The organism is Flavobacterium sp. Root935 (assembly GCF_001429295.1).
Taxonomy (GTDB): Bacteria; Bacteroidota; Bacteroidia; order Flavobacteriales; family Flavobacteriaceae; genus Flavobacterium.
Window position 1 is genome coordinate 802,513 of sequence record NZ_LMJL01000012.1, and the last position, 57,671, is coordinate 860,183.

The 57,671-nt window shown below is 33.2% G+C and carries 50 protein-coding genes (2 of these 50 only partly in view); 34 read left to right on the forward strand and 16 right to left on the reverse strand.

All coding sequences use genetic code 11. From position 1 onward, the window contains the following. The 5 genes from ASE40_RS18215 to ASE40_RS18235 all read left to right on the forward strand — a co-directional run. Positions 1 to 902: the 3' portion of a D-alanine--D-alanine ligase gene (locus ASE40_RS18215; RefSeq protein WP_057118548.1), read on the forward strand. It extends 70 nt beyond the left edge of the window; only the last 902 of its 972 coding nucleotides appear in the window; the start codon falls outside the window, past its left edge; it ends in the stop codon at positions 900 to 902. 148 nt (positions 903 to 1,050) lie between these two features. Then, the gene (locus ASE40_RS18220) at positions 1,051 to 1,743 is read left to right on the forward strand and encodes a DUF421 domain-containing protein (protein WP_057118549.1); all 693 of its coding nucleotides are present in this window, start codon (positions 1,051 to 1,053) and stop codon (positions 1,741 to 1,743) included. Positions 1,744 to 1,796: 53 nt separating this feature from the next. Beyond that, positions 1,797 to 2,255, forward strand: a complete 459-nt coding sequence (gene coaD / locus ASE40_RS18225; protein ID WP_057118550.1) for a pantetheine-phosphate adenylyltransferase — start codon at positions 1,797 to 1,799, stop codon at positions 2,253 to 2,255. Between the two features lie 62 nt (positions 2,256 to 2,317). Further along, positions 2,318 to 3,211 carry a hypothetical protein gene (locus ASE40_RS18230; RefSeq protein ID WP_128414994.1) on the forward strand — a complete coding sequence of 298 codons (894 nt, stop codon included), beginning with the start codon at positions 2,318 to 2,320 and terminating at the stop codon, positions 3,209 to 3,211. Between the two features lie 113 nt (positions 3,212 to 3,324). Beyond that, positions 3,325 to 3,903 (forward strand): PhnA domain-containing protein, encoded by a 579-nt coding sequence (locus ASE40_RS18235; RefSeq protein WP_057118552.1) that lies wholly within the window; start codon positions 3,325 to 3,327, stop codon positions 3,901 to 3,903. 263 nt (positions 3,904 to 4,166) lie between these two features. On the opposite strand, the gene ASE40_RS18240 is transcribed toward ASE40_RS18235, so the two are convergent. Further along, the gene (locus ASE40_RS18240; protein WP_057118553.1) at positions 4,167 to 4,610 is read right to left on the reverse strand and encodes a hypothetical protein; all 444 of its coding nucleotides are present in this window, start codon (positions 4,608 to 4,610) and stop codon (positions 4,167 to 4,169) included. 191 nt (positions 4,611 to 4,801) lie between these two features. Continuing rightward, positions 4,802 to 6,166 carry a DEAD/DEAH box helicase gene (locus tag ASE40_RS18245; RefSeq protein WP_057118554.1) on the reverse strand — a complete coding sequence of 455 codons (1,365 nt, stop codon included), beginning with the start codon at positions 6,164 to 6,166 and terminating at the stop codon, positions 4,802 to 4,804. Positions 6,167 to 6,395: 229 nt separating this feature from the next. On the opposite strand from ASE40_RS18245, the gene ASE40_RS18250 reads away from it, so the two are divergent. Both ASE40_RS18250 and ASE40_RS18255 read left to right on the forward strand, forming a co-directional pair. Beyond that, positions 6,396 to 8,123, forward strand: a complete 1,728-nt coding sequence (locus ASE40_RS18250; RefSeq protein WP_057119848.1) for a M14 family metallopeptidase — start codon at positions 6,396 to 6,398, stop codon at positions 8,121 to 8,123. A gap of 363 nt (positions 8,124 to 8,486) precedes the next feature. After that, on the forward strand, positions 8,487 to 9,227 hold the full coding sequence (locus tag ASE40_RS18255; RefSeq protein ID WP_057118555.1) for a DUF6882 domain-containing protein: 741 nt from the start codon (positions 8,487 to 8,489) through the stop codon (positions 9,225 to 9,227). 135 nt (positions 9,228 to 9,362) lie between these two features. Here the strand turns inward: ASE40_RS18255 and ASE40_RS18260 are convergent, their stop codons facing one another. Beyond that, a complete protein-coding gene (locus ASE40_RS18260) occupies positions 9,363 to 10,016 on the reverse strand; it encodes an NUDIX hydrolase (protein WP_057118556.1) in 654 nt (217 codons plus the stop codon). 7 nt (positions 10,017 to 10,023) lie between these two features. Between ASE40_RS18260 and pyrE the strand changes: the two genes are divergently transcribed. Then, on the forward strand, positions 10,024 to 10,671 hold the full coding sequence (gene pyrE, locus ASE40_RS18265; protein WP_057118557.1) for an orotate phosphoribosyltransferase: 648 nt from the start codon (positions 10,024 to 10,026) through the stop codon (positions 10,669 to 10,671). A 194-nt stretch (positions 10,672 to 10,865) separates the two neighbouring features. Next, the gene (locus tag ASE40_RS18270) at positions 10,866 to 11,258 is read left to right on the forward strand and encodes a hypothetical protein (protein ID WP_057118558.1); all 393 of its coding nucleotides are present in this window, start codon (positions 10,866 to 10,868) and stop codon (positions 11,256 to 11,258) included. 209 nt (positions 11,259 to 11,467) lie between these two features. On the opposite strand, the gene ASE40_RS18275 is transcribed toward ASE40_RS18270, so the two are convergent. Continuing rightward, a complete protein-coding gene (locus ASE40_RS18275) occupies positions 11,468 to 12,196 on the reverse strand; it encodes a biotin--[acetyl-CoA-carboxylase] ligase (RefSeq protein ID WP_057118559.1) in 729 nt (242 codons plus the stop codon). 94 nt (positions 12,197 to 12,290) lie between these two features. Between ASE40_RS18275 and rsfS the strand changes: the two genes are divergently transcribed. The 8 genes from rsfS (at position 12,291) to ASE40_RS18315 (ending at position 19,044) form a co-directional block, all read left to right on the forward strand. Continuing rightward, positions 12,291 to 12,662: a ribosome silencing factor gene (gene rsfS, locus ASE40_RS18280; RefSeq protein WP_007809313.1), complete on the forward strand. Its 372-nt coding sequence runs from the start codon at positions 12,291 to 12,293 to the stop codon at positions 12,660 to 12,662. Between the two features lie 15 nt (positions 12,663 to 12,677). Continuing rightward, positions 12,678 to 14,603, forward strand: coding sequence for an ATP-dependent zinc metalloprotease FtsH (ftsH, locus tag ASE40_RS18285; protein WP_057118560.1), 1,926 nt, complete (start codon positions 12,678 to 12,680; stop codon positions 14,601 to 14,603). A gap of 117 nt (positions 14,604 to 14,720) precedes the next feature. Further along, entirely contained in the window at positions 14,721 to 15,326 is a 606-nt protein-coding gene (locus tag ASE40_RS18290) for a hypothetical protein (RefSeq protein WP_057118561.1), read from the forward strand. Between the two features lies 1 nt (position 15,327). Then, positions 15,328 to 16,218: a phosphatidate cytidylyltransferase gene (locus ASE40_RS18295; protein WP_057118562.1), complete on the forward strand. Its 891-nt coding sequence runs from the start codon at positions 15,328 to 15,330 to the stop codon at positions 16,216 to 16,218. Beyond that, positions 16,208 to 16,861, forward strand: coding sequence for a phosphatidylserine decarboxylase family protein (locus ASE40_RS18300; protein ID WP_057118563.1), 654 nt, complete (start codon positions 16,208 to 16,210; stop codon positions 16,859 to 16,861). The genes ASE40_RS18295 and ASE40_RS18300 overlap by 11 nt, the downstream gene beginning before the upstream one ends. Further along, on the forward strand, positions 16,862 to 17,131 hold the full coding sequence (locus tag ASE40_RS18305) for an acyl-CoA-binding protein (RefSeq protein WP_057118564.1): 270 nt from the start codon (positions 16,862 to 16,864) through the stop codon (positions 17,129 to 17,131). A gap of 8 nt (positions 17,132 to 17,139) precedes the next feature. Next, complete coding sequence (locus ASE40_RS18310; RefSeq protein WP_057118565.1) at positions 17,140 to 17,919, forward strand: superoxide dismutase; 780 nt, start codon at positions 17,140 to 17,142, stop codon at positions 17,917 to 17,919. 66 nt (positions 17,920 to 17,985) lie between these two features. Next, positions 17,986 to 19,044 carry a glycoside hydrolase family 130 protein gene (locus ASE40_RS18315; RefSeq protein ID WP_057118566.1) on the forward strand — a complete coding sequence of 353 codons (1,059 nt, stop codon included), beginning with the start codon at positions 17,986 to 17,988 and terminating at the stop codon, positions 19,042 to 19,044. Between the two features lie 70 nt (positions 19,045 to 19,114). On the opposite strand, the gene ASE40_RS18320 is transcribed toward ASE40_RS18315, so the two are convergent. Continuing rightward, on the reverse strand, positions 19,115 to 20,986 hold the full coding sequence (locus tag ASE40_RS18320) for an alpha-amylase family protein (protein ID WP_057118567.1): 1,872 nt from the start codon (positions 20,984 to 20,986) through the stop codon (positions 19,115 to 19,117). 294 nt (positions 20,987 to 21,280) lie between these two features. Between ASE40_RS18320 and ASE40_RS18325 the strand changes: the two genes are divergently transcribed. From ASE40_RS18325 to ASE40_RS18355, 7 genes are all read left to right on the forward strand, one after another. Then, the gene (locus ASE40_RS18325; protein ID WP_082586835.1) at positions 21,281 to 22,945 is read left to right on the forward strand and encodes an OstA-like protein; all 1,665 of its coding nucleotides are present in this window, start codon (positions 21,281 to 21,283) and stop codon (positions 22,943 to 22,945) included. A gap of 312 nt (positions 22,946 to 23,257) precedes the next feature. Next, positions 23,258 to 24,451, forward strand: coding sequence for an aspartate aminotransferase family protein (locus ASE40_RS18330; RefSeq protein ID WP_057118568.1), 1,194 nt, complete (start codon positions 23,258 to 23,260; stop codon positions 24,449 to 24,451). Positions 24,452 to 24,712: 261 nt separating this feature from the next. Further along, entirely contained in the window at positions 24,713 to 26,107 is a 1,395-nt protein-coding gene (locus ASE40_RS18335) for a tetratricopeptide repeat protein (protein ID WP_057118569.1), read from the forward strand. Positions 26,108 to 26,109: 2 nt separating this feature from the next. Next, positions 26,110 to 26,862 (forward strand): shikimate dehydrogenase family protein, encoded by a 753-nt coding sequence (locus ASE40_RS18340; RefSeq protein WP_057118570.1) that lies wholly within the window; start codon positions 26,110 to 26,112, stop codon positions 26,860 to 26,862. Positions 26,863 to 26,929: 67 nt separating this feature from the next. Beyond that, a complete protein-coding gene (locus tag ASE40_RS18345) occupies positions 26,930 to 27,676 on the forward strand; it encodes a hypothetical protein (RefSeq protein WP_057118571.1) in 747 nt (248 codons plus the stop codon). A 247-nt stretch (positions 27,677 to 27,923) separates the two neighbouring features. Then, complete coding sequence (locus ASE40_RS18350) at positions 27,924 to 29,903, forward strand: DUF349 domain-containing protein (protein ID WP_057118572.1); 1,980 nt, start codon at positions 27,924 to 27,926, stop codon at positions 29,901 to 29,903. 618 nt (positions 29,904 to 30,521) lie between these two features. Continuing rightward, complete coding sequence (locus tag ASE40_RS18355) at positions 30,522 to 30,941, forward strand: OsmC family protein (RefSeq protein WP_057118573.1); 420 nt, start codon at positions 30,522 to 30,524, stop codon at positions 30,939 to 30,941. A gap of 72 nt (positions 30,942 to 31,013) precedes the next feature. On the opposite strand, the gene ASE40_RS18360 is transcribed toward ASE40_RS18355, so the two are convergent. Further along, on the reverse strand, positions 31,014 to 32,282 hold the full coding sequence (locus ASE40_RS18360; RefSeq protein WP_057118574.1) for a tetratricopeptide repeat protein: 1,269 nt from the start codon (positions 32,280 to 32,282) through the stop codon (positions 31,014 to 31,016). Positions 32,283 to 32,327: 45 nt separating this feature from the next. Then, on the reverse strand, positions 32,328 to 34,970 hold the full coding sequence (gene gyrA, locus ASE40_RS18365) for a DNA gyrase subunit A (RefSeq protein ID WP_057118575.1): 2,643 nt from the start codon (positions 34,968 to 34,970) through the stop codon (positions 32,328 to 32,330). A gap of 257 nt (positions 34,971 to 35,227) precedes the next feature. Between gyrA and ASE40_RS18370 the strand changes: the two genes are divergently transcribed. The 3 genes from ASE40_RS18370 to ASE40_RS18380 all read left to right on the forward strand — a co-directional run bounded on the left by ASE40_RS18370 (position 35,228) and on the right by ASE40_RS18380 (position 39,893). Continuing rightward, on the forward strand, positions 35,228 to 37,774 hold the full coding sequence (locus tag ASE40_RS18370) for an ATP-dependent Clp protease ATP-binding subunit (RefSeq protein WP_057118576.1): 2,547 nt from the start codon (positions 35,228 to 35,230) through the stop codon (positions 37,772 to 37,774). 140 nt (positions 37,775 to 37,914) lie between these two features. Beyond that, complete coding sequence (rimK, locus tag ASE40_RS18375; protein ID WP_057118577.1) at positions 37,915 to 39,282, forward strand: 30S ribosomal protein S6--L-glutamate ligase; 1,368 nt, start codon at positions 37,915 to 37,917, stop codon at positions 39,280 to 39,282. Between the two features lie 95 nt (positions 39,283 to 39,377). Beyond that, positions 39,378 to 39,893, forward strand: coding sequence for a DUF421 domain-containing protein (locus ASE40_RS18380; protein WP_057118578.1), 516 nt, complete (start codon positions 39,378 to 39,380; stop codon positions 39,891 to 39,893). A 10-nt stretch (positions 39,894 to 39,903) separates the two neighbouring features. Here ASE40_RS18380 and ASE40_RS18385 read toward each other — a convergent pair whose 3' ends face one another. From ASE40_RS18385 to hutH, 7 genes are all read right to left on the reverse strand, one after another. Next, positions 39,904 to 41,493, reverse strand: a complete 1,590-nt coding sequence (locus ASE40_RS18385; RefSeq protein WP_057118579.1) for a WG repeat-containing protein — start codon at positions 41,491 to 41,493, stop codon at positions 39,904 to 39,906. A 38-nt stretch (positions 41,494 to 41,531) separates the two neighbouring features. Next, positions 41,532 to 43,229, reverse strand: a complete 1,698-nt coding sequence (locus ASE40_RS18390) for a WG repeat-containing protein (protein WP_057118580.1) — start codon at positions 43,227 to 43,229, stop codon at positions 41,532 to 41,534. A gap of 87 nt (positions 43,230 to 43,316) precedes the next feature. Next, positions 43,317 to 43,949: a hypothetical protein gene (locus ASE40_RS18395; protein ID WP_057118581.1), complete on the reverse strand. Its 633-nt coding sequence runs from the start codon at positions 43,947 to 43,949 to the stop codon at positions 43,317 to 43,319. A gap of 192 nt (positions 43,950 to 44,141) precedes the next feature. Beyond that, complete coding sequence (locus ASE40_RS21905) at positions 44,142 to 44,342, reverse strand: hypothetical protein (RefSeq protein WP_128414995.1); 201 nt, start codon at positions 44,340 to 44,342, stop codon at positions 44,142 to 44,144. A 272-nt stretch (positions 44,343 to 44,614) separates the two neighbouring features. Continuing rightward, entirely contained in the window at positions 44,615 to 45,946 is a 1,332-nt protein-coding gene (locus tag ASE40_RS18405) for an inorganic phosphate transporter (protein ID WP_057118583.1), read from the reverse strand. 30 nt (positions 45,947 to 45,976) lie between these two features. Beyond that, on the reverse strand, positions 45,977 to 46,621 hold the full coding sequence (locus ASE40_RS18410; protein WP_057118584.1) for a DUF47 domain-containing protein: 645 nt from the start codon (positions 46,619 to 46,621) through the stop codon (positions 45,977 to 45,979). Positions 46,622 to 46,669: 48 nt separating this feature from the next. After that, positions 46,670 to 48,184 carry a histidine ammonia-lyase gene (hutH, locus tag ASE40_RS18415; RefSeq protein WP_057118585.1) on the reverse strand — a complete coding sequence of 505 codons (1,515 nt, stop codon included), beginning with the start codon at positions 48,182 to 48,184 and terminating at the stop codon, positions 46,670 to 46,672. Positions 48,185 to 48,825: 641 nt separating this feature from the next. Between hutH and thrA the strand changes: the two genes are divergently transcribed. From thrA to ASE40_RS18450, 7 genes are all read left to right on the forward strand, one after another. Continuing rightward, positions 48,826 to 51,273, forward strand: a complete 2,448-nt coding sequence (gene thrA, locus ASE40_RS18420; RefSeq protein ID WP_057118586.1) for a bifunctional aspartate kinase/homoserine dehydrogenase I — start codon at positions 48,826 to 48,828, stop codon at positions 51,271 to 51,273. A 146-nt stretch (positions 51,274 to 51,419) separates the two neighbouring features. After that, positions 51,420 to 52,343 (forward strand): homoserine kinase, encoded by a 924-nt coding sequence (locus ASE40_RS18425; protein WP_057118587.1) that lies wholly within the window; start codon positions 51,420 to 51,422, stop codon positions 52,341 to 52,343. Positions 52,344 to 52,439: 96 nt separating this feature from the next. Further along, the gene (gene thrC, locus ASE40_RS18430) at positions 52,440 to 53,729 is read left to right on the forward strand and encodes a threonine synthase (RefSeq protein WP_057118588.1); all 1,290 of its coding nucleotides are present in this window, start codon (positions 52,440 to 52,442) and stop codon (positions 53,727 to 53,729) included. A gap of 225 nt (positions 53,730 to 53,954) precedes the next feature. Continuing rightward, positions 53,955 to 54,584 (forward strand): hypothetical protein, encoded by a 630-nt coding sequence (locus ASE40_RS18435; RefSeq protein WP_057118589.1) that lies wholly within the window; start codon positions 53,955 to 53,957, stop codon positions 54,582 to 54,584. Next, complete coding sequence (locus ASE40_RS18440) at positions 54,529 to 55,416, forward strand: SEC-C domain-containing protein (protein WP_128414996.1); 888 nt, start codon at positions 54,529 to 54,531, stop codon at positions 55,414 to 55,416. The genes ASE40_RS18435 and ASE40_RS18440 overlap by 56 nt, the downstream gene beginning before the upstream one ends. A 204-nt stretch (positions 55,417 to 55,620) precedes the next feature. Beyond that, positions 55,621 to 56,055, forward strand: a complete 435-nt coding sequence (locus tag ASE40_RS18445; protein ID WP_128414997.1) for a hypothetical protein — start codon at positions 55,621 to 55,623, stop codon at positions 56,053 to 56,055. Positions 56,056 to 56,119: 64 nt separating this feature from the next. Then, positions 56,120 to 56,515 carry a hypothetical protein gene (locus ASE40_RS18450; RefSeq protein WP_057118592.1) on the forward strand — a complete coding sequence of 132 codons (396 nt, stop codon included), beginning with the start codon at positions 56,120 to 56,122 and terminating at the stop codon, positions 56,513 to 56,515. Between the two features lie 175 nt (positions 56,516 to 56,690). Here the strand turns inward: ASE40_RS18450 and ASE40_RS18455 are convergent, their stop codons facing one another. Together ASE40_RS18455 and ASE40_RS18460 are read right to left on the reverse strand one after the other, a co-directional pair. Then, a complete protein-coding gene (locus ASE40_RS18455) occupies positions 56,691 to 57,083 on the reverse strand; it encodes a helix-turn-helix domain-containing protein (RefSeq protein ID WP_057118593.1) in 393 nt (130 codons plus the stop codon). Positions 57,084 to 57,304: 221 nt separating this feature from the next. After that, on the reverse strand, positions 57,305 to 57,671 hold the end of the coding sequence (locus tag ASE40_RS18460) for a hypothetical protein (protein ID WP_057118594.1). 410 nt of this gene lie beyond the right edge of the window; only the last 367 of its 777 coding nucleotides appear in the window; its start codon lies beyond the right edge, outside the window; it ends in the stop codon at positions 57,305 to 57,307.

The following is a 57,671-nucleotide window of genomic DNA, read 5'->3' on the forward strand; positions in this document are numbered from 1 at the left end:
TTGTATACCAATATCTTGATAAAACAAAATACAACGGATTTCGAATTCACATTTTCAAAGAAAAATGGGTTTATGTAGACCAAAATGATGCCGAATTCCCAATCGATAAAAATGACTTTTCAGTAACAGTAAACGGAGAAAAAATCACTTTTGATTGTGTTTTCAACGCAATTCACGGAACTCCAGGCGAAGACGGATTAATGCAGGCATATTTCGAATTAATCGGCATGCCGCAATCTTCTTGCGATTATTACCAATCTGCACTTACATTCAATAAAAGAGATTTATTATCGGTTTTAAAACCATACGGAATCAAAACGGCAATCTCTTATTATTTGAACAAGGGAGACGAAATCAATACAGCTGAAATTGTTAAAAAAGTTGGACTTCCATGTTTCGTTAAACCAAACAAAGCAGGTTCAAGTTTTGGAATTTCTAAAGTAAAAACCGAAGCTGAACTGCCAATTGCAATCGAAGTGGCGTACAAAGAAGACAATGAAATCATCATAGAAAGTTTCCTTGACGGAACTGAAGTTTCTGTGGGCGTAATTAATTATAAAGGTGAAATTAAAGTTTTACCAATGACTGAAATCGTTTCAGAAAATGATTTCTTTGATTACGAAGCTAAATACGAAGGAAAATCGCAAGAAATAACACCCGCGAGAATCTCAGACGAATTAACTCAAAAAGTCGGAGAAACAGCAAAACGCGCTTACGAAGTTTTAAAAATGAAAGGTTTCTCAAGAAGCGAATTTATCATCGTAGACAACGAACCGTACATGCTGGAAATGAATACTATTCCAGGTTTAACGACAGAAAGTTTGATTCCGCAGCAATCAAAAGCCGCTGGAATTTCTCTAGAAGATTTATTTACCAATGCGATTGAGTTAGCTCTAGCTTAAAAAAGATACTAAGGTTCTGAGATGCTAAGTTACTAAGATCTCAGAACCTTATTTTTTATGTCAGGCTGAGTGAAGTCGAAGTCACCAAAAGCTTAAACCTAAAAACTTAGAAAATTAGCATCTCAGAACCTTAGAACCTTAAAAAAAAATGAAAGAAATCTTTGAATGGAATAGATTGTTATTTAACGAATTACCCCAGATTTTCCTTCTGGAAGTAATATTTCGTTCAACGGTTATGTTTACTATTTTACTGCTTACATTAAAGTTAGCTGGTAAAAGAGGAGTAAAACAATTATCTATATTCGAAACCGTAATTGTTATTGCGCTTGGTTCGGCCGCCGGCGATCCAATGTTTTATGAAGATGTCGGAATAATACCGGCAGCGATTGTTTTCTTAGTTATCATTATCCTATATCGCGGTGTAACATGGCTTACTGGAAAGAGTAAAAAATTCGAGGAATTTATAGAAGGCAAAACCGAATGCTTAATCAATGACGGAAAATTTTCTATCTCAACTTTTAAAAAAGAATCTTTGGCTCAGGACGAATTTTTCTCTGAATTAAGAATCAAATCCATTGAACATTTAGGACAAGTTAAACATGCTTTTATAGAAACAAGCGGAGAAATAAGCGTCTTTTTTTACAAAGATGAAGAAGTGAAACACGGACTTCCTATTTTGCCTTTACTTTTCCATCAAAAAAGTAAAAACATTCTAAGTGACGGAATTTATTCCTGCACTTTTTGCGGTCATACCGAAGAACAAAAAAAAGGAACCGCAAAATGTAAAATCTGTAAAAAAGACGAATGGGTTCCAGCAATAAAAACCCTTAGAATTACCTAAATAAAGATCAAAACTTAGAATCTTAGTAACTCAGAACCTTAGAACCTCAAAAAATGAGAAGAGCAATATTCCCCGGATCCTTTGATCCTATTACACTTGGACATGAAGACATTATCAAAAGAGGAATTCCTTTGTTTGACGAAATTGTAATTGCGATTGGTGTAAATGCCGAAAAAAAATACATGTTTTCATTAGAAGAAAGAAAGCGTTTTATTGAAGAAACTTTTAAAGACGAACCAAAAGTATCAGTTATCACTTATGAAGGTTTAACAATTGATCTGGCAAAAAAACTAAAAGCCAATTTTATTTTAAGAGGTCTTCGCAACCCAGCAGATTTCGAATTTGAAAAAGCTATTGCGCATACGAATAGAAAACTTTCTAAAATAGAAACAGTATTTTTATTAACTGCTGCAAGTACATCATTTATTAGTTCGAGTATTGTTCGTGATGTATTGCGTCATGGAGGTGAGTATGAAATGCTGGTTCCTGATGCGGTTCGGGTTAAAAAATAATTAAGAAAAATCATTTAAATTAGACAAAAAAAATAAGACAAATATTACAATTAAGAGGATTTATGAAAAAAATAGTTTTGATATTGTTATTAATGTCTATTAATAATAATTTATTTTCTCAAAGCGTTATTGCAACAGTATTGAGCGGTTCACATTTAATACTTACCACTGACTGGAGTAAATTTAGTACTAAAAGCATAATAGTAGAAAAAGTAGATGGGAGCAAAAGTAAAACTTATTACTTTTCAACTCCTAGGCCAATAAATCCTACTGCAATGTTTGTTGAAGGTCTGGAAAATGATTTTGAACAAGGTTCGCAAGTTAAGGTATATGTTTTAAAGCCAAAAGTAAGCGGAATAACATCAAATCAAATACAAGCAACTGTTGGTGCTGGAAACCATTTATTAAAAGTGATTGACTGGTCAATTTACAACAGCAATAATATACTGGTAGAAGAAACAAATGGTATGAATCAAAATATCTATAAATCAACCGGTAGAAATTATAATCCTACTGCAATGGCGGTTCCTAATATTGATCAAGATTATGCACAAGGAACAGCGGTAAATGTTTATATAATTGAAGATATCAATTTTCTGAATAACAATATTGGAGTAGGGACAAGCTCACCATCTTACAAACTGGATGTTTGCGGAACAATTAGAGCAAAAGAAATAAAAGTCGATTTATTGGGAGGATGCGATTTTGTTTTTGAAAAAGATTATAAACTTCTTGGATTAGACGAGCTTGAATCTTATGTAAATACAAACAAACATCTTCCAGAAATTGCATCTGAGAAAGAAATGATTGAAAATGGACTCAATATGAAAGATTTTCAACTTAAATTATTGCAAAAAATAGAAGAGTTAACACTTTACACAATTGAACAAAATAAAGAAATTAAAAATCTAAAAAAGAAAGTTAACTCGTTAGAATCTAAGTCGAAGAAAAAATAGATTTTAGTTATTGTTCTCTTTCTTCATCAGTAAACTAACATAAACACTAAACAATAAACTTGTAATCAAAACAAATTATAAGTAATTTCGCATTTTTAAACAAACAATAAATAATGAGCATCGAAAGAGAATTAAGCAAACGAAGCGGATCTAAATGTGAACTTTGCGGAAACGAAGAAAATCTAAAAGTTTATCAAGTACTGCCAACTCAAAAAGGCGGTATTGATGAAGCTATATTAGCCTGTAATACCTGTATTGACCAAATTGAAAATCCAGATAACGTAGAATTAAATCACTGGAGATGCCTTAACGACAGCATGTGGAATGAAAATGTTGCTGTGCAAGTTGTTGCTTGGAGAATGTTAAGCCGTTTGCGTGCTGCAGGATGGCCTCAGGAATTATTGGACATGATGTATTTAGATGAAGATACTCTCGCATGGGCACAAGCAACTGGCGAAGGCGAAGATGACGAAAATAAATTAGTTCACCGTGACAGTAACGGTGTAGTACTACAACACGGAGATTCTGTTGTTTTAATCAAAGATCTTAAAGTAAAAGGATCCAGCATGGTTGCCAAACAAGGAACTGCTGTGAGAAATATTCGTTTAGATCACGAAAACGCTGAATACATCGAAGGAAAAGTTGATGGACAGCAGATTGTAATTATAACGCAGTATGTGAAGAAGATTTAAATAAAGTTGCTAAGGTTCTGAGATGCTAAGATTCTAAGTTTTTTTTTAGAATACTCACTATTTAACCGCAAAGCACACAAAGATTTACGCAAAGTTCACAAAGTTTTATTCACAAAGCTTTGCGAACTTTGTGCTTTTAAAAGCCTTTAAATAAAAAAACTTAGCGAGCTTTGCGTTAAAATTAAAGACAAAGTTTATCAACCTGAAACTTGAAACAAAAAAGCCGTTCAAATAGAACGGCTTTTTATACATATATCGAAAAATTATTTTTGAAATAATTTATTGATTTGGTCTTTTACGAATGGCTCAGAAACGTTGTTTGTTGCTGCGTCTCTTTCTTTACCAGAAACCATAAACTGAACTGTAGATTTGTCTGGAACCACATTTCCTGTGTAGTGCAACCAAATGTAGTTGTTAGGTAACTCTAATTTGATATCGTACAACGGAGAAGCTGTAAATCCGCCCATGATAATGTTGTATAAAGAGTTATAAGCATTATCGATGTTCTTGAATGAAAATTTTCTCAAAGTCGAATCGTCATCACTTTGAACAATAGTGTAATACACAGTGTATTCGTCACCAATTTTCTGAATGTAGTTGTTATTTACTTTTCCTAATTTTTCTACAGGAACCGTTTCTAGAACCTTAACCTGTGCAAACGAAACAAAAGTAAAAAACAATGCGGCAAGAGTAATAATCTTTTTCATATAGTATTTGGGGTTACAATTTTACTGTAGCAAAAAAACATAGAAATATTGAAAAAACACCTATCAAATCATTATTTTTTTAACATAAAATTGTAAAACTTAGTTAAAGAATTCTAAACATCTGAAATACAAGGAGATAAATCCAAAGTCAAAAAAACTCTTTAATCAAATTATTCGCTCGTTTAGCATAACTAATATTTCCCTCTTTTCTCCTCTTCTTCTTTCTTGATGACATTTCGGGCAACCTCAATTTTGAACTTTTTGCCTTTCATCTTTTCGTCCTTAATATTTTTCAGAAGTTCTTTTACCTTATTGAATCTTACGGCTGCAAACGAAACAAAATCTTTCACTTCAATTAAACCTAAATCCTCTTTTTCTAATTTTCCCTTTTGAGAAAAGAAACCCACAATATCAAATTTATTTAGTTTTGTTTTCTTCCCGCCGCTGATATAAATAGTTTGAAATTGAGGCGGATTTGGCAGCGAAACTTTTCCTTCAACATTTAAAACTGCCATTTCATAATCAATATAATCTAATTGTTTTTCACTTTCGTGAATGATAACATAAGACGTTCCAGTTGCCTGCATACGCGCTGTACGCCCATTTCTATGCGTGAATTCGTCTTCTTTCAATGGGAGGTGATAATGAATGACGTGTTTCATTTCTGGAATATCCAAACCTCTAGCTGCTAAATCCGTTGTAACCAAATAGCTGACACTTCCATTTCTAAACTGAATCAAAGCACGTTCACGTTCGTCCTGATCCATTCCACCGTGATAATAAACCGAATAAATTCCTTTTTCGTTTAAAGTATCGCTGATACGTTCTGCAGCATCGCGATGGTTGCAGAAAATAATAGCCGATTCTGAATTTAAAGAACAAATTAAATTGAACAAACTCTGTAATTTATCTTTAGCTGGCGAAACCACCATTTTCATCGAGAGATTAGCTTTTTCTTCTTCCTCTGGAATAAAATCTAAAACTGTTGGATTTACAACGCGTGTGTATTTCGGAATTTCAATATCGGAAGTTGCCGAAACTAAAACCCTTTTATTGACTTTCGGTAATCTACCAATAATGAAAGACATTTGTTCGTGAAAGCCTAATTGAAGCGATTTATCGAATTCATCTAAAATTAAAGTTTGAATTTTATCGGTTCTAAAAGTGTCTCGGTCAATATGATCGGCAATTCTTCCTGGCGTTCCAATTAAAACCGCTGGCGGATTGCTTAAATTCTTGATTTCTGTGTCGATTGAGTGTCCGCCGTAGCAGATATTTACTTTGTACTGCGTTCCCATTTTTTTCCAAACTTGTTCGATCTGAAGTCCAAGTTCGCGGGACGGAACCAAAATCAAACATTGAACAGAAAGAATCTCAGGCTGCAACAATTCTAAAATTGGAAGCAAAAAAGCTAATGTTTTTCCAGATCCAGTTGGAGAAAGTAATAAGACGTTGTTTTCGTTTAAAATGGCATCTTGCGCCATTTCCTGCATTTCGTTCAGACTCTGAATCCCTAAATTCGAAAGTATATTGTTGGAATGGTGTTTTTTATTCATTTTGCAAAAGTAGGGAAAGTTTTTTAACCGCAAAGCACGCAAAGGTTTACACAAAGTTCGCAAAGTTTAAGTTCATAGCTTTGCGAACTTTACGTTTTTATAAAACCCATACATAAAAAACCTTGCGTGCTTTGCGGTAAAAAACACAAAGCTTATCAACTTGAAACCTGAAATTTGAAACTTTTAAACAAATAAAAAACTATATTTGATTTTGATTAAAACCAAAACCATGAAACTTTTTACCTTTTTCATTTCACTTTTCACCATTACCCTTTTCGCTCAAAACAACAAAAAATACGACACGTTTTTTGAGAAAGGAAACGGAAATCAATCGGCATCTTATCAGGAAAGTATCGCTTATTTTAAAATGCTCGCTGCCGATTTTCCAACTATTCAAATGAAAGAAATGGGACTGACAGATTCTGGAGAACCTTTGCATATGATTACCTTCAATCCTGACAAGGAATTTGATTTTGATAAAATACAGAAAACCAAAGCCGTTTTATTTGTGAATAACGGAATCCATGCGGGCGAACCTGACGGAATCGATGCAACCATGCAATTTTACAGAGATTTGGCAATTGGCAAACTGAAAGCACCTAAAAATACTGTTTTAGTTACCATTCCCGTTTATAATATTGGTGGTGCTTTAAACCGAAATTCGACAACTCGAGCAAACCAGGACGGACCAGAAATTTATGGTTTTAGAGGAAATGCGAGAAACTACGATTTGAATCGCGATATGATGAAATCTGACACAAGGAACACCAAAAGTTTTGTCGAAATTTTCCAAAAGATAAATGCCGATGTTTTTATTGACAATCACGTAAGTAACGGCTCAGATTATCAATACAAACTGACTTATATTATGACACAGCACAATAAACTCGGAACTGTTTTGGGCGATTTTATGAATAACGAAATGATGCCGGCTTTGGTCAAAGATCTTCAAAAGAAGAAAATTGAAACTACGCCTTATGTCGATTCATTTAAAGATACTCCAGACAAAGGTTTTGGACAATTTGTAGATAGTCCGCGATATACAACGGGTTACACTTCCCTATTCAATACAATTGGTTTTGTGGTTGAAACACATATGCTGAAAAAATACGCAGAACGCGTAAAAATGACTTACGAGTACATGAAGTCTACTATGGATTTTACCGATGCGAATTATCAAAAGATAAAAGATTTAAGAGTAAAGAATTTAGAACAATATCAGCCTAAAAAATCGTATACTTTAAAATGGGAATTGGACAGTACAAAAGCAACTACTTTTTCGTTTTTGGGATATGAAGCAGGCTACAAAAAAAGCGAAGCTACAACAGGAAATCGTTTGTATTATGACAGAAGCAAACCATACAAAAAAGATGTTCCGTATATCAAAGAATTCAAATCGGTAAAAGAAGTTGTTATTCCGTCTGCTTATATCATTCCGCGTGGTTATTGGAATATTATTGATCTTTTGAAAAACAATAATATTTCGTTCAGACAATTTAAAAACGACACTATTGTTGAGGTCGAAAGCTATAGAATTGCCGATTTTAAAACGTCTACTTCTGCTTATGAAGGACATTACCCGCACCGAAACACAACAGTAACTTCAAAAAAAGTTAAAATGAATTTTGCTAAAGGAGATTATTATGCCCCAACGAGCCAAAAAGGTGTAAAATACCTTCTAGAAGCTTTTGAACCAGAAGGCGTTGATTCTTTTTTTAATTGGAATTTCTTCGATCCTATTTTACAGCAAAAAGAACATTACTCAGAATATATTTTTGAAGATACTGCAGCGCAGCTTTTAAAAGAAAATCCAGCATTAAAAGCAGAATTAGAAACCAAAAAACAAAATGACCGCGAGTTTGCTAAAAGTGCTGAAGCGCAGTTAAATTGGATTTACAAGCATTCTGTTTATTATGAAAAGGCACATATGCAGTATCCTGTTTATCGTGTTTTGTAGATTTTTTTTTGATTGATGTGGTTTAAAAAGTCCCATATCGCAAAGAGAGAGACGTTTGTGACAGCATGGTAAATATATTCCGTAGGAATATCTCATCGGTAGAAAAAATAATATCATTATGCATTGTGTCCTGTAAGGACACCTGTTTACGGCATTATTACCTAGTTAATCAAACGTTCCGATGGAGCGTATATTCGGAATTCATTTTCTTTCTACCTACGAGACATTCCTACCTAATGAGTTTTTTAATTGCAAAGTTCAAAATTCACAAAGCAAGTATAAATTTAATTAACGTTTTTCTGACTTATCTTAAAAGTTATATATTTGAAAACATCAATTTAAAATTCTAAAAATCATAAAGAAATGGGACTATTCAACAATCTTTTTAAAAAGAAAGAAGAAAATACAGAATCAACTACTAATCAGCCAAACAATACTATAGACTTCACATCTGAAAATGATTTTTTAGAAAAATTTGGAGCAATTGCTTTGGAAAAACAAAGAAATCTATTTGAGATAACTGGTGGTCTTTCTTGGAATGTCGATATGAATAAAGAAGAAATAACTTTTGGAGATGATCTTACATTTCCGATGCAGGTTTTGGGTTCTTTTTCACATTCTTCAGAAACATGGCTTTGGATTTGGGACAACAAAGCGGGAGGTTATGCAGAATCTGTTATGAAGCAAGCTCTTTTGTTAAAGAAATACGGCGAAGAAAATAATATTGATTTATTAACAGTTGGAAAATTTGATGCTACTCAGAACGATTTACATCTAATAGGAATGATTGCTGTTGAGATGTTTAATGCAAGTGGTTATTATCTTGGAAATTACGGTCAAGGGAAGATGGTTGTTACCATTAAATCTGATGCAGTGGATAATGTTGAGAGCGAAGAATTAGCTCGAATTCTAACTGTTTTTCCAGAACTTATTTCAACATTTGAAATTCAAAACCACAAAAATGCTTTTACCAATTATCTTTCTCAAAAAGGTTATGAACTGACATCTAATGGAAATGAAATTAAAGCCGAAAAGAATGGAAATGTAATAAATGCGGTTTTTAATGATGATAATCTTTTGATAAAATTAAATGGTAATTCTTAATACGAAAGTGAAGTTCGCGTGAGGGATAGAGCCAAGCTACCGTAGTAGCGGCGAAAGCCCGACAGCAATAAAAAAAATACCCAATGAACGCAAAGTTGATTGGGTATTTTTTTTATTGGTGGCACGCCCCAATACTTAAATATCTGAATTTGGACCTGATCGATATGGAACAGGCGGTGCAATTTTTTCTACTCGAACTTCCTCTTCTTCAAACAACAATTTGATGTTTTCGTATGAGTTTTTAAGTGCTTCTTTGATTTGCTCTGGGTTTAGCCAAGCCACTTTTTCGATGCCTTCTTCTATTTGTCCGTGAGGAGTTCCCTCAAAATCTGAATGCATTTCGAACCAATGCGTGATTTTTAATTTGTATTTTCCGTTGCGTTTGAAAATATGATAGGTTTTTTGCAGTTTATTGATTATACGAAGTTTATTTACTCCAGTTTCTTCCTCTACTTCGCGCATGGCGGTTGCTTCAATGTCCTCGCCTTTCTCGATTCCGCCCTTTGGTAAATCCCATTTTCCGTTTCTAAAAATGAATAGAACCTCGCCTTTCTTGTTGTACACAAAGCCTCCGCCAGCTTTATTTACTGGAATTTTGGCTTTAAGGGTTTTCATTATTTCACTTTCGTCGGGATGATATAAAATAGCTTTTTGAATTTTATTTTGAAAAATTTTTATGATAAGCTGTTCGATATCAATGCTCTCCAACAAGAACAATTGGAAATCTGTTTCTTTCGAGATTTCATTTGTCAAAAAAAGTGGTTTGTCGTTTACAAAAACTTTATACATTTGTACTATGATTTTTAATAAAGATACTGCCGAAAAAACAGCCGAATTGCTTTTGCAAATAAATGCAATTAAATTGAATCCCGAAAATCCTTTTACATGGGCTTCTGGTTGGAAATCTCCTATTTATTGTGATAATAGGTTAATTCTTTCATTTCCGAGCATCAGAAACTATGTTCGTGATGAGTTTGCTAAGAACATCGAAAAACAATTTGGAAAACCCGATGTGATCGCTGGTGTTGCCACTGGAGCCATTGGAGTTGGAATTTTGGTTGCCGAAAGTTTAGGACTTCCATTCGTATACGTGCGTCCGGAACCTAAAAAACACGGAAGACAAAACCAAGTTGAAGGTTTTTTACAAAAAGGACAAAATGTTGTAGTTGTCGAAGATTTAATTAGTACTGGAAAAAGCAGTTTGATGGCTGTGGAAGCTTTAAGAAGCGAAGGTGCGAACATTAAAGGTATGGCGGCGATTTTTACATATGGTTTTGGCATTGCTGAAGAAAATTTTAAAGAAGCTAATATTGATTTATTCACTTTGAGCAACTACGAAAATTTATTAGACTTGGCGGTTCAAAAGCAATATATCACTGAAGATCAGCAATCGACTCTGCTGGAGTGGAATGAAAGCCCGTCAACTTGGGGACAAGAGGAGTAAATTTAGATTTTAGTCCCGAAGCCTCGGGATAGATTTTAGATTTTAGATTTTAGATTTTAGATTTTAGATTTTAGATTTTAGATTTTAGATTTNCTAAAAAATCGCTTCGCTCTTTTTTGGAATTTGGAATTTAAAAAATTGGAATTTATTTTTTTGCTCTTTGTCACTTTAAATAATAAAAAAATAAAAAATATATGAACTTAGAAAGTCCAAAAGTTACTGTTCAGAAATCAGCTCAAGATTTATTTGATCAATTGACTGATGTTAAGAATTTTGAAAAATTAATGCCTGATAATATCGCTAAATTTGAAGTGACTGGCGAAGACGCTTTTATTTTTGGATTGAAAGGGATGCCTGAAATCAAATTGAAAATGAAAGACAAAGTGGCTCCAAACAAAATTGTTTTGGGTGCAGCAAGTGACAAACCTCCGTTTACTTTGACTTCAAACATTGACAGCATTTCTGATTCTGAAAGTGCAGTTCAATTGTTTTTTGAAGGAGAGTTTAATGCTATGATGGCAATGATGGTTAAAGGACCAATCAGCAAATTCATCGAAACTCTAGCAAATAATATGAATAAGCTTTAATAATGGTTAATTATTAATTGTGAATTATAAATGAAAGGCCTGATTTTATTATCGGGCTTTTTTTTGAATGCCACGAAGGCGCTAAGGCACAAAGTTTTTTATTTCATGCAGATTCTACTCATTCAAACATATTTCTTTAAGTCATAAAACTTAGCGTCTTCGCTTTCAAAAAAAAACTTAGAATCTTAGCATCTCAGAACCTTAGCAACTTAGTAAAGCATTTTAACCTCCTTTATATCAAATTCTACAACAGAATCATCTTCTAATAAAACCTGCAATTTTCCAATTGGAGAAACGCCTTGAATGATTCCCATGAAATTTTGATCGTTGAGGTTTTTGAAAGGCATTGGAACTCCTTTTTTGAATAAAGAATTAAAATAATCGGTCCATAAATCTTTTGCAGAAGTCTGCCATGACTGTATTTTCTCCTTTATTTTTTCTACTATTAAAATTGCTAATTCTTCTTTATCAAAAGATTTACCTGAAATTACTGCTAGAGAAGATGCATTTGGCAAATCTGTATAATCGGTTTGATTTACATTCATTCCGATTCCGACAACTGACACAATCCTGCCATCGCTTTTTATGGTATTTTCGATTAGTATGCCAACCAATTTCTTATTGTATGACAGAATGTCGTTTGGCCATTTTATGCATATATCAGGAATATTTAACGATTTTAGCACTTCTGTAACTGCTAATGAAACAACGACACTTAAATTAAAGACTTGTTCGTTATTAAATAGAAAATCCTTTACCAATACACTCATAATTAAGTTTTTACCAGCTTCAGACTCCCACTTTCCTCCCATTTGTCCTTTGCCTTTTGTCTGATTTTCAGCTGTTACCACCGTAAAATTCTCTAGTTGATCCTGACTTGACAATGCTTTCAGGAAATCATTTGTTGAATCTATGGCATCGAGTTTGATTAGTTTCATTAAATAATTTAGATAACTTAATTTAATATTTTGTTAAGGTTCAAAAATAATCACAAAATTTGGTAACTTTACAAATTCACATATAAAATAATTCATGGCGAAAAAGACGATTAATAATGATGTTCTACTGGCGAACATAATCAAAGGGATTGAGGAAGTAAAAGGAAATGATATCGATATTCTTGACTTAAGAGAAATAGATACAGCTGTATGCGACTATTTTGTAATTTGCAACGGTAGCTCAAATACCCAAGTTAACGCCATCGTAAACTCAATTCAAAAAACAGTATCAAAAGACTTAAAAGATAAACCTTGGCACGTAGAAGGAACCGATAATGCAGAATGGGTTTTAATGGATTATGTACACATTGTAGTACATGTTTTCCAGAAACATATTCGCGAATATTACAATATCGAGAGCCTTTGGGGTGATGCCAAAATAACTACAATCGAAAATAAATACTAAAGAAACTTTCATTAAATGGCTAAAGATAATAATCCAAATCCGAATAAATTTAAAATAAGTCCTTGGTTAATATATACCGCAATACTTTTAGTTTTTTTATTTATAAGTTTTGCTACCGGAGGATCTAGCTTAAGCGAACCTGCTCAATTAACTTCTTCTAAATTCAACACGCTTTTAGAAAAAGGCCAGATTGAAAAAGTTATTGTGTACAACAAAGCTGAGGCTGAAGTATATTTAAATGCTGCGGCTCTTAAAGACCCGTCAAATAAAAAAGTTGCTGAAGATATTTTCAAACAGCCAAACAAAGGTCCGCACTATACGCTGGAAATTGGTAATGATCAAATATTTCAAACAAAACTTGAAAAAGCGGTTAGCGAGGGCAAACTGAAAGATTTTAATTTCCTTCAAAAAAACAATTGGAGCGATATTTTAATCAGCTTACTTCCTATCATCATCATTGTTGGTGTATGGATTTTCATCATGCGTAAAATGTCTGGCGGAGGTGCTGGAGGCGGCGGACAGATTTTCAATATCGGAAAATCTAAAGCCAAACTATTCGATGAAAAAACAGATATCAAAACTACGTTTAAAGATGTTGCTGGTTTAGAAGGTGCTAAAGAAGAAATTCAAGAAATTGTTGAATTCCTTAAAAACCCTGAAAAATATACCAATCTGGGAGGTAAAATTCCAAAAGGTGCTCTACTTGTAGGACCTCCAGGAACTGGTAAAACTTTATTGGCAAAAGCTGTTGCCGGTGAGGCTCAGGTACCTTTCTTCTCTTTATCAGGTTCAGATTTCGTTGAGATGTTTGTAGGAGTTGGAGCTTCACGTGTACGTGATTTATTCAAACAAGCAAAAGAAAAATCTCCCGCTATCATTTTCATCGATGAAATTGATGCTGTTGGTAGAGCAAGAGGAAAAAGCAATATGTCTGGCGGAAATGATGAAAGAGAAAACACTTTGAACCAATTACTAACAGAAATGGATGGTTTTGGGACAAACTCTAACGTAATTGTATTAGCTGCAACCAATAGAGCTGATGTCCTTGACAAAGCTTTAATGCGTGCAGGACGTTTTGACAGACAGATTTTTGTAGACTTACCAGATATTCGCGAAAGAGCTGAAATATTTAAAGTACATTTAGCTCCTATCAAAAAAGTTGAAGGTCTAGATTTAGATTTCTTAGCTAAACAAACTCCAGGTTTTTCGGGTGCAGATATTGCAAACGTTTGTAACGAAGCGGCCTTAATTGCTGCACGTAACAACAAAGCTGCTGTTGACAGACAAGATTTCCTTGACGCAGTTGACAGAATTATCGGTGGTTTAGAAAAGAAAAACAAAATTATAACTCCAGAAGAGAAAAGAGCAATTGCTATTCACGAAGCTGGACACGCAACTGTAAGCTGGATGTTAGAGCATGCTGCGCCGCTTATTAAAGTAACTATTGTACCTCGTGGACAAAGTTTAGGAGCTGCTTGGTATTTACCAGAAGAGAGACAAATCGTTAGAACAGATCAAATGTTAGACGAAATGTGTGCTACTATGGGTGGTAGAGCTGCAGAGAAAGTAACTTTCGACAGAATTTCAACTGGTGCTTTGAGCGATTTAGAAAAAGTAACGCGTCAAGCTCGTGCTATGGTAACGATCTACGGATTGAACGATAAAATCGGAAATGTTACTTATTATGATTCAACTGGACAAAGCGAGTATAACTTCTCGAAACCATATTCTGATGAAACAGCAAAAATTATTGATGCTGAAATTTCAGAGTTAATCGAAGGTCAATACCAGAGAGCGATTCAAATCTTAGAAGAAAACAAAGACAAACTAAATCAACTAGCTGATATTCTGATTGAAAAAGAAGTTATCTTTAAAGATGATCTAGAAAATATTTTTGGAAAACGAACTTTTGACAAAAATTTGGAAGAAGTAGTTTCATAAATAATTTACGAAATACGTAATAATTTTTTAAAATCTTAATTCAAAATACCCTTTTGAATTAAGATTTTTTTATCTTTGAACGTTTTCAATTAACATGTAAAGTATTTCATATAAAAAATGAATTTTTTCAAAAAAATATTTGGCTCAAGCGAAGCCGCTTCTGACGAAGAGAATGAAAGCGAATATGCAGGTACATCTGCACAGAACAGTCATTTATCTTTAGACGAGCAATTTATTTTCAATTTCAAAAAAAATGGAGGTAAGTTCTTGTACTGCGAAAACACTGAAGAAGTTGCTGAACAGTTTGAAAACATATTAGAAGAAAATGATTGGTTTGAAAGTGAAGTTTTGTGTTATGAGTCAGCTTTGTTTAGTTTATTAGAAGAAAATAAATTATTTTACATTGCTCCTTCTAAACCAAAATTTTTATTGGCAAGCTGTGAAAACCTTATTGCTGATGAAGGTTCAATTTTATTTTCATCAAAACAAATTAGACAAAATAAACCAAACGAATTACCTGCAAATATTGTTATTATAGCTACAACCAGCCAGATCCTTCCAATGAAAAGCGACGGATTGAGCGCTATAAAACGTAAATACGAAAGAGACTACCCTACTAATATCACTACCATAAAATATTTCGAAAAAGCCAAAGAAGAAGACTTTACGCAATACGGAAGTGTTGCCAAGAATCTTTATTTATTGCTTTTAGAAGATCTTTAAGATGAATGAAACACTGAAGAGAACCATTTCTGGTGCTGTTTATATCGCTTTATTACTAACTTCGATATTGTTTTCTACCGAAAGCTTCATTACACTTTTTGGTATTTTCTTAATTATCACTCTTTACGAATTTTCTAATCTCGTTAATTTAAACAAAGTATTTTCTATACTTTTTGGAATGTCAATTTATGCGGCAACAATTCTCATAAGCCATTACAACAAACAGACTAGTAAATTTATAAACGATACTTTTAATTCTAATATAACTTTAGAGACCAACATCAAACAGCTGGATTTAATTCTTTTGGCAGTTACACTAGTCGTTTCTATAAAATGTATCATATTCTTATTTTATGATTCAGTTCAAAAAATAAGCACTTCTTCAAAATATTTGTACCTGCTTGGCTATATTACACTTCCTTTTATTTTTATCGTTAAAATCTCATTCGGAACTAATGACTATAATCCGAAAATTATTCTTGGATTATTTGTTTTAATTTGGACTAATGATACTTTTGCGTATTTACTTGGAAAATCAATCGGTAAGCATAAATTGTTCGAACGTGTTTCTCCAAAAAAAACTATTGAAGGTTTTCTTGGCGGTGTTGTTTTTGCAGCTTTTGCAGGTTTTTTAATCTCAAAACTGTACATTCAGCCCAATCCTGAATTTAGCAATAAATCAATTTTAATCTGGACGATAATTGCTTTAATTGTAAGCATTTTTGGGACTATTGGAGATTTGATTGAATCCAAATTTAAAAGAATTGCAGGCGTAAAAGACAGTGGCTCGATAATGCCGGGACACGGAGGTATTTTAGATCGATTAGATAGTGTTATATTTGTAGCACCAATTATATTTTTATTTTATCAAATTTTATATTATGTTTCATAAAGAAGGAGGCCCGTCCATTTTATTAGGTGTAGTTTTTACAGTCGTTGTGGTTTTATTAGCCGAAAAATTTATTGATATCAATTGGCTTAGAACTCTAGTTCAAATTGCAGCGCTTTTAGTTTTGATCATTATCTTGCAATTTTTTAGAAATCCTAAAAGAATTGCAATTAAGAACAGCGATCATATCCTTGCTCCTGTTGATGGAAAAGTTGTGGTTATCGAAGAAGTTTATGAAGGAGAATATTTTAAGGATAAACGTTTACAGGTTTCTATTTTTATGTCTCCTATCAATGTTCACGTAACTCGTTACGCGATGGATGGTATCATTAAATTTAGCAAATACCACCCTGGAAAATTTCTTGTTGCATGGCATCCAAAAGCGAGTGAAGAAAACGAAAGAACTACTGTAGTTATCGAAAATGAAACATTTGGCGCTATTCTATACAGACAAATCGCTGGAGCATTGGCTCGTAGAATTGTAAATTACGCCAAAGAAGGAATGCAGGTTGTTCAAGGAACAGATGCTGGTTTCATTAAATTTGGATCAAGAGTAGATTTATTTTTACCTTTAGGTACACCTATCAACGTTGAATTGAATCAAAAAGCGATTGGTGGAAAAACAATTATTGCTACGAAAGCATAAATGGCTGAGAAAGATTTAGATATTCGCTTTGCGGAAGCTGTAGAAATTGCAATGACAATGACTCAGGCTTCACTGCCGCAAGATGTGCAGTTAAGACTTTACGCTTTTTACAAACAGGCAACTTTTGGTACAGCAGTTTACAATCAATCTGAAAATTTTGATTTGAGAGATGCGTTCAAAACTAATGCCTGGATGCAGATTAGTCATATGTCAATTGATGAGGCGAAAGAAAATTATATCGAGATCATTAACTCATTATCATCAAAATAAATAACATTATGAAGAAAAACGTTGTTCTATTTAGCACTTTAGCTTCATTTTTACTATTATTTTCCTGCAAAGAAGATAAGCTGACCGAAGTTGTTGAGGTTCCTCTTCCGACTAAAGAAGAAAAAATAACTATTGGTTCGCCAAATGATGTTAAAGCTGATCCCGGTTCTTTTGAAATGACAAAACTGTCCTTTAATTATGACGGTCTTGCACCTGCAATTCGAACTTTGACTTTAGAAACTCATTATTCTAAACATTATTTATCTTACACAAACAATTTTAATAAAGAAATTGTTTCTACAGAATTTGAGAATATGCCTATTGAGGATATTTTGAAAAAGATGGATTTAAATAATGCCAAACTTCGTCAAAATGCTGGAGGATATTACAACCATACGCTTTATTTTAATGTTTTAACTCCAAAAGAGCAAACTCCGAAAGATACTCTTGCCGGTTCTATTAATAAAGAATTTGGTTCTTTCAACAATCTAACGAATCAATTTAAAGCGCAGTCAGAAAAGCAATTTGGTTCTGGATGGGTTTGGTTAGTAGTTGACCGATATGGAAAACTTCAAATTACAACAACTCAGGATCAAGATAATCCGTTAATGAAAAATGCTTTGATTCCAGGAACGCCTATTTTAGGCATTGATCTTTGGGAACATGCCTATTATCTAGATTATCAAAACCGAAAAGGAAGTTATATTGATGCTTTTTATGAACATATTAATTGGGAAAAAGTAAACGAATATTATGTTGAAGCACTCAAAAAGGTTAAAAAAGTATAGAAAAAAAGCTGGTACGAATTAAGTATCAGCTTTTTTTTATACCTTTTATGTACTTATACGAAAATTATGAAAGATATTGCCAAGCGTTTTGCAGAAAATCCTATAATTTCACCATCAGATTTACCACCAAGCAGAGAAGGATTAGAAATAACTTGTTTACTTAATCCTGGCGTATTTCAATTTCAAAATAAAATCTGGCTTGCAGTAAGGGTTGCCGAAAGACCAACGCAAGCAGAAAACATTATCTCATTTCCTATACTTACAGAAACAGGTTTAATAGAAATTATAGAAATTCTTAAAGATCACCCCGAACTTATTGCCACAGATGCCCGTGTAATTAATTATCAGGGAATTGATTACCTAACTACTTTATCACATATACGCTTGCTATGCAGTGATGATGGAAAACAATTTTACGAACCTGAAAACTATCCCTATTTAGTTGGTGAAGGAATTCTGGAAACTTTCGGAATTGAAGATTGCCGCGTTTCTTTAATTGAAGGAAAATATTACCTGACATTTACTTCGGTATCTTCTAATGGTGTTGGAGTTGGTTTACGGACTACAACAGATTGGAGGAGCTTTCAAAAACACGGAATGATATTTCCTCCTCACAATAAAGATTGTGCGATTTTCGAAGAAAAAATAAACGGTTTATTCTATGCCTTACATCGTCCGAGCAGTGTAGATATTGGTGGAAATTATATTTGGATTGCTTCTTCTCCCGATGGTCTTCATTGGGGAAATCATAAATGTATTATTAAAACCAGAAAAGGCAATTGGGACAGTAAAAGGGTCGGCGCAGGTGCAGCACCAATAAAAACAGAATTTGGATGGCTGGAAATTTATCATGGAGCCAACGAATTTCACCAATACTGCTTAGGCGCTTTTTTAATGGATTTAGAAAATCCTTCAAAAGTAATTTCGAGAACAGAGACACCAATTATGTTTCCTAAAACAGATTACGAATTAAGCGGCTTTTTTGGCAATGTGGTTTTTACAAATGGTCATATCATAGAACCTGATGGAGACACTCTTACTGTTTACTATGGCGCTTCAGATGAATTTGTCTGCGGAGCTAAGTTTTCAATTAAAGAAATCCTTTCACTTCTAATAGAACTTTAAAAAAATAAACCTGCTTAGATTCAATAACTTCTAAGCAGGTCTTATTTTAAACATTTTTTTTAATTACTTCTTAGTTTACTTCATAAATAAATGATTCAGAAGGCTTTATTTTAACTCGTGCCGAACCTTCACCATTTTTGACTGTAAGGTAAGTTTTGCTTTCGGAATATAATTTATCTACAAGCACATAAGAACCATCTTTTAGATGCCATTTTGAGATAACTGTTGAAGGAATTTTTAAGTCAAATTCACTTTCTTTCTCAGAAGAGAAATTAGTAATTACAACCAATTTTTGTTTTTCAGACCAGCGAACATAAGAATACAACAAAGCATCATAACCTTCATTATTTTGGCGATTTGCAAATTGAATCTCTTCAAAACTTCCCATCAAAGCGCTGCTGTTAATGGTAAAATTCAATAACCGTTTGTAAAAATCACGAAGCTTTTTTTCAGAATCAGAAAGCTGTCCGCCGTCAAATTTTCCGTCGTTCATCCAACGCTGATGATTCGGAACTCCGATATAATCAAAAATAGACGTTCTGGAAGGTTTTCCAAAACCAGCATCTTCATTTCCCGCCTCTCCTACTTCTTGTCCAAAATAAATCATTGTCGGCGAAGTGCTTATAGTAGCTGAAACAACCATTAATGGCTTTCCTCTTTCTGGAGTTCCTGCAAAATCAGGACTTGCTAAACGCTGTTCATCATGATTATCCAAGAAATGAAGCATATGATGTTCGATATCCGACATTCTGTTTTGAATCTCGGTCAATTCATCTGGTGAAGATTTTCCTCGAATAACATCTTTCAATTTATCGTAAGTCTCTACTTTATCATATAAATAATCCATTTTTCCTAAACGAATGTAATTGCGGTATTCATTAGGGTTATAAACTTCTGCCAGTAAAAATGAATTGGGATTTTTCATTTTAATGGAAGAGTTCATATAACTCCAAAATTCGTACGGAACCATTTCTGCCATATCATAACGGAAACCATCAACTCCTTTTGCTGTCCAATACAAGGCAATATCTCTGAATTTCTTCCAAGAATCAGGCACATCTTTATCCTGCCAAAAAGCAAAATGCTCTTTATACGATTTCTGATCAAAACCAGCTGGAAGCTCAGGAAAATCTTTAGTTCCGTCAGGGCGCACGCCGTAATTTACTTTTACTGTTTCATACCAGTCATTTTGATCTGGTTTAATTTTACGAGATCCGTTTCCTGTCCATTTAGCCGGATTTTCATCAAACTTTCCATCAATAAGCGGATGTTTTTCTCCATTTAATGGAATATCGCCATCTGGAATTTCAAAATGTTCTTTTGGAATGTAGTAGAAATTATTATCTCGTTTGTATTCAACATTCACATCATCATCGGCACCAAAATCTTTTACTCCTGCTGGATTCGATTTTCCTTCGTATTTACGAGCAATATGATTGGGAACAATATCTATAATTACTTTTAAACCTGCATTATGTGTACGCTTAACCAATGCTTCAAATTCTTCTAAACGCTTCGCTGGGTTTTCGGACAAATCTGGATTTACATTATAATAATCCTTAACGGCATATGGAGATCCTGCACGTCCCTTAACTACTTCTGGATCATCATTTGATATTCCGTAAGCTGTATAATCACGTACCAGAGCATGATGCGGAACGCCGGTGTACCAAATATAAGTAACTCCTAAATCTTTTATTTCGTGTAGCGCTTTATCTGTAAAGTCATTAAACTTTCCAACACCATTTTCTTCTATGGTTCCCCAAGGTTTATTTGTTTTATTTTTATTTCCAAATAGGCGTGTAAAAACTTGATAGACTACAACCTTTTTTTCGGCTGCCGTTTCTTCTTTTGCTGTACTCATTTTTAATTCTTGTGTTTTACAAGCCGAAAGTAGTACAGTTAACGTAATTCCTGCTGTAATTAATCTTTTACTTATCATATAATTGCTGTGCTAACTAAATATAGTCTTTAAATTTTAAAGCTCCTCAATAGAACGCATTAAAAACTATTTTCTAAATGTAACTCATTTTTTAAAATTCAGAACCAACTCTTTTTAATTTGCATCATTTTGAAGTTGAAATAGCGCAACTACAACGTGAGAGTTGTATGTTTTGTTGAAAAAATAAATGAAGCAGAATTTGTCATTTGAAGTGTTGATGACTTATTATAAATTAATCCTAATAACAGTCATAGGTTGTAACCTTTTTTATAAATTTGACAAAAATTTAATCAGTTGAAGAAATCACTATTTTTCATATTTATTTGTCTGTCTTTTTTAAGCGTTCAATTTACTTTCGCGCAAGCAAAAAAAACTGCTAAGGCTCCAAAAACTATCGTTATTGAGAACGCTGATTTTTCTGATGTCGATCAGGTCAATGTTCCAGATGCGCTTTTACTAACAGGAAATGTAAAAGTAAATCATGACGGCGTTGTATTAACTTGTAATAAAGCCTATTTTTTTCAAAAAGAGAATTATTTAAAAGCTTTTGGAAATGTACAATTAGTACAGGGTGATACTTTATTTTTAAACAGTAAATATGCAGAATACAGCGGTAATGAAAAAAAAGCTTTTGCAACAGGAAATGCCGTCTTGACTTCACCAGATGCGACTTTGCAGACGGATACCATTAATTTTGACAGAAATATTCAAGAGGTTTTTTATAATACTAAAGGAACAATTGTAAACAAAGACAATACTTTGGTCAGTAAGTCTGGAAGATATTATGTGGAACAAAAGAAATTTCAGTTTTTAACGGAAGTTACTATTACAAATCCAAAATATGTAATCAAATCGAATCATTTGGATTATTACAGTAATTCTGGCCATACTTATCTTTTTGGCCCTTCAACAATTACGAGTAAAGCTAATTACATTTATACCGAAAAAGGATTTTACGATACGAAGAAAAACCTAGCTCATTTTCTGAGGAAATCCTATATTAAATATGACGATAGGCGTATAGAAGGAGATAGTTTATTTTATAATCGAAATACCGAATTTGCATCGGCAACTCGAAATGTAAAAATCACAGATTCTATAAATAAAGGAATTGTAAAAGGACATTATGCCGAACTTTACAAACTGAAAGATTCCATGTTTGTTACAAAAAGAGCCGTTGCAATCAATTTGGTTGAAAATGATTCCGTTTATATTCACGGACAAAAGCTACTGGTTACAGGAAAGGAAGGCGAAAGAATTTTAAGAGCTTTTAAAAATGTTCGTTTCTATAAAATAGATATGAGCGGAAAATGTGATTCTATACATTCTGACTCTAAAAGTGCTCTGACGAAGTTAATTGGAAATCCGATTTTATGGAACGGAGAAAGCCAAATCACAGGAGATGTGATGCATTTGATCGGCGATAATAAAACACGAAAAATAGATTCGTTAAAAGTTCTCAATAATACTTTTCTAATCTCCAAGGATACGCTCGGAACGGGCTATAACCAAGTAAAAGGACTCAATTTATTTGGAAAATTCAGGGATGGAAAACTGCATGATGTAGATGTCGTCAAGAATACCGAAGTTATTTATTTTATGCGGAATGATGCCAATGAATTGATTGGAATTAATAAAAATGTCAGCAGTAAAATCAATTTGATTTTAGAGAATAATGCTGTTGAAACTATTACTTTTTACAATAAAGTTGACGGCGATATTTTCCCTGAAGATGAACTTCCTGAAAACGCCCGAAAACTCCGAGGTATGGTTTGGCGAGGCGACGAAAGGATAAAATCTAAGGATGATATTTTCACCGCAGAAGATAATGAAATGAACGATAAACTGATTAAAGAAGGAAAAGACGAAGAAGAGAAAGGAAAAGATACTCCAATGAAAGTGCGAAAAGAAACTTTGAATTACGATAAGAAAAAGCCTGCGGTTAAGAGCAGTAAGTAAGCGGTCAGTATTCAGTCGCAGTTTTCAGTATCACTCACTGTTTAGAGTTCTTTGCGATTTTTTAGTCGTAGTAAGAGTTTGCAGTACTTTACGAATTATTATTTTCTAAAAGTTAACCTAAGCGTAAAGTTAAAAAACCTTTGCAACTCTGAACCTTAAAAAAGTTTTTAGTCGCAGTAGCAGTTTACAGTCTTTTGCGAATTATGAACTCACAAAAGTTAACCTAAGCGTAAAGTTAGAAAACCTTAGAACCTCAGTACCTTTGCTACTTTGAAACTTAGAAAACCTTTGCAACTTTGAACCTTAAAAAAAATGAATCCAGATTTTATAAAATACCAGGCACAAACTTCTCCTTACCCATTAGGAATGGAAGTTTCGCACGCCATCGGATCTTACATATACGACACCAACGATAAAAAATATTTAGATTTTGTAGCCGGCGTTTCGGCTTGTACTTTAGGACATCAACATCCGAGAGTTAATCAAGCTATCAAAGATCAATTGGATAAATATTCGCATGTAATGGTTTATGGAGAATATTCGCAAAGCCCTGCAGTTCAATATTGCAAACTAATGGCTTCTCTCCTACCAGAATCTTTAAATAAAACCTATTTAGTCAATTCTGGAACAGAAGCAATAGAAGGCGCTTTAAAATTGGCCAAAAGAACCACAGGACGCAGTCAGCTTATTTCTTGTAATAATGCTTATCATGGTAACACAATGGGTTCTATGAGTGTTATGGGATTTGAAGAACGCAAACAGGCTTTCAGACCTCTGCTTCCAGATGTTGATTTTATCACTTTTAATAACGAAGAAGATTTACAAAAAATAACAACCCGAACTGCCGCAATTCTTTTAGAAACTATTCAAGGAGGCGCAGGATTTATTCAGCCGGAAAACAATTTTCTGCAAAAAGTCCGAAATCGCTGCGATGAGGTTGGAGCTTTGATGATAGTAGATGAAATCCAGCCAGGTTTTGGGAGAACTGGTAAACTATTTGGTTTTCAGAATTATGACGTTGTTCCTGATATTGTTGTCATGGGTAAAGGTATGGGCGGCGGAATGCCGGTTGGTGCTTTTACTGCTTCTGCAGAAAGAATGGATCTTCTTACCGAAAATCCAAAATTAGGGCATATAACCACTTTTGGAGGCCACCCTGTCATTGCGTCAGCTTGTTTGGCTACTTTGCAGGAATTAACTGAAACAAATTTAATGGCAGAAACACTGGAGAAGGAAAAACTCTTCAGATCGCTTTTGGTACATCCTTTGATAACAGAAGTTAGAGGAAAAGGATTAATGCTGGCTGCAATGACAGAATCGGCAGAAATTACCAACGAAGTCATTTTAAGCTGTCAAGACAAAGGTCTTATATTATTCTGGCTTTTGTTTGAAGGATGTGCTATAAGAATTACACCTCCTTTGACCATCTCAGAAGATGAAATTAAAGAAGGCTGTGCAATTATTTTAGAAGTTATGGATGAAGTAATGAAAAAGAATAACAAATAAAAAACGCACTTCTTTTAACTACTTAAGAAACATTAAGTTATATTTAATTCGATTAGATTAAAGTAAAAACTTTCCAGCATTAATTAAAAAAAGAATAAAACCGAAGTTAATCCCTTAATATAAAAGGAGATTTCTTCCCAAAATAAAATAAAAAACGCTATATATTGTTAATTAAATTGTTCAAAACAATTAATTCTCTTTCCTTACAACAATTATATGGTTGCCTAAATTTATAACAGGCTAATTTCAAAAATACGAAGTATGCAATTAAGCAACGAAGAAGAAGATTATAACCTATCCCTATCCAAATTTGAGTCGATGTTAAAAACTAACAAAGTACTCTTTTTTGATTCTGAAGAATTTGAAGAAATAATTCTTCATTATTTAGATATAGGCAAGGCTAATTTAGCAAAAAAGGCCTTGAAACTTGCATTAGACCAACATCCTAAATCTACAGGCTTAAAATTAGTACAAGTAGAAATGCTGGTTTATGATGATAAACTCGACATTGCTGAAAAGCTTTTGAATGAGTTGTATGCAATTGAACCCAACAACGAGGAAATCTATATCCAAAAAGCCAATATCTGTTCTAAAAGAGATCAGCACGAAAAAGCGGTTGAACTGTTAAAAATCGCACTGCAGTACACTGATGACTATGCGGATGTGTATAACTTGATTGGAATGGAGTATCTCTTTATGGATAACCTTGAAATGGCAAAAGAGAGTTTTATCAAATGTCTTGAAGAAGACTTAGAAGACCAATCTGCTCTTTATAACGTGGTATATTGTTTTGAATTTTTAGATCAAAATCAAGAAGCTATTGCTTATTTAAATGATTACATTAACAAAAATCCTTACAGCGAAATTGCCTGGCATCAGCTTGGGCGTCTTCATTATGGCGTTAAAGAGTATGAAAATGCCATTCGTGCATTTGATTATGCAACGCTGATTGATGATGAGTTTTTGGGCGCTTTCATGGAAAAAGCAAAAGCTTACGAACGTCTGAAAAAATACAATGATGCAATTGAGAGTTATAACAGAACTATCGAGCTGGACGATGCAACATCTTATGCCCTGCTTCGAATTGGTAAATGTTATGAAAAACTTGGAAATTTAGCGAAAGCGATTCAATACTATAACCAAACGGTTCACGAAGATCCGTTATTGGATAAAGGATGGATTGCGATTACTGATTTTCATCTCCGCCAGAAAAACTATCAAAAAGCATTGTTTTTTGTGAATAAAGCTTTGGCAATTGACAATCAAAATCGTTTGTACTGGAAAAGATATGCGACTATCAATAAACACATGAATTTCTTTGAAGAAGCCGAATTTGGTTTTAGAAAAGCAGTTGAGTTTGGAGATTACGCATTAGACACTTGGTTGTATTGGGTTGATATTCTTCAGTTTTTAGGAGAATTTGAAAGCGCTATTCAGACTTTATTACAAGCTTCAGAATATTTCCCTGAAGAAAATGAAATCGAATATCGTTTAGCCGGATTATACTTTATGATTCAGGATAACACAAAAGCTAAATTTCATTTAAGCAATGGTTTACGTCTAAATTTTGACAACTATATCTTAATTGAAGACTTGTTTCCAGTGGTATGGGCAAAGAAAACAGTAAAAAATTATATAGAAAAACATCGTAAATAATAATGGTTGATATTTTATTAAGAAGACGTTTTGGATTATTGGGCCGTAACATCAGCTACTCTTTTTCAAAAGGTTACTTTACAGAAAAATTTAATAATGAAGTTTTTGCCGGCAACAGCTACGAAAATTTTGACATTTCTGAAATTAATTACTTTACTGAATTGATCAAAAACAATCCAGATTTAAAGGGCTTAAATGTCACTATTCCATATAAAGAACAAGTTATTCCTTTCTTAGATAAACTATCAAAAAAAGCATCTTTAATTGGTGCAGTAAATACTATAAAATTTACCAAAAACGGTAAACTAAAAGGATACAATACAGATTATTATGGTTTTAAAAAATCGCTTAAACCATTATTAGAACCACATCACAAAAAAGCTTTGATTTTGGGAACTGGCGGGGCTTCTAAAGGTGTGGCGTTTGCTCTTGACGAACTTGACATTCCCTATACTTTCGTTTCAAGAGAAGCCAAAGAAAACATTATAGATTACGATTTGATCAATGCCACAACATTTGACAATTTTCAAATTATAATCAATTGTACTCCAGTGGGTACAAGCCCAAATATTGAAGCTTGTCCAAATCTGCCTTATGAATTCTTTACAGAAAAACATATTGCATACGATCTGATTTACAATCCTGCCGAAACAACTTTTTTGAAAAAAGCAAAAGAACAAGGAGCTGTTATAAAAAATGGCCACGACATGCTGATATTTCAAGCTGAGAAAGCCTGGAAAATCTGGAACAAATAAAACATAGGATAAAAATAAAATGTTAACGTATTATTTGTAATTTTAAACCACTTATTAACAGGTGGTTATGAATAAAATACAATTACTTAGCATTTTATTTTTTTTATTTAACAATCTCCTTTCCGCTCAAGAAATCGATACTTTACAAAGTCCTTTTTCTGAGCCTCGTTATCATTATTTTCTCAAAACAATTATTTTATTTGACGAATATTTAGATACTGATAACGGATCATATAATACCACACAAGTTCGAGTTTTACTGCCAATTGGAAACAAAGCTTGGAATTTGCGTTTTGATCTTCCGCTAATTTCTGCAAATACCAATTCAATCAACAAGACAGCCATTGGAGATGTAGGTATGGGCGTAAGTTATATTCCATATCTTAAAAATAATAACGGAATAGCCCTGCGTACAAGAGTTTATGCCAATACCGCAGCAGACCCGAATTTTGGAACTGGAAAATGGGTGGCTATGCCGGCTGTTATTTTTGGAAAATATTTCAATCAAAAGAAATTTCTCTGGATTTCGACTTTAGAATATCAAGGTAGTTTTGCTGGACAAAATGAGCGAGATGATATCAGCGTCACACTTTTTGAAAATGTATTACTTTACTTTTTTGGAAAAAACTGGGTTGCTGCCGATGCTGCTTTTAGATACAATGCTATTCTAGAAGGGTTTCAAAATAATGCTTTTGTTGAATTCGGCAGAAAGATCACTCCGACAAATTTAGTTTACATACATCCAAGCGCTGGATTTGGCGTTAATCGAACCTATAATTTTGGTATTGAAATGGGAGTATTAATCCTTTTTTAATATCAAAAAGAGAGCAGATACTTTATATATTTGTATTTATAAAAGAAAAACCTAAAAACAATATAAATTTAGAATTTATAGATACTTCAATAATTCAACAAAAATATATTCAACATTATAGCGAATAAGTCTAAAGAATAAGAATTTCATCGTAAAATACAGCATAAACAAGTGATTTATTTTGTATTTAGAAACACCTTTACTATCTTTCGCACTGTTAAAAACAAAAACCTTACACATTTTAAAGATGTTAGAAGAAAAGAATGACAACCTGCAAGAAGCAGACGGAAAATCAGGAATCGAAATAAACGATTCTACAACAAATGATGCAGCTGAAATATCTAATCCTGAAACTTTAGTCGAAGATTCAACTTCAGAAACTGAAGATTCATTAGATACTAATGAAAACGCACATCAAGAAGCGCTGGATGAAATTACAAATTCAAACGCAGCAGAAAGTGAAGACGAAACTTTAAAAGAGCGTCACGATATTCCTATGCAGGATTACAACACCTTTTCTTTGGATGCTCTTGTTGATGAACTTAAAAAACTGGTTAATACAGATAAAGTAATGTCTGTAAAAGATCATATTGAAGAAATTAAAAAAGCTTTTTTATTACAATATCACCATCTTCTAGAGGAAAAGAGAGAAGAATTTAATGCTTCTAATCCAGATCCAAGTGAAGAATTTGAATACCATTTACCTCTAAAATCAAAATTTGATGAATATTATAATATTTTTAGAGAGAAAAGAAATGTACACTTTAAACACTTACAAACTAATCTAAAAAGCAATTTAGAGAATCGTCTGGCAATTGTAGAAGAATTAAAAGAGTTAATCAATCCGCAGGAAAACATTAAAGATACTCTTAAACATTTTAATGAATTAAGAGAAAGATGGAAAAATGCCGGTGCAATTCCAAAAGATAAATACAATCACGTTTGGAATAACTACCATTTCCACGTTGAAAATTTCTACGACTACCTTCACTTAGATCGTGAAGCTCGAGATTTAGATTTCAAACACAACTTAGAATTAAAACAAAAAATAATCGCTAGAGTTGAAGAATTAGTAGAAAATGCTGATGTTAATAAAGCTTTCCGCGAACTACAGGATTTACACCGAATTTGGAAAGAAGAAATTGGACCAGTTTCTAAAGAACATCGTGATGCTATTTGGAATAAATTTAGTGAATTAACTAAAAAAATACACGACAAGAGAGAAGTACTGTTTGAAAGCCAAAGAGCTAACGAACAACAAAATCTTGAAGCTAAAAAAGAGATCATTGCCAAAATTGAAGTTTTGGGAACTGAGAAAGTAAATTCTCATTCACAATGGCTGGTACAGATTCAAAAAGTAGAAGACTTAAGAAATGAGTTTTTTGCAGCAGGAAAAGTTCCGTCAGAAGTAAATGAAGAAACTTGGGCTGCATTTAAAACAGCCGTTAGAAATTTCAATGCTTTTAAAAATTCTTTTTATAAGGATATTAAAAAAGACCAAAACGACAATTTAAATAAAAAATTAGCACTTGTTGCTAAGGCTAAAGAATTACAGGAAAGCACCGATTTTCAAGCTACAACTCCTGTAATGAAACAGATTCAAGAAGAATGGAAACAAATTGGTCATGTTCCTAAAAAATATTCAGATAAAATCTGGAAAGAATTTAAAGATGCCTGCAACCACTATTTTGATAAGTTAAAAGAACATAAATCTGAAGAAAACGGTGAAGAAGTAGCTGCTTTTGACAATAAAAAAGCATATTTAGAAACCCTAAGAGCTTTCCAGTTAACTGGAGATCACAAAACAGATTTAGATGCTATAAAAGCACATATTGAAACTTGGAAAGGTTTTGGAAAGGTTCCGTTTTCAAGACGCCATATAGAAGGAAAATTCAATAAAATTTTAGATGCCCTTTTTGAAAAATTAAGTTTGAGTAAAAAAGAAACCGAAATGATGCGCTTTTCTAATAGAATTGATTCTTTATCTGACAGCAACGACACACGTAAGTTAGACAACGAAAAAATATTCTTAATGCGTAAAATTGAAGAAGTTCAAAATGAAATTTTCCAATTAGAAAATAACATCCAATTTTTTGCAAATACTAAAAATGCTAAAAAAGAAAATTCAATTGTTCTTGAAGTCCGCAAAAACATTGCAATTCACAAAGAGAGCCTTGAAGTTTGGAAAGATAAATTGAAACAATTAAGAAACTTAGGTCAGGAATAGACTTTAGTTTATATTAATTTTATAAAGGAGTAATGCTATTTTCATTGCTCCTTTTTTTGTGGTTATGTTGGAGCGAATTTTACCGCAAAGTTCGCTAAGCATTTGTATCTACTGGTTTTTGTAAAACATTAAGTTCACAAAGCTTTGTGTCAGCATTGTGATGTAGATCTTTGTCAAAATTTAAAACTTTGTTATCGGATAAACGACAACATTATCGATAATTACTATTGAGAACAAAGCTTTGCGAACTTTGTGTTTTATAAAACTTCCTAATTAACAATATTAGCGAACTTTGCGGTAAAACTTTTTAATATTTTCAATAGCAACGCGCTTCGACTTCGCGCAGCCTGACAAACGCGGCTAACATCCAGACTTGAAATCTGAACTTGAAACTTGAAAACTCAGAACCTTTTCACTTTTCACTTTTCACTTTTCACTTTTCACTTTTAACTTTTAACTTTTAACTTTTTACTTTTTACTTTTCACTTTTAACTTTTCACCTTCCCATAACAAATACATAAAACTATTCTGAAAAATATTGTTTATATTTGATAGACACATCATTAATTGATAATCAACAAAATAACCTTTACAATATTAATTTTAATAACTACAGAAATGAAATTTACAAGAAAAGCAAATGCCAACTGGAAAGGAACCGGTATGGAGGGAACTGGGAAAATCAGCACACAAAGTACAACATTAGAAAACGCACAATTATCTTTTAAAACTAGATTTGCTGACGGAGTTGGAACAAATCCTGAAGAATTAGTTGCTGCAGCGCATTCTGGATGCTTCACGATGCAATTAAGTTTTTTATTGAACGAAGCTGGCTTTACAGCAGATGATTTAAATACAGAAGCTACAGTAACTTTTGAAGATGGCTCTATAACTTTAATTCATTTAGATTTAAAAGGAAAAGTTCCTTCAATCTCTGCAGAAGAGTTTCAGGCTACAGCAGCAAAAGCAAAAGAAATCTGTCCGATTTCTAAATTATTAAATACCACTATTACTTTATCTGCGGAATTAATCAGCTAGAAAAATTATAGCTATAAAAAAAACCATTCGCATGCGAATGGTTTTTTTTATGTACTCTACTGAGTTTATTTATTACATTTTAGCTTTTAATGCTTTAGCTTCAGCAGTCATTTCAAGAGCACTGTAAACTCCTAATAATGTTTTAGAAACGTCTTCATTTTTAGGATCTAACTCGTTAGCTTTTTTAAGGTAAGGAATCACGCCTTTGAAAACACTTTCTCTTTGAGCTTTTAAAACATCGTAACGTTTCATGTCTTTAGCAGAAGTTCCCAATTTATTCATTTCATCAATGATTGGTTTTTCAGCTTCTAATTTCAATGCTGCAAGATTTAAGTAAGCGTTTGTATAATTAGGATTGATTTCTATTGCTTTTAAGTAATATTTCTCAGCATCTGCATTGTTTTTTGCACCTGCACTAATTACACCTAAGTTGAATACTAAATCAGCATTTTTTGGATCTTTTTCTAAAGCCTCGTTAACTAATTTTTTATACATTTCAAAATCCTTAGTTTCAAGATACAAATTAGCTTCAGTTAAAATTAATGAAGAATCATCTGGATTTGCTTTTCTAGCATCTGCGATAGCTTTCTTAGCTTCTTCTGTACGTCCTTTTTGAACTAAGATCAAAGCCAAATTTTTGTAGATCTCACCTCTTTTTGAAGGAATAGCTTCAGTTTTTGGTTTTTCGTGAGTTCCTAATTTTACGGCCATATCTCTTTCTTTTGCATTTGCAAAACTATCATCATTTCCAGATGCTTTGTTTACAGCTGTATACATTGTTCCTTTTCCAGAGTAATTCAGTTTTTTCAACTCTTCATACATTGGTAAAGCAAGGTCAAAATCTTGTGCATTTACTGCAGTTGAAGCTGCATAATACAAGTTAATTGTATCGTTTTTGTCTAATGCATAAGCATCATATAATTTTTTTGCACCTTCTACATTTTTGTTAGCCTGAGTATCAGCAATAGCAGAATTAATTAATTTTGCTTTGATACTGCTGATTGAAGTCGCTGCCTGAGTAGAATATTTCTGTTTTCCAGAAGTTTTTTCAATTTCAATTAACTTTTTGTAGCTCTCTGCAGAAAGTGATAAATTTTTGCTTGTTTCAATATTTTTATCAGCAAGTTCCAAATAAGCATTTCCTTTTACAAAATAGAATTGAGCCTGCTCTGTATCTTTAGCATTAGCAACCATATTTTCAGCATCGTTTAAGATGGTAACAGCTCCTTGAGCATCTCCTCCTTTTAAAGCCTTTTCAGCACTTTTAATTTGATCTTTTTGAGCAAAAGAAGCTACAGAGATCAATAACGCTGAAGCAAGTATTACATATTTACTTTTCATAGTGATATTTATTTGTATTTAATTTTCTTTTTTAATCTATTTTAATTATTCTTCAGACTCTTCTTCGTCGGCATCTTCGCCTTCGTCATCAATTACTTCATCATCAGAATCGTCATCATCTTCTACAGGTCCTTCATCTTCAAGAACTTCTAAATCAGGTTTAACTCTTTCAATTCCAGATTCGATAACGTTACCGTCTTCATCAACGACAACTTCTTCTACATCATCTTTCATTACTTTTGTTACAGCAGCGATAGAATCTTTTCCTTTCAAGTTAATCAATCTAACACCTTGAGTTGCACGTCCCATTACACGTAAATCCTCAATTGCCATTCTGATTGTTAATCCAGATTTATTAATAATCATTAAATCATCTGCATCAGTTACAGCGCTAATTGAGATTAGTTTTCCTGTTTTTTCTGTGATATTAAGAGTTTTAACCCCTTTACCTCCACGGTTAGTAATTCTGTAAACATCTTCACCATCTTCGTCAACTAATTTAGTACGTTTACCATATCCATTTTCAGTTACAACTAAAATTTGCGAATCGTTAACATCATTTTTACCAACAGTAACCATGCCTATTACTTCATCCGTTTCATCTTTTAAAGTAATTCCGCGAACTCCAGAAGCTGTTCTTCCCATCGGACGCGTTTTCGTTTCTTCAAAACGAACTAATTTACCAGATTTAACTGCCAGTATAATTTGGCTTTCTCCATCTGTTAATTGCGCTCCAAGTAATTCATCACCTTCTTTAATGGTAATAGCAGCAACACCATTTACACGAGGTTTAGAATATTTCTCTAAAGAAGTTTTCTTCACCTGACCTTGTTTGGTAACCATTACAAGGTTGTGAGTATTGATATAATCTTTATCTTTTAAGTCTTGTGTACAAATGAAAGCTTTTACTTTATCATCGCTTTCAATATTTACAAGATTCTGAATTGCACGGCCTTTTGCTGTTTTACTTCCTTCTGGAATTTCATAAACACGCATCCAGAAACATTTTCCTTTTTGTGTAAAGAACATCATATATTGGTGGTTTGTTGCCACGAACATGTGCTCCAAGAAATCCTGATCTCTTGTTCCTGCGCTTTTTTGACCAACTCCACCTCTATTTTGAGTTTTGTATTCTGTCAGATTCGTACGTTTGATATAACCTGCATGCGAAATTGTAATTACTACATTTTCATCAGCAATTAAATCTTCGATACTTACATCTCCACCAGAGTATTCTATTTGAGAACGTCTTTCGTCACCGTATTTGTCACGAATTTCGATAAGTTCTTCTTTAATTAAATCGGTTCTTAAATTAACATCTGCTAATAAAGCTTTCAAATGCTCAATTAACTTCATTAATTCCTCAAACTCAGCTCTTAATTTATCCTGCTCCAGACCTGTTAACTGACGTAAACGCATCTCAACAATCGCACGAGCTTGAATTTCAGATAATTTAAATCTTTCGATTAATTTTTCTCTTGCTTCGTCTGTATTTTTAGAACCTCTTATTAACGCAATAACCTCGTCGATATTATCAGAAGCAATGATTAATCCTTCTAAAATATGCGCTCTTTCTTCTGCTTTACGTAATTCAAATTGAGTTCTTCTTACTACTACATCATGACGGTGCTCAATAAAATAGTGAATCATATCTTTTAGATTCAACAATTGAGGACGTCCTTTTACTAATGCAATGTTATTTACACTAAAAGAAGATTGTAATTGCGTATACTTATATAAGGTATTTAAAACTACGTTTGGCGTAGCATCACGTTTTAAGATATAAACGATACGCATACCATTTCTATCAGACTCATCACGGATGTTGGCAATACCTTCGATTTTTTTGTCGTTAACTAAATCAGCCGTACGTTTGATCATTTCGGCTTTGTTAACTTGGTATGGAATTTCAGTAACAATGATACATTCTCTTCCGTCAACTTCTTCAAAACCAACTTTTGCACGCATTACAATACGTCCTCTACCCGTTTTAAAAGCTTCGCGAACACCTTCGTATCCATATATTATACCACCTGTTGGAAAATCAGGAGCTTTAATATGAGACATTAATTCGTCTACTTCAATATCATTATTATCAAGGTAAGCTAAAGTCCCATTGATAACCTCAGTTAAATTGTGTGGCGGCATGTTGGTTGCCATACCAACTGCAATACCTGTTGCTCCATTTACTAACAAAGTAGGAACTCTAGTAGGCATTACTTTTGGCTCATATATAGTATCGTCAAAGTTTAATTGAAAATCAACTGTCTCTTTTTCGATATCTGCCATAATTTCTTCAGAAATTTTGCGCATTCTGGCCTCAGTATAACGCATTGCTGCAGGACTATCTCCATCGACAGAACCAAAGTTACCCTGACCATCAACTAATAAATATCGCATACTCCACTCCTGAGCCATACGTACCATTGCGTCATAAACAGAAGTATCTCCATGCGGGTGGTACTTACCCAGAACCTCCCCTACGATTCTTGCAGATTTTTTATGGGCAGATCTTGAAGTTACACCTAAATCATACATTCCATAAAGAACTCTTCGATGCACTGGTTTCAAGCCATCTCTAACATCAGGAAGTGCTCTCGATACGATTACTGACATCGAATAATCGATGTAAGCTGATTTCATTTCATCTTCTATGTTAATAGGAATTAACTTTTCTCCTTCAGACATAAGTTGTTATATTAAATAATTATATTAGTTTCAAAGCGTGCCAAGATACGTTTTTTTGAAATTTTTTCAGCTATTTCCTTACACTTATTTCAATGATTTATTAACAACTTTATTTTGCCTTTTAGTTAATAAATTAAGCGTTTTTTAACGCTTTTATTCTCTTTTTTTTCGTCTATTAGCTGTCAGGAGATCTTGAAGGGTACGGTTTTTGTTTTTGAAACTGTAATTCACTAAATTTACAATACCAATTATATATTATGGATGATAATTTTTCACCAAGAGTAAAAGATGTTATTACATACAGCAAAGAAGAGGCTTTACGTTTAGGCCACGACTTTATTGGTACAGAACATCTAATGCTGGGCATTTTAAGAGATGGTAACGGAAAAGCTATTCATATACTTAATAACCTAGCAGTCGATTTAGATCATTTACGCAGAAAAGTAGAAATACTAAGCCCTGCCAACCTGAGCGTTGAAGTAAATGCAGAAAAGAAAAACCTTCATCTTACCCGACAGGCAGAAAGAGCCCTGAAGACCACTTTTCTAGAAGCAAAAGTATTTCAAAGTTCATCAATTAGCACGGCCCACCTGCTGTTATGTATCTTGAGAAACGAAAACGATCCAACAACCAAGCTATTGAATAAACTTAAAATAGATTATGACGTAGCTAAAGAACAGTATTTAAATATGACTCCAAACGAAGAAGAATTCTTAGAAAACTTGCCAAGAAACGAATCGTATAACGACGATTCAGGACAAGATGACAGTCTTAAAGAAAGTAGTTTTAATAATCCCGCCAATAAGTCAAACAAAAAATCTAAGACTCCGGTTTTAGATAATTTTGGGAGAGATTTAACAGAAATGGCCGAAGAAGGGAAATTAGACCCAGTTGTAGGACGCGAAAAAGAAATTGAGCGTGTTTCGCAAATTCTAAGCCGTAGAAAGAAAAACAATCCGCTTCTTATTGGAGAACCTGGGGTTGGTAAATCTGCTATCGCAGAAGGACTGGCTTTACGTATTATTCAAAAGAAAGTATCACGTATTCTTTTCCACAAACGTGTTGTAACTCTTGATTTAGCAAGTTTAGTTGCTGGAACAAAATATAGAGGACAGTTTGAAGAAAGAATGAAGGCCGTAATGAACGAGCTTGAGAAAAACGATGATATTATTCTTTTTATTGATGAAATCCATACTATTGTAGGTGCTGGAGGAGCAACAGGTTCGCTTGATGCTTCAAACATGTTCAAACCTGCTTTAGCAAGAGGAGAAATTCAATGTATTGGTGCTACTACTCTTGATGAGTACAGACAATATATTGAAAAAGATGGTGCTTTAGAAAGACGTTTCCAAAAAGTAATCGTTGAACCAACTTCTGTTGAAGAAACAATTGCAATTTTGAATAACGTAAAAGATAAATATGAAGATCACCACAACGTTACCTATACTCAAGAAGCAATTGAAGCTTGTGTGAAGCTGACAAACAGATATATGTCTGAGCGTTTCTTACCAGACAAAGCGATCGATGCTATGGATGAGGCTGGATCACGTGTGCACATTACGAATATCGACGTTCCGAAACAAATTTTGGATTTAGAGCGTCAGTTAGAAGAAGTTCGCGAGCTTAAAAATATGGTTGTTAAAAAACAAAAATATGAAGAAGCTGCTAAACTTCGCGATGATGAAAAACGTATAGAAAAAGACCTTGCCACTGCACAAGAACAATGGGAAGAAGATTCTAAAAACAACAGAATTGAAGTTACAGAAGATAATGTAGCCGATGTTGTTTCGATGATGACTGGAATTCCTGTTAATAGAATTGCACAGACAGAAAGCAATAAATTAGCTCAATTACCTGAATTAATTCAAAATAAAGTAATTGGTCAAAATGAGGCTGTTCTTAAAATTGCACGTTCTATTCAACGTAACAGAGCTGGACTTAAAGATCCTAATAAACCAATTGGTTCATTCATCTTCTTAGGTCAGACTGGTGTTGGTAAAACACAGTTAGCCAAAGTATTAGCAAAAGAATTATTTGATTCTGAAGATGCTTTAGTTCGTATTGACATGAGTGAATACATGGAGAAATTTGCGATCTCTCGTTTAGTTGGAGCGCCTCCAGGATACGTGGGTTACGAAGAAGGTGGTCAATTGACAGAAAAAGTTCGTAGAAAACCATATTGCGTAGTACTTTTAGATGAGATCGAAAAAGCGCATCCAGATGTGTTTAATATGATGCTTCAAGTTTTAGATGACGGATATTTAACAGATAGTTTAGGTCGTAAAATTGACTTTAAAAACACTATTATTATCATGACATCTAATGTTGGTGCACGCCAATTGAAAGATTTCGGACAAGGTGTTGGATTCGGAACTGCTGCTAAAGTGGCTCAAGCCGATGAAAATTCAAAAAGCATTATCGAAAATGCATTGAAGAAAACTTTTGCTCCTGAATTCTTAAACAGAATTGATGACGTAATTGTATTTAACAGTTTAGAAAAAGCTGATATTGATTTGATTATTGAAATCGAATTGAAAAAACTGTATTCTCGTATTGCTGAACTTGGTTACAAATTAAGCTTAACAGACAAAGCCAAAGCATTTATTGCTGAAAAAGGTTTTGACAAGCAGTTTGGAGCTAGACCGCTAAAAAGAGCAATTCAGAAATATGTTGAAGATTTGTTAGCCGAAGAAATCATCACTTCGAAAATACATTCAGGTGACGAAATCATGATGGATCTAAAAGATGATTCGCAAGAACTTTCAGTAGAAATCCATAAAGCCGAAGAGCCGACTAATCAATAAATTAGTTTAAATTTATAACAAAAATAATCTACCCGTTACGTTTTCATAACATAACGGGTATTTTTTTTGGATAATTTAGTATCTTTAGTAAAAGCAAATAGCTATTTTTGAATTTAAATTCTATAACAAAAAAACAAAATATGCTTCAAAACAAAGTCATTTTAGGCAGCGAAGAATGGTGCTCATTTCCAGAACTTGGAATCCCGACAATCAAGGCTCGCGTTGATTCTGGTGCTAAAACTTCTGCAATGCACGCTTTAAACATAGCTCCTTTTATAAAAAATGATGCCAATTGGGTAAAATTTGATATTAATCCAATTCAGAATAATATTAAAACGATTATCCATTGCGAAGCACCTTTAGTAGATAAACGAATTGTTAAAAGTTCAAGCGGTTTTAGAGAACATCGTTATGTTATTCAAACCAGCCTAAAAATTGGTGATGCCAAATGGCCAATTGAAATGACTTTGACCAATCGAGATTCTATGGGATTTAGAATGCTTTTGGGACGCGAAGCCATGAGTGGAAGGGTTTTGGTTGATCCAGAACAAAAATATCTTCTAGGGCAGCCTACAGCAGAATCTTTAAAAGAATTATACCAAAATTCTGAAAAAGCTAGTTCTGGTTTACGTATTGGACTTCTAGCCAGTAACCCTGAATTGTACAGTAATAAAAGGATCATGGAAGCAGGCGAAATGCGTGGTCACGAAATGCATTTCTTGAACATTAAAGAATGCTACATGAAACTCGATGCCAAAACTCCAGAGATTCATTATAGAGGAGGAAAAATCTTAAATCAGTTTGATGCTATTATTCCGCGTATTCGACCAAGTATCACTTTTTACGGATGTGCATTAACACGTCAGTTTGAAGCTTTGAAGGTTTTCGTTTTAAATTCAGCTACAGCGATAACGCAGTCTCGCGATAAGTTATACTCGCTGCAATTGCTTTTAAACAGCGGTATAGACATTCCAACAACTGGATTTGCCAATTCTCCATTGGATACAGACAATTTGATTAAAATGGTTGGAGGCTCACCTTTAATTGTAAAATTATTAGAAGGAACACAGGGAAAAGGTGTTGTTTTGGCCGAAACCAAAAAAGCTGCAGAAAGTGTTATCAACGCTTTTAAAAGTTTAAATGCTAATATCTTAGTTCAAGAATTTATTAAAGAAGCCAACGGAAAAGATATTCGATGTTTTGTAATTGACGGAAAAGTAGTTGCAGCTATCCAGCGTGAAGCTATGCCGGGAGAATTCAGAGCCAATATTCACCTTGGCGGAACTGCTTCTGTAATTAAAGTAACTGCCGAAGAGAAAAAAATCGCTATAAAAGCCGCAAAAGCAATGGATTTAAAAGTAGCTGGAGTTGATATTATTCGTTCTTCTAAAGGTCCGTTATTGCTTGAAGTAAACTCTTCTCCAGGTCTTGAAGGAATCGAAGGTGCAACTAATAAAGATGTTGCTGGCGAAATGATTAAAGCTATTGAAAAGAATTTCAAATTATAAGTTCATTTCAACTTAATACTATATAAATATTTTAGCAGCTTTGCCAAAGTTTAGAACTCTGGCAAAGCTTTTTTATTTAACTTTAAAATAAAAACATGTATTATCAATATTTAGATATTATTACAAGAAGCGTTGCTGTATATTTTTTCATGACTATTGCCTTGCGAATTTTTGGTAAAAAAGAACTTTCACAATTAAATACTGCAGACATAATCTTGATTTTATTGATTAGTAACTCCGTTCAAAATGCAATGGTTGGTCCAGATACAAGTCTGTGGGGAGGCTTGGTAGCAGCTCTCGCTTTATTTATCATTAATTTCATCATCAAAAAACTGACGCACAGATATAAAGGCCTGAACGATTTTTTAATGGACAAACCCGAAGTCCTAATTCACGACGGAATATTAGATTTCAAAACCCTAAGCAGATTAGACATTTCGCATGAAGAATTAAAAGAAGCCGCCCGCGAACACGGTTTAGAACATCTAACAGATATAAAACTTGCCATGCTTGAAATTGACGGAACTATTAGTGTTATTTCTGGCGACAAAAAAGAGCTTAAGCAAACGCACTTTAAGCGCAAGCACAATCATAAGAATTTGAGGAAGTAAAAGAGTACTTTTAGAAAGCGCTTTCATATAATTCTTCGAATTCTTTATCAGAAACATTTTCATTTTCATATTGATTTTTGTTTGAAATACCATCAATCCAATCGTATTTAATTGGAACTATTTCTTTACCTGTTCTATCAATTATTCCCCATTTACCATTTAATTGAACGCGTGTAATTCCATTTTTAAAGCTTTCTACATTCTCATACTTTAAATTGATTACTGTTTTGCCTTCTTTATCAATAAAACCCCATCGCATGTCTTTATCTTTGATAATAAGAACTGCTGCTAATCCCTCAGAAAAATCTTTTACGTTATCATATATTGGTTTAATTACTTCTTTCCCATTTACAATTATAAATCCAGCTTTCCCCATATTTTGTAATATTATTGGCGCGTCATCTGAACCGTATTTTTTAAAACCTCCTTCTCCAAATTGCACTCGTAACATTCCTTCAGACAACTTGCCAATACTCGTATATTTAAAATCTAAAATCTCTTGTCCTTTTATATTTATAAGTCCCCATACAAGTTCTGGTCTCCATGTATCTTCATCCTTATATTTTCCAACTGCAAATATATCTTTAGCGCAATATATGATCTTATCATATTTAAAATCGATAACTTTATTATCATTACTATCAATTATCCCCCACTTTCCATTTAATTTTGCAGGCGCCAGATTTTCTGTAAATGTTTTAATAGCATCATATTTTACAGGAATTATTTCTTTTCCCGCTTTATTAATAACACCGTATTTGTGATTTAACTCAACCTTTGCAATACCGTTAAAAAAAGGAAAGATTTCACTATATACAAGAGGAATAATTTCCCTGCCCACTTCGTCTATACAGCCATGTTTTTTGTTTAAAACAACTTCAGCAATACCATTCTGAAAAGCAGCAACATCATCATATTTAACAGCAGTTATATTAACACCTGTCTTATCAATAAAACCACATTTTTTTCCTATTCTCACTTCTGAATAACCACTTGCAGAAGTAAAAACGTCATCATACTTAAAACCTGTAAGCACTTTACCCGTTTTATCGATTATAGCTTCTTTATCATTCTTATTTACTTTTGCTATGCCTAATTTGAATCTCTCCCAATAATTATCATACTCAAAAGGAATCACTATTCTTGCTGTTTTATCAATAAAACCGCTTTTTTTATTACTAAATGAAACCATTGCTAATCCTTCTGAAAAACTTTCTGCATTAGAATATATAGCCCCGATTACTAATTTACCTTCTCTGTTTATATAACCAAATTTATCCTTGATTTTTACTCTTGCCAAGTCTTCATCAAAACTATCAACCCAATCATATATTAGAGGAATAACTTTTCTCGTTTTTTTATTAATATAACCTGCCTTATTATTTAAATACAGTCCAATTTCATCATCATCGGTTATAGAAATACCATCATAAATGGGTTGTAGAATTTCTTTTCCTGTATTATCGAACAAACCATAACGCTCATTCAATTTCACTTTTATAAATTCTGTTATATTGTTTTTTTTCTGATTATTGTTATTCTGCGCTTGAGAAATGCTGATAGCAGCAATGACGTTTATAATTAAGATTATTCTCTTCATGTTTAATATCTTCTAAAATTTGGTACTCTTGCCAATGCCTAAAAATTCGTAATCGGAAAACCATATTTATTAAATTTCATTTCTGTAATGGCAAAACCATTACGAAATTCTTCTATTTCATCATACTTGATTGGAGTTGTAAGTTTATTGTTCTTACTAAGCACACCCCATTTTCCATTAATAGAAACTAAAGCAATGCTGGCTCTACAATGGATAATTTTATCGTATTTTAAAGTTTTAGAAGCTTTACCTTTTTTATCGATTATATAGGAATCACGACCAATAGTTGCAATAGAAAAACCCCAAGTAAAACTTGTCATACTATCATACTTTGGCTCAATTATGTTAACTCCTGTAGTATCAATTGCTCCCCATTTATTGTTTTCTTTATACACAAAGAGTCCTTCATCAAAATAATCACTCATTTTTGAAATTGGAATATCAAATCTTGCAGGTATCACTTCTTTACCCTTTTCATTTACATATCCGCATTTTTTATTGATTGATACAAATGCACCGCCTAAATAACGATGTTCTACTGAATCATATTTTATTGGGGTTACAAGGTTTCCTTTTCTATTAGCAAAGCCATATTTATGGTTACGACTCAATAAAAGCAAAGAATTTAAATAAGTATTCATACCTGAAATTTCATCATAAAATTCGTCTTCATCAATAAAGTCATTTTGAATAGGAACAATTATTTTTCCCCTTCCATCAATAAAACCATATTTATTATTTTTATAAACAGCATACATATCTCCCATTGAATCTATTGCATCATAAATTAAAGGCGCTATCAATTTCCCGTTTTTATCTACGAGCCCCACTTTATTGTCTTTGATAAGTCTCGAAACCTTATTAGAAAAAACTAAATCTGAATTGTGTCCATAATATAAAAAATCGTATTCTAGCGGAGTAAGCATTTTTCCAGTTTTTCCATCAACTAATGCATGATTCATATAATTACCATCTTCACCATACTTGCCAACATCAACTAATCCGTGATTTAAAGGAATTATCTCATTATAAATTAGTGGTACAATTTCTTTTCCGTTTTTATCAATTAAACCTTCCTTATAATGTATAGATACTTGTGCAATTCCATTTTCAAATTTACCTGCATAATCATATTTTATACTGGTAATTTCTTTTCCTTTGGAATTAATATAACCCCATTTCCCATTTAGATACACAGCCAAAATGCCCTCATTAAAATTATTATAATTATCATACATATCGTATTTAATTGGTGTTATTTCATTGCCTGCATCATTGATTACTCCCCATTTGCTATCTAGCTTAACATTATAAAATCCCTCCTCAATATAATTGACATCATCATATTTGAAATCCGTTATCTTGTTTCCTTTTTTATCAAAAAATCCCCATTTGCCATTAACTTCAACACCTGCTAAATTTTTCCCGAATATGGAAATACTGCTATATTTTAAAGGTAATATTATAGTACCTGTCGAATCGATAATCCCAAGTTTGTCATTTATTTGAACATATGCATATCCGTTATTAAAATCAGAAATATAATCATAAACAGGAGGAACTATTTCTTTGCCATCTTCATTAATGACTCCATATTTTGAATACCCATATTTTCTTATTTGTGAGGCAGTATCTTTTATAGGAGTGGTAGTACTTATTTTTATATTTCTTATAATAACAAAAGCTAAACAACATAAAATTGCAAATACTACTAATGAAATTTTTATTCTTTTCATTTTAGATTAAATTTTTATCTAACAAAAAAACTCAAACTAATAAGCACTTTTATTAATTTGAGTTTTATATAATTAAATATTCTGAAACTATTTTTTTGCTTTGATTTGATAAGGTGGATTTGCCATTCTCTTTACCATCCAAAACAAACAAATTATAGTTAAAACAATTGTTAAAATCAAAAATGGATAATATCCGACTGCTTTTGCTATTTTTTCAAACAGATAAACATACCATTTCACAATTCTTGTACGCTTTGATTCGTAATCTTGAACACCATAAGCAAGCCAAGTAAACAAACCTCCTGCTACTGCCACAAATAAAGTTACTAATCCAGGTGAAACGGCAGCCTGCATTGCGGTAAGTTGTTTTTCTTCTCTTTTAAAACCTAATGCTTTGAATTGTTCTTTAATCGATTTTTCGGCTTCTTTAGCTATATCAACATTTTGAAAATCGATGGTTTCGTAAGATGTACTTCCTTCCTTTGATACACCAAACATAATATGAGAATCATTTCCTACTTCAAATTCGTATTCTACTACATCTTTCACATTTATAATTGATTCAAATTCAGAAGGGTTAAACACCTCTTTATTTATTCTTTCAATGTTTAAATCAGCATTTTCTTTAGTAATATTTCCAATTATATATTCTCCATAAATTAAAACCACATTTCCATCTAGACCATTAAGGATGATTGGTTTATCAAAAATCTTTTCCATTTTATCTTTTTTAACTGTTATTACGAAAAATCACTACTAAATAATTTTGCGAAGATCCTTTTATTCAATTGCACTAACAGCCTCTAAAAGTTTTTAAAATTTCAATTTAAGACATTTTTCAGCATTCCTTTTGACACAAAAAAAACCGATTTCAAATTGAAATCGGTTTCTCTATATAAAAAAATCAACATTTTATCTAAAATAAGGCCAGACAAAATCATCGGCACTTCCTGTTTTGGACCAGGCCGTTTTCCAACCCGAGAAAATCCATTTACCATCTATTAACACATAAGTAATGATATCGCCACAAGTATTTCCTGAACTCACATAATAGACGTAGGCTTGGGAATGTGAATATGTCAAAACTTTTTTTGAAGCTTTTCCATTTATCATTGAGCCTACTTCTTTTGGTAGTAGAAATTCTTTTTCATGTTGCCAAGTCAAATATTCACATTTTGCGATTGAAAAAAGCCAAAAAGAGAACAAAGATATAACGGCTACAATTGTTATGAGTTTAAGTAGTTTCACTTTATAATAGCGCTAAGTAAGTTTTATTTTACAAAAATAATATTTTTCAAATAAAAAAAGCTAGTTCAATAAGAACTAGCTTTCATATATATTGTTCAAATATGATTTACATCTCACATTTTACAAAAAACATTTTATTAAATAAACACGCTTAGTATAAAATAAACCAACCCTGCCAAAATAGCTGAAATTGGAATCGTCAATATCCAAGCCCATATTAAACTTACGGTAACTCCCCAGCGAACTGCAGATACACGTTTTGTTAATCCAACACCAATAATAGATCCTGTAATGGTATGCGTTGTACTTACCGGGATTTTTAAATGCTCTGTAAAATAAAGCGTTAAAGCACCAGCAGTTTCAGCAGCAACACCTTCAAATGAACTTACTTTTGTGATTTTAGAACCCATTGTTTTTACAATTTTCCATCCACCACTCAAAGTTCCCGCTGCAATTGCAGAATAACAGGCTAACGGAATCCAGCTTGGCATTACACCTTTAATACCTGCATCATCGTTTGGAAGCACAACATCTAACCAAGCGTCCATATGCACTCCTGGATTTGTATTGATATATACCGCAACCGCAGCAGCGATAATACCCATTACTTTTTGAGAATCATTTCCCCCGTGTCCTAAACTAAATGCTGCAGAAGATAATAATTGCATTTTTTTCAAAGCTGCATCTGCTTGATGTAGATTTAAGCTGCTAAATATTAAACAAAAAGCACTAACAGTTAGGATGATAAAAGCAACCAAAAACCATTTAATGTTATGAGCTTCAAAAGCTACACTCCAAAAATGAGAATCAAATCTTGGTTTTTCTATTTCAGAATATGGCACCATTTGACTGTAAACAAACCAAATAGTAGCAATCATTAAAAGTACAGTGAAAATTTTAGGACCAATACTTTTACGAGAAGCATTTAACAACCAAATCGAAATTAAATATGAAGCTAATGCTCCTAATAATGGTGCAAGAACAATAAAGGCAATAATAATAAGAACACCCGAAGGCATTGCTCCGTCTTTTCCAGCTTTGTACCAGCTTACAATTTCATACCAATAATGTGTTGTTCCATCTTCACCAACATAACCTGAGAAACCATGAACTGCAATAGCATGTGCTACAGCTGCTCCAGCAAAACCTCCAATTAATGTATGTGAAGAACTTGAAGGAATTCCAAGCCACCAAGTCAATAAATTCCAGCAAATTGCTGCAATTACACCGGCTAGAATTACAACCAGGTTAATTTCCATTGTGTGCGCTGTTTTAGCAACAGTATCTGCAACACCAAATCCGAAAACCCAATAAGCTAGAAAGTTAAAAAATGCTGCCCAAAGAACGGCCTGAAAAGGCGTCAAGACCTTTGTAGCAACAACAGTCGCTATAGCATTTGCTGCATCATGAAAACCATTGATGTAATCAAAAATTAAAGCTAATACTATAATTAATATAAGTAGCGTCATAAAGTTATAACTTCAGAATGAAAAATTGAATTAAGAATGTTTTACAGAAATAGATTCTAGTATATTCGCAACACTCTTACATTTGTCTGTTGCTGATTCTAAAACAGATAACACCTCTTTATATTTAATAATATTTTTAGCGTCTGTTTCGTTTTCAAAAATTTCAAAAACTGCTTTGTTATAAACGTTATCAGACTTGTTTTCTAGTTTGTTGATTCTAGTACAAGCATCTTTAATGACTTTGAAATTCTGTAAATTTCTCAATTCTTTTACCGCGCTGTCAATGTTTTGACAAGCTTCAAGATTAATTTCTGTCATCTTTCTGATAGATTTTGTAATCTTATCAACTTGATACAATCTCATACGGCTTGCAGCACCGTGTAGGTAATCTGCAACGTTGTCAATAGAAGTAATTAAGGTGTGAATATCTTCTCTATCAAATGGTGTAATAAAGTTTCTACTCAATTCCAAATTGGTTTGACGAGTAATGTCTTCACCTCTTTGCTCTAGTTCGTCAATTTTTTGAAAAAGAACTTCTCTTTCTTTTAATGGTAAATTTACAGCTTCGTGTAAGTTAGAAGCTAATTCAATTAAATTGCTTGAAGCCTCTTCAAAAAGTGGAAAGAATTTTTTGTCTTTCGGCACTAAAAATTGGAAAATACTGTTTATTGACATTGTTTTATTTTTGATAGTGCAAAATTACTTCAATAATATTTTGCAATGTTAAGCCATTGTTAACAAATCGTTTTCTATTTGGAAACTCTCCAAGAATAAAACCGTGTTTTCTATGTCATTATGTAAGATTCTATCTTCTTTGACCAAAGGCACAACTTCTCTATAGCTATTCAAAAACATTTCGATAAAATCACTTGATTTTAGAGGCTCTCTATACGCAATTGCCTGCGAAGCATTCAATAATTCGATTGCCAAAATACGCTCTAAATTATCTAAAACACGTAAGGCTTTTGTCGCTCCGTTGGCTCCCATACTTACATGATCTTCCTGTCCGTTGCTCGAAACAATGCTGTCAACGCTTGATGGAGTTGCCAATTGTTTGTTTTGACTTGCGATACTTGCAGCAGTATATTGCGGAATCATGAAACCTGAATTTAATCCTGGATTATCTACCAAAAATGCAGGAAGATTACGCTGTCCAGAAATTAATTGGTACGTTCTTCTTTCAGAAATACTTCCTAATTCTGCTAAAGCAATTGCCATAAAATCAAGAGCTAATGCTAAAGGCTGACCGTGGAAGTTTCCTCCAGAAATAATCTGATCGGCTTCTATAAATATATTAGGATTGTCTGTAACCGAGTTAATTTCGGTCTTGAAAACCTTTCTAACATAATCAATCGCATCTTTTGAAGCGCCGTGAACCTGAGGCATACAACGGAAAGAATAAGGATCCTGAACGTGTTTCTTTTCTTGAGCGATAATTTCACTTCCTTCCAAAAACTCAGTAATACGCTGTGCGGTTACAATTTGTCCTTTGTGCGGACGTATATAATGTATCAATTCGTTGAATGGCTCAATTCTTCCATCAAAACCTTCCAAAGAAATAGTTCCAATTAAATCTGCCAGATACGAATATTTGTAGGCTTTAATTAAAATATGAGCTCCGTATGCACTCATAAACTGAGTTCCGTTTAGCAAAGCCAAACCTTCTTTGGACTGCAGAACAATTGGTTCCCAATTAAAATGTTTCAAAACTTCTGCTGAAGCTGTTTTTTTCCCTTCAAAAAGTACAATTCCTTCTCCTATTAAAGGTAAAGATAAATGTGCTAAAGGTGCTAAATCTCCAGAAGCTCCTAGAGAACCCTGCGTATAAATTATAGGTAAAATATCATTGTTGTAGAAATCTACTAAACGCTCTAAAGTTTTCAATTGAACACCAGAATGTCCATAACTTAAAGATTGGATTTTTAGCAAAAGCATCATCTTCACAATTTCAGACGGCACTTCTTCTCCCGTTCCGCACGCATGAGATTTTACTAAATTTTCCTGAAGCTTAGATAAGTTTTCATTAGAAATCTTTACATTACAAAGTGATCCAAAACCTGTATTGATTCCGTAAATTGGCTCAGAATGTGATGCCATTTTCTTATCAAGATAATCACGGCATTTTTGAACGTTTACTTTTGCTTCTTCAGATAATTCAAGTGTTTTATTATAAGATAAAATTTCTTGTAAGGTTTCTAAAGTTATAGTTTCAGTACTTATATAATGGATTTCTCTCATGACGTTTTTCAATTTAAGATGTCAAAATTCAACAAATCAATATTAAAAAGCAACATTTTATCACAATAATTAAAATTTGAACAAATGCGATGAGATGCTTTTAACTTTTATTCAATTTTAAAAATCTGGCTTTTCACTGCTTTTTAATCATCTTTTCATTAAAAATCAATTCATTGTAAAGGCGTTATTAAAGAAATTTGTCTCTTCAAATATATCAAAACCTCAATTTAGCATATTTAATTTTAACAAATACTCAATATTGAATTATTGAGATTTGAATTATTAAAATATTCGCAAAAAAGCTTTAAGAGTTTTTAATAGCCCTAAAAAACTGTACTTTTGAAAAATCAAAAATGAAAAGTAACAGCACAAAATATCAATCTACAATGACAACTCCAACTCGAGTTGCAATTGCTGCTACCATTATTTCTACTACAACAACTACTACCCCTTAGGGGTATACATTTTTACATATAATCCTAGGTTACCTATACTTTTTTCTTGAAAGAAGAGAGTTATTGGATACATAAAAAACATTTACAAAAAGAAAAAAAAGTCGCAGTTTTCAGTTTCAGTTCACAGTTATAATCTTTGAACCTTTGTTACTTAAAATCTTTGCACCTTATTAAAAAATATCAAAAATGAAAGTATTAAAATTTGGCGGAACTTCGGTTGCCAATGCTCAAAATATAAAACTCGTTCTCGAAATTATTAATCAAAAAGCTAAAAACGAAAGACTAGTTGTTGTAGTTTCTGCCCTTAGTAAAGTAACCGATTTACTGCAGTTGGCTGCCGCAAAAGCTGCTGCAAATGATGAAGATTTTAGAAATATTGTTGCCGAAATCGAGAAAAAACATCTTGACACTCTTAAAGAACTTATTCCAGTAAGCGAACAAAGCAGTTTGCTAAGCCACGTAAAAAGAATTATCAATCACTTAGAAACACTTTTAGACGGTTGTTTTTTATTGGGCGAATTATCTCCAAGAACTGCTGACACTATTTTAAGTTTTGGTGAATTACTTTCGTCATATATAATTGCTCAGGCTTATCAGCAAGTTGACAAAAATGCAGCTTACAAAGATAGCCGTGAATTAATAAAAACAAATGCCGATTTTGGAAAAGCAGTTGTTAACTTCGAAGTTTCAAACAAATTGATTCAGGAATATTTTGCATCGAATGAATCAAATATCAATATTTTACCTGGTTTTATTGCGCAGACTTTAGATGGAATTACTTCGACTTTAGGGCGCGGCGGATCTGATTATACTGCCGCAATTATCGCGGGAGCATTAGACGCGGACCAATTGGAAATCTGGACTGATGTAAACGGAATGTTTACTGCAAATCCAAAAATTGTAAAGCAGGCACAGCCAATTGCAAACATCTCGTATCAGGAAGCGATGGAATTATCGCATTTTGGTGCTAAAGTTTTGTATCCGCCAACAATTCAGCCGGTTTTAAGAAAAAACATTCCGATTCTGATCAAAAATACATTTGAACCAGAAGCAGAAGGAACTTTAATTTCAGATCGTGTTTTAACAAAAGACACAGTTGTAAAAGGAATCAGCCATATTGATCATATTTCACTTCTGACTCTTGAAGGTCCTGGAATGATTGGAGTTGCGGGTTCGTCACGACGTTTGTTTGAAGTATTGTCTCAGGAAAAAATCAACGTTATTTTTATTACTCAGGCTTCTTCTGAACACTCTATTTGTATCGGAATTTTAAATTCGGATGCTGATAATGCCGAAGCTGCGATTAACAGAGCTTTTGAAATCGAAATTTCTCAGAATAAAATCGATCCTTGTTATGTAGAAAAAGATCTTTGCATTATTGCTTTGGTGGGCGAAAACATGAAAAACCACCAAGGATTGAGCGGCAGAATGTTCAGCACTTTAGGAAAAAACAACGTAAATATCCGTGCGATTGCGCAAGGTGCTTCTGAGAGAAATATCTCGACTGTAATTAACGAAAGAGACGTTAAAAAAGCATTGAATACGCTTCATGAAAACTTCTTCGAAGAAAACACTAAACAGCTGAATTTATTTGTAATGGGAGTTGGAAATGTGGGTGAAAAATTCATAGAACAAATTCACAGCCAGAAGAAATTCTTAAAAGATAATTTGAAGATCAATGTCCGCGTAATTGCTTTATCAAATTCAAGAAAAATGCTTTTTGATGAAGACGGAATTTCATTAAAAGAATGGCAGTCGGCTTTAGATAACGGCGAAACTGCAAACGCAGCAGATTTTATCGCTCGTGCAAAAGAACTAAATTTACGTAACAGTATTTTTGTGGATATTACAGCAAATGCAAGTGTTTCTGAAACATACGAGCAATTCTTAAAACAAAGTATGGCGGTTGTAACCTGTAACAAAATTGCGTGTTCATCTGCTTACGACAATTATAAAAAACTAAAAAGCTTATCACGCCAGTACAACGCTCCGTTTTTGTTTGAAACGAATGTTGGTGCAGGACTGCCAATTATAGACACCGTAAAAAACTTAATTGCTTCTGGCGATAAAGTGCATAAAATTCAGGCGGTTTTATCGGGAAGTTTGAACTTCATTTTCAACAATTTCGATAAAGACAATTCTTTCCACGATGTGGTAAAAGAAGCTGGAGTGCAAGGTTTCACAGAGCCAGATCCAAAAATTGACTTAAGCGGAATCGACGTAGCGCGTAAAATCTTGATTCTTATTCGCGAAAGCGGTTACGAAATGGATATTGACGCCATCGCAAACGAATCGTTTTTGCCAGCAGAATGTTTAGCAACAACAAACAACGAAGATTTCTTTGCTTCGTTAATCAAACACGCTTCTCATTTTGAAGGTATTTATAATGAAGCTCTAGCCAAAGATTCAAGATTGAAATACGTAGCGCAATTCGAAAACGGAAAAGCAAGCGTTGGTCTGCAATTTATTCCAAAAGATCATCCTTTCTACAATTTGGAAGGAAAAGATAATATCGTTCTTTTCTACACAGATCGTTACGTAGATCAGCCTTTATTAATCAAAGGAGCCGGAGCTGGAGCTGCAGTTACAGCATCAGGAATTTTTGCAGATGTAATTCGCATTGGAAATGTTTAGTAAAGATGCAAAGGCTCAGAGGTGCAAAGGTTCAAAGTTTTTTTCCTTTGTCTCTTTGAATCTTTGAACCATTAAACCTAAAAATAAAAAATTAGCAGCAAAGCCTTTGTTCCTTTGAACCTTTGCCACTTTGAACCTATTAACAAATGACACAAATAAAACTATTTTGCCCAGCAACTATCGCAAACCTCTCATGCGGATTTGACGTACTCGGACTTTGCTTAGACAATGCGGGCGATGAAATGATTGTTCGAAAAGTAGATCAAAAAGGAGTTCGAATCACAAAAATTGTGGGTGCCGATTTGCCTTTAGAAACCGAGAAAAACGTTTCTGGAGTTGCAGCTTTGGCAATGCTTGAAACTCTAGACGAACTAGATTTTGGATTCGAAATTGAAATTTACAAAAACATAAAAGCTGGAAGCGGAATCGGAAGCAGCGCTGCAAGCTCTGCTGGAGCGGTTTTCGGAATTAATGAATTATTAGGAAGACCTTATTCTCGTAAAGATTTGGTTCAGTTTGCGATGCAGGGCGAGAAATTAGCCAGCGGAAACGCGCATGCAGACAACGTTGCTCCTGCCCTTTTAGGCGGATTTACTTTGGTAAGAAGTTATGCGCCGCTGGATATTATTAGAATTGACAGCCCAGAAGAATTGTACGCAACGGTGGTTCACCCGCAGATTGAATTGAAGACTTCGGATGCACGTTCGGTTTTAAAACAAAATGTTTCCCTAAAAAGCGCCATTATGCAATGGGGAAATGTAGGCGGACTGGTTGCAGGTCTTTACACCAAAGATTACGATTTGATCGGAAGATCGCTTCATGACGAAATCGTTGAACCTTTAAGAAGTGTTTTAATTCCAGGTTTCGATTTAATCAAACAAACGGCTTACGAAAACGGCGCTTTAGGTTCTGGAATTTCAGGTTCTGGCCCATCAATTTTCGCACTAAGCAGAGGAAAAGAAACCGCAGACCAAATCGCAAAAGCCATGAGCGAAGTGTACGAAAAAATGAGTTTACCGTATGAAATTCACGTTTCGAAAATCAATCCCGACGGCGTAAGAATTATATAACACCAATTTCACGAATTACACTAATTGATTTGTGCAATAATTTAAACGCAAAGAATTAGTGACAATCAGTGAAATTCGTGTTCAAATAAACATACAATGAAATACTACAGTTTAAACCACAATGCCCCAAAAGTTTCTTTTCAAGAAGCTGTTATACAAGGATTAGCGAGTGATAAAGGATTATATTTTCCAGAAAGTATCACGGCTTTAGATCCTTCATTTTTTGATAAAATTGAAAGTTTAAGCCACGAGGAAATTGCCTTTGAAGCGATTAAACAATTCGTAGGAGATGAAATTCCTGCTTCAACATTAAAAGAAATTATTGCCGAAACTTTAGTTTTTGATTTTCCTGTTGTGAAAGTCGAAGACGGAATCTATTCATTAGAATTATTTCACGGCCCGACAATGGCTTTTAAAGATGTTGGAGCGCGTTTTATGTCTCGTTGTTTGGGCTATTTCAATAAAGATAAAAAAGATGCTAAAAACACCGTTTTAGTAGCGACTTCTGGAGATACAGGCGGAGCGGTTGCCAGCGGATTTCTTGGCGTTGACGGCGTTGATGTTGTCATTCTATATCCGTCTGGAAAAGTGAGCGATATTCAGGAAAAACAATTGACAACTTTAGGGCAAAACATTAAAGCACTTGAAGTGAATGGTGTTTTTGACGATTGTCAGGATATGGTAAAAAAAGCATTTTTAGACGAAACTTTAGCGCACAAAAACCTGACTTCGGCGAATTCTATTAATATTGCGCGCTGGTTACCACAGATGTTTTATTTCTTCTTTGCTTACAAAGCGCTAAAAAGCCAAAACAAACCTTTAGTTTTCTCTTGTCCTAGCGGAAACTTCGGGAATATCTGCGCGGGAATTATGGCAAAGAAATTAGGTTTGCCAATTGAACATTTCGTTGCTTCTACAAACGTAAACGACACCGTACCAAGATTCTTAGAAAACGGAAAATACGACCCGAAACCTTCTAAAGCCACAATCTCTAACGCCATGGACGTTGGAAACCCAAGTAACTTCATTAGAATTCAGGAATTGTACAATAACGATTTAAAAGCTTTCGAAAAAGATTTCTCTTCTTACAGTTATACTGACGAAGAAACGCTGGAAGCGCTAAATAAAATTTATAACACCGACGGATATATCGCAGAACCTCACGGCGCTGTTGGTTATTTAGGTTTGAAAAAAGAACTTCAAAAATACCCGAATGCCATTGGTATTTTCTTAGAAACAGCACATCCTATTAAATTCTTAGATGTTGTTGAACCGGCGCTAGGAATTACGCTTCCTATTCCTGCTCAAATTGAGAGTGTCATTAATGAGGAGAAAGTTAGTGTGAGGATTGGCACTTATGAGGAATTGAAGGCTTTCTTGGAGTAACCAAATTAATATATTTTACATTATAAAACGACTGAGATTTTTTCAGTCGTTTTGTTTTTTCAACCAATTCTACTTTTCAAAGCTTTCATTAGATTTGTTTTCTTCCCAAAAATAATTATTCTCCATCAAGCTTAAAATCTAGTAAGAAAAAACTATATATTTGAAAAGCAAAAAAACGAAACAAGTTAGCGACAAGCATTAACAAAACCCTACACAAATACTCTTATGAAAATTGAAGTTTTAGATAGTAATGAAAATTTTCAAACTTGGCTGAGTCGTGATTACATTACAGAAGAATTAAAAACTGTACTTAAAGATGCATCGATTTTAATTGTGCCTTTTGAAAATTTAAGAGATTTTGAAAATCCGCTTTTCCCAATTGAGACTATTAATCTATTAAGATATTTTCAACAAAATCTTAGTAAAGAATTACTCATCGACATTTGCATTACAGATGAATTATACACTGAATTTGGTTTTTATAACAATTATAAAAGACTAGGGAAATTTGTTATCTTAACAATTGCAATTCCAACTTTTGTGACAATATTTTCGGCTTATGTTTACGATAAATTTATTAAAGAAGAAGAATCAAAACCTGAAATTAATATAATTGACAACTCAACCAAAATAGTTGTAAATGATACACATATTAGTAAGATTGCACAAAAAAAATATTTACAGCCTGTTCAAATAAAGTTTTCTGTAACGGTAGTTGATACTTCTGGAAATTCAAAAGAAATAAAATTTGAAGGACCTGCCAAAGAAATTAATACAGCTCTTGAGGCTTTAAAAAAGTATGAAGAACCAGCAAATGAAGTCAGGAAAAATGAAGAACCAACAAATTTGGAATAAAATTGAAAAATTAGGAGAATCTGATTTCCCTTTTGAAAATGCAATTTCAGAATTACAAATTATAAAAGAACAAGCAGTTAGAGATGATTTGCAAAATAAAGCCAAAGAAATCTGGATTTGCCAGACTATTGTTGGAATACATAAGCTTTACAAAGAAGCTTTCAACTTACTAAAAGAGAAGCAATATTATCAAGCGTGGTGTCAATTGGAAAGAATTGAAATAACAATAAATTCTCTCAAAAAGCATTTTTCATTTAAGGAGAATAAATATTTTTTAAATTTTATTGAAAAATCCGTCAGAAATTTGCAAGTAATATTTCCCTATAGACTTTTCGCTAGTATGGAAATCGTTAAAACAAATATTCTGTGTAGCGTTTGTGAAAAAAAAATATCAATAAGAAATTCATGTGGGCATATTGTTGGTGAAATCTATAATGGTGAAATGTGCCATAGAATTGTTGATAAAGCTGAAGTATTAGGAATATCATTAGTTGAAGATCCGGGAAACAAATATTCTGTAATGTTTATCAAAGATTCTGAAACAGGTGAACAAAAAGATCACTATAGTTACGATGTGATTGATTACTTAATGCTAGAAATAAATTCTCCTTATGAGTTTTGGGAGTTAAAAGTTTTTCAAATAGAAATCAAAAAAGAAGATTTTTCAAATATGAATCAAAATGATAAATGTAATTGTAATTCAGGATTAAAACTTAAAGATTGCTGTTACAAAAAAATTGGAGAAAAATATCCTCACTATGAATTTTTAGTACGAAACCCAAGCCAAAAAGTAAATTTACGCACAAACACAATTCAACATGCCAGCCGCTAACAGCTAGTAAGCAATAGTAGGTAATTAAGGATTTAAAGATTGTTTTGTACCTTAAAGATAGTGATTATCCTAAATAATAGCTTTATTTAGTCGACCATGTCCCGCTCGTGAACGCAAAAAAATAAACTTTTACGAGCGGGATGTTGTCGACAACAGAGAGGTTATAAGCTTCCCAAATATAGCAATAAAACAAATTCTCAATTGATGAATAAATATATTTTACTCCTACTACTTTCAATCTTAATTAATAGTTGCAAATCTGAATCAATTTTGAATGGTAGAAAATATCAAACCGATTCCATAAATGAAAACATTTATACATTTGATATGAAAAGTCATAATTATTCTAAAAAAATGGTTAGTGGAACTATTGGAAAAGGAAAATTCAAAACTTTCGTGTTAAGCTCCGAAAAAACTTTAATTGTTTGTAACGATATAAATTGGGGGAAAACTAGTGGCAATATTAAAGAAATGAATAAAACTGGTGATTCGGTTGTTGCAGGCGTATTTGATGGATATAAAAATCTAGGATCGACAATTTTTGAAATAACTTCAAAACAAAAAAAATTATCATTTCGAAAAACATATGTAAACCAATTACAACAAACCGAAAGTGAAGGAACTTTGATTAAAAAATAAAGCTCCCGCCCACAGCTAGCAGGAGCGTTGGCAACTAAGAACTAAAAAATAACTGAGAAATATCATGAAGTTTTACACATTAGTTTTTTCAATATACCTACTTTGCATCTTTCATGAAATAAGAGAAAAGAAAAATGAAAATCCTATCTTAGGAACATGGAAGATTTCTGGAATGTTCTGTTCTGAAAAAGAAGAAGTGCCTAAAGGTTTTTCATTTACTTTTTTTAAAAATGGAAAAGGCTACTTGAAGCACGAAAAAGTAATAGAAAAAGAACCTTTCATTTGGCAGATAAATTCAGACACACTGAAACTGAAATTCGAACGTGAAAGTGAAGTTAAAAACGTGCTTTTTAAAAAGGATAAATTTCTTTTTAGAAAGTTACCCTATAATAAAAAACATATTGAGTTAAGATATTTAGATTTTAAAGAATGTAGTATAGAGTTAGAATTTATGGAATAAAACAATTGGAACGTTCCCCCTGCTAACGCGAGCGTCCCGCTCGTGAACACAAAGAAATTCAAAACCAATTGGAAAAGGCATGAGCGGGACGCTCGCGCTAGCAATCTAAATAGATAAGAATAAAAAAGAGACCTCAGAAAGGTCTCTTATCATTTCAATATATCTTCAAAAACGTTTATTTCCCGTTTAATAATTTCTCCAAATACTCAACTTTTTCTTTTTCAGCTTGCACCAAACGTTCGTAAAGTTCAACAACTTTATCTAAAGGATTAAAAGTACAATTTGTTGCAAAAATACTGCCTGTAGTAACAACATTATCATGGAAACTATTAAAGTAATTAACAACTCCTTCATCTGAAAAGTTCTTAATTGCCTCCACAGAAACTTCAAGAGCTTTTGCAATCTCTATAAGTTTTTGTTCGTCTACCGTTTCGCTATTTTCAATAACAGAAATTGCCTGCTGGCTCATTCCTAAAGCCTGTGCCAGTGCTTCCTGTTTCATATCTTTAAGCTCTCTGATACGGCTTATATTTCTGCCTATATGTTTTGGTTTTATTGCTGTACTCATAATTCAAAGATATTTAAAATTCTGAAACGAAAATAGATTTCGGTAAAAAACAAGATTTTTTTGTAAGATACTTTGTATAATTTAAAAATATAGGTTCGGACGCGGATTTGACGGATTCGTTATCACGAAGACACGGATTGACACAGATTTATTATTGAATAAAAAAATCCGTTTAAATCAGCGTTTTTTGCGAAAGCAAATCCGTTTCATCCGCGTTCTAATTAAGCGGTTTTCTTCGTCCCAACCAAATACAAAATCTTCGCAGGTCCAGATTTTACCTTTCCAACTTCCCAGTTAAAACTTTCTTTGTTGTTTAATTTAGAAATCAATCCGTTCATTTCTTCAACAGAATAGGTTCTTAAAGAAGAAACTACACCATCCCAAAAAACTAAAATCGGCACAATCGGAATTAAGTAGGTAAAAATGATTCTGCCAATTTTAAACGGTCTTATAAAAGGCGTTGTCAGCAAAACACTAATTGGCGAAAGAATCATGGCAATAATACTTGGAACACTTCTCTCCTGCCCTTCAAAAATCGCAATAGAACTATTGCTATCAACAGCATTCTGCAGAATCTGCTTTGCATCT

What these genes read in the sequence shown, in the direction of transcription:
- ASE40_RS18220 (WP_057118549.1), top strand. Translation starts at nt 1,051, where the DNA reads ATGAAAGAAATCTTTGAATGGAATAGATTGTTATTTAACGAATTACCC.
- coaD (WP_057118550.1), top strand. Translation starts at nt 1,797, where the DNA reads ATGAGAAGAGCAATATTCCCCGGATCCTTTGATCCTATTACACTTGGA.
- ASE40_RS18230 (WP_128414994.1), top strand. Translation starts at nt 2,318, where the DNA reads ATGAAAAAAATAGTTTTGATATTGTTATTAATGTCTATTAATAATAAT.
- ASE40_RS18235 (WP_057118552.1), top strand. Translation starts at nt 3,325, where the DNA reads ATGAGCATCGAAAGAGAATTAAGCAAACGAAGCGGATCTAAATGTGAA.
- ASE40_RS18240 (WP_057118553.1), bottom strand. Translation starts at nt 4,610, where the DNA reads ATGAAAAAGATTATTACTCTTGCCGCATTGTTTTTTACTTTTGTTTCG.
- ASE40_RS18245 (WP_057118554.1), bottom strand. Translation starts at nt 6,166, where the DNA reads ATGAATAAAAAACACCATTCCAACAATATACTTTCGAATTTAGGGATT.
- ASE40_RS18250 (WP_057119848.1), top strand. Translation starts at nt 6,396, where the DNA reads ATGAAACTTTTTACCTTTTTCATTTCACTTTTCACCATTACCCTTTTC.
- ASE40_RS18255 (WP_057118555.1), top strand. Translation starts at nt 8,487, where the DNA reads ATGGGACTATTCAACAATCTTTTTAAAAAGAAAGAAGAAAATACAGAA.
- ASE40_RS18260 (WP_057118556.1), bottom strand. Translation starts at nt 10,016, where the DNA reads ATGTATAAAGTTTTTGTAAACGACAAACCACTTTTTTTGACAAATGAA.
- pyrE (WP_057118557.1), top strand. Translation starts at nt 10,024, where the DNA reads ATGATTTTTAATAAAGATACTGCCGAAAAAACAGCCGAATTGCTTTTG.
- ASE40_RS18270 (WP_057118558.1), top strand. Translation starts at nt 10,866, where the DNA reads ATGAACTTAGAAAGTCCAAAAGTTACTGTTCAGAAATCAGCTCAAGAT.
- ASE40_RS18275 (WP_057118559.1), bottom strand. Translation starts at nt 12,196, where the DNA reads ATGAAACTAATCAAACTCGATGCCATAGATTCAACAAATGATTTCCTG.
- rsfS (WP_007809313.1), top strand. Translation starts at nt 12,291, where the DNA reads ATGGCGAAAAAGACGATTAATAATGATGTTCTACTGGCGAACATAATC.
- ftsH (WP_057118560.1), top strand. Translation starts at nt 12,678, where the DNA reads ATGGCTAAAGATAATAATCCAAATCCGAATAAATTTAAAATAAGTCCT.
- ASE40_RS18290 (WP_057118561.1), top strand. Translation starts at nt 14,721, where the DNA reads ATGAATTTTTTCAAAAAAATATTTGGCTCAAGCGAAGCCGCTTCTGAC.
- ASE40_RS18295 (WP_057118562.1), top strand. Translation starts at nt 15,328, where the DNA reads ATGAATGAAACACTGAAGAGAACCATTTCTGGTGCTGTTTATATCGCT.
- ASE40_RS18300 (WP_057118563.1), top strand. Translation starts at nt 16,208, where the DNA reads ATGTTTCATAAAGAAGGAGGCCCGTCCATTTTATTAGGTGTAGTTTTT.
- ASE40_RS18305 (WP_057118564.1), top strand. Translation starts at nt 16,862, where the DNA reads ATGGCTGAGAAAGATTTAGATATTCGCTTTGCGGAAGCTGTAGAAATT.
- ASE40_RS18310 (WP_057118565.1), top strand. Translation starts at nt 17,140, where the DNA reads ATGAAGAAAAACGTTGTTCTATTTAGCACTTTAGCTTCATTTTTACTA.
- ASE40_RS18315 (WP_057118566.1), top strand. Translation starts at nt 17,986, where the DNA reads ATGAAAGATATTGCCAAGCGTTTTGCAGAAAATCCTATAATTTCACCA.
- ASE40_RS18320 (WP_057118567.1), bottom strand. Translation starts at nt 20,986, where the DNA reads ATGATAAGTAAAAGATTAATTACAGCAGGAATTACGTTAACTGTACTA.
- ASE40_RS18330 (WP_057118568.1), top strand. Translation starts at nt 23,258, where the DNA reads ATGAATCCAGATTTTATAAAATACCAGGCACAAACTTCTCCTTACCCA.
- ASE40_RS18335 (WP_057118569.1), top strand. Translation starts at nt 24,713, where the DNA reads ATGCAATTAAGCAACGAAGAAGAAGATTATAACCTATCCCTATCCAAA.
- ASE40_RS18340 (WP_057118570.1), top strand. Translation starts at nt 26,110, where the DNA reads ATGGTTGATATTTTATTAAGAAGACGTTTTGGATTATTGGGCCGTAAC.
- ASE40_RS18345 (WP_057118571.1), top strand. Translation starts at nt 26,930, where the DNA reads ATGAATAAAATACAATTACTTAGCATTTTATTTTTTTTATTTAACAAT.
- ASE40_RS18350 (WP_057118572.1), top strand. Translation starts at nt 27,924, where the DNA reads ATGTTAGAAGAAAAGAATGACAACCTGCAAGAAGCAGACGGAAAATCA.
- ASE40_RS18355 (WP_057118573.1), top strand. Translation starts at nt 30,522, where the DNA reads ATGAAATTTACAAGAAAAGCAAATGCCAACTGGAAAGGAACCGGTATG.
- ASE40_RS18360 (WP_057118574.1), bottom strand. Translation starts at nt 32,282, where the DNA reads ATGAAAAGTAAATATGTAATACTTGCTTCAGCGTTATTGATCTCTGTA.
- gyrA (WP_057118575.1), bottom strand. Translation starts at nt 34,970, where the DNA reads ATGTCTGAAGGAGAAAAGTTAATTCCTATTAACATAGAAGATGAAATG.
- ASE40_RS18370 (WP_057118576.1), top strand. Translation starts at nt 35,228, where the DNA reads ATGGATGATAATTTTTCACCAAGAGTAAAAGATGTTATTACATACAGC.
- rimK (WP_057118577.1), top strand. Translation starts at nt 37,915, where the DNA reads ATGCTTCAAAACAAAGTCATTTTAGGCAGCGAAGAATGGTGCTCATTT.
- ASE40_RS18380 (WP_057118578.1), top strand. Translation starts at nt 39,378, where the DNA reads ATGTATTATCAATATTTAGATATTATTACAAGAAGCGTTGCTGTATAT.
- ASE40_RS18385 (WP_057118579.1), bottom strand. Translation starts at nt 41,493, where the DNA reads ATGAAGAGAATAATCTTAATTATAAACGTCATTGCTGCTATCAGCATT.
- ASE40_RS18390 (WP_057118580.1), bottom strand. Translation starts at nt 43,229, where the DNA reads ATGAAAAGAATAAAAATTTCATTAGTAGTATTTGCAATTTTATGTTGT.
- ASE40_RS18395 (WP_057118581.1), bottom strand. Translation starts at nt 43,949, where the DNA reads ATGGAAAAGATTTTTGATAAACCAATCATCCTTAATGGTCTAGATGGA.
- ASE40_RS21905 (WP_128414995.1), bottom strand. Translation starts at nt 44,342, where the DNA reads ATGATAAATGGAAAAGCTTCAAAAAAAGTTTTGACATATTCACATTCC.
- ASE40_RS18405 (WP_057118583.1), bottom strand. Translation starts at nt 45,946, where the DNA reads ATGACGCTACTTATATTAATTATAGTATTAGCTTTAATTTTTGATTAC.
- ASE40_RS18410 (WP_057118584.1), bottom strand. Translation starts at nt 46,621, where the DNA reads ATGTCAATAAACAGTATTTTCCAATTTTTAGTGCCGAAAGACAAAAAA.
- hutH (WP_057118585.1), bottom strand. Translation starts at nt 48,184, where the DNA reads ATGAGAGAAATCCATTATATAAGTACTGAAACTATAACTTTAGAAACC.
- thrA (WP_057118586.1), top strand. Translation starts at nt 48,826, where the DNA reads ATGAAAGTATTAAAATTTGGCGGAACTTCGGTTGCCAATGCTCAAAAT.
- ASE40_RS18425 (WP_057118587.1), top strand. Translation starts at nt 51,420, where the DNA reads ATGACACAAATAAAACTATTTTGCCCAGCAACTATCGCAAACCTCTCA.
- thrC (WP_057118588.1), top strand. Translation starts at nt 52,440, where the DNA reads ATGAAATACTACAGTTTAAACCACAATGCCCCAAAAGTTTCTTTTCAA.
- ASE40_RS18435 (WP_057118589.1), top strand. Translation starts at nt 53,955, where the DNA reads ATGAAAATTGAAGTTTTAGATAGTAATGAAAATTTTCAAACTTGGCTG.
- ASE40_RS18440 (WP_128414996.1), top strand. Translation starts at nt 54,529, where the DNA reads ATGAAGAACCAGCAAATGAAGTCAGGAAAAATGAAGAACCAACAAATT.
- ASE40_RS18445 (WP_128414997.1), top strand. Translation starts at nt 55,621, where the DNA reads ATGAATAAATATATTTTACTCCTACTACTTTCAATCTTAATTAATAGT.
- ASE40_RS18450 (WP_057118592.1), top strand. Translation starts at nt 56,120, where the DNA reads ATGAAGTTTTACACATTAGTTTTTTCAATATACCTACTTTGCATCTTT.
- ASE40_RS18455 (WP_057118593.1), bottom strand. Translation starts at nt 57,083, where the DNA reads ATGAGTACAGCAATAAAACCAAAACATATAGGCAGAAATATAAGCCGT.